Genomic DNA, 55,673 nt, shown 5'->3' with positions numbered 1-55,673 from the left:
CTCGCGCCGCGACCAGGAACGTACCTTTGGGCGGCGAGTCCTTACAACCGGTCAGCAGCGCGGCAACGTCGGGGCTGTCCGCGGGAAGGCGCTCGACGAGCGCCTCGATCAGATCGTTCACCAGTTCGCAATCATTGCGGTTGTCCGGGCGGCAGGACAGTGCGATCACCTCGCCGCCCCGCCGCGCACACCGGTCAACCATCGCCTCAAGTAGCGCGGTACGGCCGATTCCCGGTTCCCCAGACACCACACAGCGCACGAGGCCGTCCGTCGAACTGTCCTGCCAAGCCTGGGAAAGCGCGCGCATCTGCTCGGCCCGGCCGACGGAACGAAACCCTGTCGCATCCATCCGAAAAAACTCCGTTCGCCAACCGCGAGAACGCTGAACGAGGGCGCACCAGAGAACCGCCGACACGGGGGTGGCCGTGGCCAAGATCCGACCCGGAACGACAACGCCTCGTCACGACCGGGCACGGCTCTGGCAGTCGCGCCGGTCCGCACCTCGTGCGACAATCCGAGAACGAGGTTCATCGCGCCCCCTCCGTGTCCGCACCGAGCACTCAGTTAAAGTTACCAATTCATCGTCGAGAAATACTCCCTTCCAGTGCCGGGCCATTTGGGCAACATTGATTGCCCGATCGCGCAATCGAACAGTCCCGAACACACCCTCTGTTCGCTGGTAAACGCACAGCCTTCCCAGCTCAGACAAGGCTGATCTTGTCTCAGAATTGTTCAGACACTCCAGGATGGAAGCCGCGCGCGAGGGCCCCCCATGAGTGTCAGTCCAGAATCACGCTTCGGGTGATTGGCCTACAGGTGGCGCATGAGAACGTGCGCGGTCGCGTCCACGGGGACTGTACGGTTTCGGTGTAACCCCTGATCAAGGAGTTGCTCCTGCTGACAACTGAAGCGAAGGCGGACACCGTAGTGGCCAAGCCCGGCCAGCCGACCGAGGACCGGGCGAACCAGCATCTGATCGGCCATCTGGTGGCCCAGGCCCGTGAGCAGGGCCTGGAGTCGACCGGTGAGGGCGGGCTGTGGCAGTAGTTGACCAAGCGGATGGCCGGATTCGGCGCTAGAGGGCGCGATCACCAACCATCACGGCTACGACAAGCATGAGCGGCCTGGGGGGGTAGCAACACCCGTAACCGACGCCGGTGAGGTGCCCCGGATTTCGTGACGTCCGAACTACCTGGCGCCGGTTGGCGCTGATGTGTTCGTCGAACGGTAGTGGATCGCCTCGTATTCAGCAGGTGGCACATTGCCGATCACGCTGTGGCCGTTGCTGGCTCGGTGGCCGGTCGCGGTCCCGCTGCCACATGGCCATCTTTGAGGCATCCGGCGGCAGGTCAGCTACTAGCGGACGGGGAGGCCGGTGAGGGTGCGGCCGATGACGAGGCGTTGGATTTCTGAGGTGCCTTCAAAGATGGTGAAAATTTTGGCGTCGCGGTGCCAGCGTTCTACTGGGTAGTCGCGGGTGTAGCCGTTGCCGCCTAGGATTTGGACGGCCTCTTCGGTTACGTGGACGGCCATTTCGCTTGCCATTAGTTTGGCCATCGAGCCTTCGGCGTTCTCGAAGTCGCGGCCGGTTCGGGCCAGCCATGCGGCTCGCCAGACCATGAGGCGGGCGGCGTCCAGGCGGCATTTCATGTCGGCCAGTTTGAAGGCGATGGCCTGGAAGTCGCCTATCTTGCGGCCGAACTGTTCGCGGTCGCGGGCGTAGTCCAGGGCGTAGTCGTAGGCGGCGCGGCCTACGCCGAGGGCCATCGCGCCGACGGCGGGGCGGGTCGTCTCGAAGGTCTTCAGGGCGGCCTGGCCCTTGGCGCTGCGGCCCTCGCGGGTGCGGGCGACGCGCTCGTCGAAACGGTCCTTGCCGCCGATGATGTTGCGGCTGGGGATGCGGACGCCGTCCAGGATCACCTCGGCGGTGTGGGACGCGCGGATGCCGTGCTTGCGGAACTTCTGGCCCTGCCGCAGGCCCGGTGTCTTCGGCGGGACGATGAAGCTCGCCTGGCCGCGGCTGCCGAGTTCGGGGTGGACGGACGCGACGATGATGTGGACGTCGGCGATCCCGCCGTTGGTCGCCCATGTCTTGGTGCCGTTGAGCACCCATTCGTCCTTGGCCTCGTCGAAGACGGCGCGGGTGCGGATGGCGCCGACGTCGCTTCCGGCGTCGGGTTCGGAGGCGCAGAACGCTCCTAGCTTGACGTCACCAGGAGTGCCGAACATCTGCGGCGCCCACTCGCCGACCTGTTCCTGCGTGCCAACGGCGGCGACGGACGCGGCGGCGAGGCAGGAGCCCGTGATGGACAGCCCGATCCCGGCGTCGCCCCAGAACAGCTCCTCGAACGCTACGGGGATGCCGAGGCCGGTCGGTTCCAGCCACTGGGCGGCGAAGAAGTCGAGCGAGTACAGGCCGATCTTGGCGGCCTCCTCGATGATCGGCCAGGGGGTCTCCTCGCGTTCGTCCCACTCGGCGGCGGCGGGACGGACGACGTCCCTGGCGAACCCGTGGATCCAGTCCCTGACCTCGCGCACCTCCTCGGTCGGCTCCAGTGAGAACGGCGTCGGCTCGGCGCTCGTCATGGTGCGTCGACCCCTCCTCCAGGTTGGCTGTTACCAACGGTAGCACCCTGCGTGGTCGGAGGACCCGTGTCAGGGCTGACGTGGGGGCGGCGGGGGGCCGGGCGGAGGCGGCGGGGCGCCCCCGGCGATCGCGCGGCGGATCGCCCGGTCGCGTCGGCGTGCCCAGGGGCCGCCGCGGACGGGGAGCCGCTGCGAGAACGGGCTCAGCTTGCGCGTCACCCGGCGGATCAGGAAGACCGAGACGGCGAACGAGGTGATCATGAGCAGCACCATCGTCAGCGCGAAGAGCCAGCCGAAGTCCTGGAACACCTTGTCGGGCTCGCGGTTCAGGGTCTGGCTGAGCACCGCCTTCAGGGCCTCCTGAAGGCTCAGCACCATCGCCACGGTGCCGACCGAGGCGCCGACCAGCCCGCCCGTCCAGGCCGACAGCGTGTCCAGCCGTTCCTGGAACCACGCGAGGTTGGCGCGCACCTGCCGTTCGAGATCGCCCAGGTCACGGATCAGGATCTCGTTGCTGTTGTGCCGCCTGATGGGCTCGATGAGCTGCCCGATGCGGTCGTGCAGAACGTAGTCGTCGGTGGTGCTGGCCACCATGTGCTGCCAGCGTTCGAGCTGGTGGCGGGTGACGGTGAGCCGCTCGGTGAGCACGCGCTGGGTGTCGCGCTGGACGCAGCGCAGCACCGCGCGCCGCAGTCCGAGCGCTTCGAGGAGCTGGGTGCGGTCGGGGTCGATGACGTCCATCTCGTCGTCGGCCGTTCCGGCCGGAACGAGGGTGAGCGCCTGGTTCTCCGACAGGTACCAGCGGTCCAGCGTTTCGCGTCCCAGGGTGACCGGCGCGGCGCGCATGTCGCCATGGTCGGGGTACATCAGCTGGTCGATGACGTGCTGCCACTCCCCCTCGGTCTCCATGCCGCGGACGAGCGGGCCGATCCCCGGATTCACGATCTCGAACTGGGCGCCGAAGCTGACCGGGAACGGATAGTTGATGAGCCCCTCGTCGTACATCTCGTGCAGGCGGTCGGCGCCCTGGACGCCCTCGCTCGCCCACGCCGCGACCCGCGCGGGGTCGGCGTCGCCGTGCACCCGCTCGTACAGGTCGAGGAAGACCCAGTTCATGAGGCACCGGACGCTGCCCTCCACCGTGTGATCCGGCGAGACATGCCAGCGGAGCGGATAGCCGGCGATCCACATGGCCCGTTCCAGCTGGCTCAGGACCTCCGCGGTGACGTCGCCCCCGTGGACCAGCCATTCGGACCGTAGGCTGGGCCTGATGACCATGAAGCCGGAGGCGTGCACCAGAAGGTGGACGGCCACCTTGCCGCCGACCGGCCTGTCGCCGTCGCGCAGCCGCAGGACCCCGTCGAACTCGACGGGCGGGAGCCGGTACCTCGCCACATGTCCGAGCCGCAGGGTCTGGATGTCGAAGAACGCCTGGGCGTCCACATCGAGGAGTCGCCCGCTGCCGTCGGTCCCCGCGATGAGAAGATCTCTCGGAGCGATGTCGGCCAGATCACCGAGATCGTACGTGCGAATCCAGCTAATCGTCCAGTCAGAGGGTATTTGTCCCGCAATGCTCACTATCGTGATCGTAGCCCACAACGAGGAGCCCTATGTAGAAAATGCGATCGGGCAGGCCCGGGAAACGGCCGATTCCGCCACCCGGATCATGCTGGTCGACAGCGCCTCCACCGACGGCACAGCGGCACGCGCACGTTCGCTCGGGTGCGAGGTCCTCCCGGCTCCGCTGGGGAAGGGCGCGGCGATGAAGGCCGCCGCACGTGCGGCCAAGACGCCCTGGTTGTGTTTTCTCGACGCCGACATCGTGGAGAACGGCCGCAACATCCCGCTCACCCTCAGGCAGGGAATCGAATCGGCGCCGGATTCGGCGGTAATGGTCGTCGCCGATTTCGACGACCCGCCCCCCAAACCCATTCTCAGCACCACCATCTCCATCTACACGCCGCTCGTGCGGGCGTTGGTTCCCGAGGCGGACGGGCTTTTCGGGAGCCGCCCCCTCAGCGGATTCCGCGCGATCCGCCCGGAGCTCCTGGGCGAGGACGCCCCGGACGACTTCGGTGTCGAAGCACATCTCAATCTCTCGGCCGTGTTCACCGGACGCCCGATGACGCTCACCCACATCGGCCTGTTCACCCAGCGTTTCCGCTACAAGGCCGACATGGGCGGGGAGATCGCCCGGGCGATCCTGGACATCGCGGAGGCGCACGGACGGCTCGCCCCGGCGCTGCGCCCCGAGTGGGACGCCTGGGTGAGCCGTGTCCTGAAGGTCGTCCAGACCTATCGCGGCGACCTGAGCGAACGTACGGACTATCTGGCCCGTCTGCACGCGGCGATGAACGAACCCATGCCACCTCGGAAACCCTGAAACCGTCGCCGTCGATCACACCGGGACGTTCGCCGCCGTCATGCCGGGGGTCACTCCGTGGCGGCGTGTCGGTCCAGGAACTCGTAGACGTCGGCCTCGTCGACGCCGGGGAACGCGCCGGGCGGCAGGACGGACAGGACGTGCGAGTGCGCGCGGGCCGACGGCCAGGCCATGCCCTCCCAGCGGTCCGACAGCTCGCGCGGAGGGCGCTGGCAGCAGTCGCCGTCCGGGCAGGACGACCTGCGCCGCCGGTTCGACTCGCGACCGCGGAACCAGCGGGAGTCCTCGAAGCGGACGCCCAGCGTGATGGCGAAGTCGCGTTCGTGGCTGGGGTCGATGTGCGACAGGCACCAGTACGTCCCGTTCGGCGTGTCGGTGTACTGGTAGTAGACGGAGAAGCGGTCGGCGGCGCCGAACACGTGCCGTCCGGCCCACTCGCGGCACATCCGCTGGCCCTCGATGGCGCCGTCCTCGTCCTGCGGGAAGGCGAGGCCGTCGTTGGCGTACGCCTTGTAGATGGTGCCGTTCTCGTCGTTCTTGGCGAAGTGCAGTTGAAGGTCGAGATGGTGGGTCGCGACGTTGGTGAAGCGGTGCGCGGCCATCTCGTAGGAGACGGAGAAGACGTCCGCGAGGTCTTCCACCGACAGCTCCCGCGCGGCCTTCGCCTCCTCCAGGAACGGGACGACGGTCAGCGCGGGCATCAGGATCGCGGCGCCGAAGTAGTTGGCCTCGACGCGCTGGCGCAGGAAGTCGGCGAAGTCGCGCGGCTGGTCGTGGTCGAGCGCGATGTGCCCGAGGGTCTGGAGCAGGATCGTGCGCGGGGTGTGCATGCCGAGCTGCTCGCGTTCCAGGTAGATCCGCCGGTTGCGCAGGTCGGTGACGGACCGGACAGAGCGCGGCAAATCCTGCACGTACTGGAGGCTGAAGCCGAAGTGGCTCACGAGCGTCATCAGGAGGCCCTGCGACACGGCGCCGCGCCGGTACCCGACGGAGTCGAGGGTCTGGGCCGCGATGCGCTCGATCTCCGGGAAGTGGTTGCCGCGCTCGTGCATCTGGCGGCGCAGCTCGGCGTTGGCCTTGCGCGCCTCCTCGGGGCTCGCGGTCGGCTTGGTCCGGCTGCGGCGCAGTTCGCCGTAGAGGGCGAGGATGTGCTCGATCACCTCGTTCGGGAGGCGTTTGCCCGCCTTGAGATGCGACAGCCCGAGCGTCCGGTAGAGGGGGTCGCGCTGCGCCTCCTCCAGTTCGATCTCCAGTTGCGCGCGGTGGCTCGGCGGCTGGCGGCGCAGCAGCTCCTCGACCGGGCACTCCAGGGCGACGGCGAGGGCCTGGAGCAGTGACAGCTTCGGCTCGCGCCTGCCGTTCTCCAGCAGGGACAGCTGGGACGGCGCGCGCCCGACGCGCTCGCCCAGCTCCGACAGCGTCATCCCCCGGCCCCGCCGCAGATGCCGGAGCCGCTGGCCAAAGGTGACGAGATCCAGGTTGCTCGTCAAGTTAAGGGGTTCTTCTGGCCGCAAGGTCGTCACAGCTTTATGATAGCGGAAATTTCACGCTTCTTCTGCTACTGGCTGGTTCGTGGGCGGCGGCGATCCGGGCATAGTCGTCCACAAGCACCCAGGGGACGACACGGAAGGGCAAGGCCATGACTGACAGTCGCCTCAAGGGCGCAGCCGATGAGCTGCGGCGACAGTGGAACGACGACCCGCGGTGGGAGGGCGTCGAGCGGACCTACACGGCCGAGGACGTCGTGCGGATCCGCGGATCGGTCCAGGAGGAGCAGACCCTCGCGCGCCTCGGCGCCGAACGGCTGTGGAACCTGCTGCACGAGGAGGACTACGTCCACGCGCTCGGCGCGCTGACGGGCCTCCAGGCCGTCCAGCAGGTGAAGGCGGGCCTCAAGGCCATCTACCTGTCCGGCTGGCAGGTCGCGGCGGACGCCAACCTCGCGGGCCACACCTACCCCGACCAGAGCATCTACCCGGCGAACTCGGTCCCGGCCGTGGTCCGCCGCATCAACAACGCGCTTCTGCGCGCCGACCAGGTCCAGTGGGCCGAGGGCGAGGGCGACACCCACTTCCTCGCCCCGATCGTCGCCGACGCCGAGGCGGGCTTCGGCGGCGTGCTGAACGCCTTCGAGCTGATGAAGGGCATGATCGCCGCCGGTGCGGCGGGCGTGCACTGGGAGGACCAGCTGGCCTCCGAGAAGAAGTGCGGCCACCTCGGCGGCAAGGTCCTCATCCCGACCTCGCAGCACGTCAAGACCCTGAACACCGCCCGGCTCGCCGCCGACGTGTACGGCGTCCCGACCCTGATCATCGCGCGGACCGACGCCGAGGCCGCGACACTGATCACGACGGACGTCGACGAGCGCGACCGCGAGTTCATCACCGGCGACCGCACCGCCGAGGGCTTCTACCGGGTCCGCAACGGCGTCGAGCCCTGCATCGCCCGCGCCAAGGCGTACGCGCCGTACTCCGACCTGATCTGGATGGAGACCGGCACCCCGGACCTGGAGCTGGCCCGCCGGTTCGCCGAGGCCGTCAAGGCCGAGTACCCCGACCAGATGCTGGCGTACAACTGCTCGCCGTCGTTCAACTGGAAGGCGCACCTGGACGACGCCACCATCGCCAAGTTCCAGCGCGAGCTCGGCCACATGGGCTACAAGTTCCAGTTCATCACCCTGGCCGGGTTCCACGCCCTCAACCACGGCATGTTCGACCTGGCGTACGGCTACGCCCGCGAGGGCATGCCCGCGTACGTCGACCTACAGGAACGCGAGTTCGCCGCGGCCGAGCGGGGCTTCACCGCCGTCAGGCACCAGCGCGAGGCGGGCACCGGCTACTTCGACCTGGTCAGCACCGCGATCAGCCCGGACTCGTCCACCACGGCGCTGAAGGGCTCCACCGAGGAGGGGCAGTTCCACTGACACCCGCCTGACCTGCGGCTTTTCCCGGCCGTCCGCACCACCGAAGGCCCCCGCGTCCCTACACCCGCGGGGGCCTTCGGGCCACGTCGCGCCTTCCGACCCGCGCGGTCGGGTCCGCCAACCCGTGGGGTCGCGCCCGCCAGCCCGTGGGGTCGCGCCTTCCGACCTGCGGGGTCGCTCCGGATCCGGGGTTTCCGGCACGCCAAGATCACGATTCCGGCCACATCCGGCAACGGATCTCGACATGGCCCGAAATCAGGCGAATAGTTGGCCCGCTAATGATCACTCGAGGGAGAGGATCTCTGATGGCGCGCCACTTCAGGTTCATTCCGCCCCGGGCAACCCCCGGGCGAATGCTGCCGATCGCCGTCGCCGCCGTGAGCGTCGTCGCGCTCGCGCCCGCCGCGTCCGCCGCCGGCCACGGCCACGGCCACGGGCACTACACCCCTGGTGCCTCCGGTCTCGGCGACCCGTACTTCCCGCTGGAGGGGAACGGCGGGTACGACGCCCTGCACTACTCGCTCGACCTGAGCTACGACCCCGACTACGACCAGCTGGACGGGGAGGTGACCCTCATCGCCCGCGCCACGCAGAACCTGTCGAGCTTCGACCTGGACCTGTCCGGCATGGACGTGGAGAAGGTCACGGTCGACCGGCGCAAGGCGGACTACAAGCGCCGCGGCCAGGAACTGATCATCACGCCCCGCCGCGGCCTGCGGAAGGGGAAGGTGTTCACCGCGACCATCCGCTACGGCGGTGTGCCGCAGACGATCGTCGGATCGCCGATCGTGTTCGGCTCCCCGTACGGGTTCCTGCACACGCCCGACGGCGCGTTCGTCGGCGGCGAGCCCAACGGCGCCAGCACCTGGTTCCCGGTCAACGACCACCCGAGCGACAAGGCGTCCTACGACTACACCATCACGGTGCCGAAGGGTCTGACGGCCGTCGCCAACGGCCGTCTCGTCTCGCACCGGGGCGAGGTCGCCTCGTTCAGCCGCCGCAGCGCGAAGACCAGTGCCGAGACCTTCAAGTGGTACGAGTCCAGCCCGATGGCGAGCTACCTCACCACGATCGACATCGGCAAGTGGGACGTCAAGTCGGGCCGCACGCCCGGCGGTGTGCCGAACTACACCGCCGTGGACCCCGTCCTGCTGGCCAACCAGCCGGACGCGGTGGACTTCTTCTACGACACCACCAGCGACGTCACCGACACCTGGTCAAAGACGTTCGGCAAGTACGCCTTCGCCAGCACCGGCGCGATCGCCGACGACGCCCGCTTCAACGGGCAGCCGCTCGGCTTCTCGCTGGAGACGCAGAGCAAGCCCGTCTACTCGGCGGTGCGCAGCACCGGCACGATCGTCCACGAGCTGGCGCACCAGTGGTTCGGTGACGCCGTCTCGCCGCGGCAGTGGAAGGACGTCTGGCTCAACGAGAGCTTCGCCAGCTGGGCCGCGTGGTACTGGAACGAGACGCACGGCGGGACGTCGGCGCGCAACTCGGCCCGCGCGACCTACGCGGCCAGGCCGTTCCCCGACGCCGCGGGACGTCCGTACTGGTCGGTCGTGCTCGCCGACCCGCAGCGCGACACGATGTTCAACGACCGCGTCTACAGCGGTGGAGCGATCATGCTCCAGCTGCTCCGCGAGAAGATCGGTGACGACGACTTCTTCAAACTCCTGCGGACATGGTTCGCCCGGAACAAGTACGGCAACGGCTACACCGCGCTGTTCACGCGGACGGCCGAGGAGGTGTCCGGCCAGAACCTGGACGCGTTCTTCAAGGACTGGCTCTACTCCCCCATCAAGCCCGACCTGCCGTAACACACGGCACCACGTAGGCAGGGCATGACACGACGGGTCCCGGCGGCACGCCGGGGCCCGTTCCCGTGTTGCGCGAACTGTGCGAAATTACGTAGTGAGGACTAGCTCGCCTCTTTAGGGTCTCGGCAAGTGGGTGTTCTTCCGTGGGTGTGGTGGTACGGACTCCGCCGCCATACCGCGTATCCGCTCGGGTCCGCCACCGAGGCCGTGACCAACACCGTCTTCGGCTTCATGCGCGCTTACGTTTTGATGGCCCTGTGGGAGGTGCGCCCGTCCCTCGGCGGTTACGACGTGACCGACGCCGTCACGTTCTGCTTCATCACGCAGGCGCTGATCGGGCCGGTCCAGATCTTCGGCGGGATGGATCTCGCCGAACGCATCCGCACCGGGGACGTCGCGATCGACCTGCACCGTCCCGCCGGGTTGCAGAGCTGGTGGCTGGCCGACGACCTCGGCCGCGCGGCGGGCTCGCTGCTGCTGCGCGCCGCGCCGCCGCTGCTGGCCGGGGCGCTGGTGTTCCCGTTCCACCGGCCGGGCCCCGCGGGGCTCGCGGCGTTCGCGGCGGCGCTGCTGCTCGCCGCGACGGTGAGCTTCGCCCTGCGTTACCTGGTCGCGATGGGGATGTTCTGGCTGCACGACGACCGGGGGCTGAACGCCGTCACGCTCGTCATGTCGATGTTCTTCTCCGGGATGATCCTGCCACTGGTCGTGTTCCCCGGGCGGCTCGGCGCCGTCGCGCAGGCGCTGCCGTGGGCGGCCATGATCCAGGTGCCGGCGGACGTGTTCCTCGGCCGGTACGACGGCGCGGAGCTGGCCGGGGCGCTGGCGTTCCAGGCGGCCTGGGCGGCGGCGCTGCTCGGCGCGGGCGCGCTCGCCACCCGGGCGGCGCGGCGGAAACTGGTGGTGCACGGTGGCTGAACTGGTGGTGCGCGCGGCTGAACTGGTGGTGCGCGGTGGCTGACCGGGTGATGGGCGGCGGTGTGGACGGCGCGCGGATGTACGGCCTGCTCGTCTGGACGTGGATCAGGGCGGCGGCGCAGTACCCCGTGTCGATGGTGCTGCTGGCGCTCGCCGCGGCCGTGGTCACCGGGCTGGACGCCGCCGCGATCCTGCTGCTGTTCTCCCAGGCCCCGCGCATCGCGGGGTTCGGCGCGCCGGAGGTGCTGTTCCTGTACGGGACGTCCGCGCTGTCGTTCGGGATCTCCGACATCCTGCTCGGCACCACCGAACGGCTCGGGCACCACGTCCGACAGGGGACGCTCGACGCGATGTTGGTGCGTCCGGTGAGCCCGCTGGTCCAGATCGCGACGGAGGAGTTCTCGCCGCGCCGCTTCGGCAAGCTCGTCCCGGCGGTGGGCGTGCTCGCGTTCGCCCTGTCCCGGGTGGACGTCGCGTGGACGCCGGGCCGCGTCGCGATGATCCCGGTCATGGTGCTGTCCGGGGCGGCGATCTTCGGGGGGCTGTGGGTGCTGACGGCGGCGATGCAGTTCGTGATCGTCGACATCCACGGGGCGAGCAAGTCGCTCACCTACGGGGGCGGGTACCTCACCCAGTATCCGATGACCATGTTCGCCCGCGACTTCGTCCGGGGCGTCACGTTCGTCGTGCCGCTGGCGTTCGTCAACTGGCAGCCCGCCCTGTACGTCCTGGACCGCCGCGACCCGCTCGGGCTGCCGGGCGCGGCGCGGTTCGCCTCGCCGCTGGTCGCGGTCGCGCTGTGCGCGGCGGCGGCGGTGGTGTGGCGGGCGGGGCTGCGGCACTACCGATCGACAGGGAGCTGATCGCGGTGGCGATGATCGAGGCCGAGGACGTCGTGAAGTCGTTCACCGTCCGGACCAGGTCGGGCCCGCTCCGGCGGACGCGCACGTCGCTGCGCGCCGTGGACGGGGTGTCGTTCACCGTCGGGAAGGGCGAGTTCGTCGGGTACCTCGGCCCGAACGGCGCCGGGAAGTCCACGACGATCAAGATGCTGACCGGGATCCTCACCGCGTCGTCCGGACGCCTGCGGGTGTGCGGGCTCGACCCGTCGCGGCGGCGCACCTCCCTGGCCCGCCGGATCGGGGTGGTGTTCGGGCAGCGGACGACCCTGTGGTGGGACCTGCCGCTGCGCGACAGCCTGACGCTCGTCCGGCGGCTGTACCGGGTGGAGGCCGCCGCGCACCGGGAGCGGTTCGCGGAGCTGGCCGCGCTGCTGGAGCTGGAGCCGTTCCTGGACACGCCCGTCCGGCAGCTCAGCCTGGGGCAGCGGATGCGCGGCGACCTGGCGGCGGCGCTGCTGCACGATCCGGAACTGCTCGTCTTGGACGAGCCGACGATCGGCCTGGACGTGGTGAGCAAGGCGACGGTCCGGGACTTCCTGGAACGTATCAATGTCGAGCGCGGCACCACGATCCTGCTGACGACGCACGACCTCGGCGACATCGAGCGGCTGTGCCGCCGCGTCCTGATCATCGACCATGGCCGGCTCGCCTACGACGGCGGGCTGGACGCGCTGCGCCGCACCGTGGACGCCGACCGGATGCTGGTCGTCGAGCTGGCCCGTCCGGCCCCGCCGATCACCCTGGACGGCATCGAGGCGGAGCGGGTGGAGGGGCCCCGGCAGTGGCTGCGGCTGCCGCGTTCGGTGAACGCGGCGGCGGTGGTCGCCGAGCTGACCCGTGGCCACGAGGTCCGCGACATCTCGTTGCGGGAGGCCGGGATCGACGACGTGCTCGCCGCCCTCTACCGGGGCGACCACGCCTACCGGCGCCCCGGCCGCCCGGTGGCGCCATAACGGCACGTCGGCCTGGGGGTCAGCGTTGGACGCTGGTGTAGAAGTCCAGTTCGGCCTCGTCCTGGTCGCGGCCGGAGCTCCAGCGGCGCGGCGCCCACGCGGGCATCAGCAGCGCCAGGCCCATCATCGCGTAGACGCCGGAGCCGAGCAGCATCCGCAGCCCGAAGTCCATGTCGCCGCCGGGCGGCACCTTGCCGGGCAGGTCGAGGACGCCGCCCGGGTCGACCAGGAACCAGACGGACAGGCCGAGCAGCGACAGCGCGGGCACGAGCGACACCAGCGGCGACGCCCACCGCGCGACGACGACGACGCCGATCACCAGGCCGACGGCGGCGAGCAGGGCGAACGCGCCGTAGATGCGGGTCCGGTCGGTGATCTCCTGCCCGGTGCCGTCGAAGGACTGGCCCGCCTGCACGTAGCCCCAGGCCGCGCCGTACACCAGCCCGGGCGTCAGCAGGACACCGAGGACGAAGCCAAACGTATGGCGCATCGCCCATCACATCCAATCAAATCCATTGCGACACCCATAACAACATGCACATCCGGAGTAGCGCAGTAGATCTGTCCAATATCGGATATGGCGGGGCACCGCTTCTGGCAAGCCGGGACCGACCCCCGACACGCCCCGGACACGCGGGCGGCGCTCGCACATAAGGGGGTCCGGAGGGGGCACCGTCCATGGGGTGATCCAATTCTTGGACCGCGCCGCCGGGACGGGACGCCTGACGCGAGAAACGCAGGCGACACGGCTGGTGGACGGGCTCACCGACGTCTCGGTCCTGCTCTTCGCGGCGTGGACCGTCATCTACCATCTCGGGCTCCTGATCCGTCCGCCCACGTACGTCCTGCTCCTGGTGTGGCTGGCGGGCGCGGTCGCGGTCGCCGCGCTGTACACGGTGCGGCGGGGGTGGTGGGCCGGGCAGGCATGGCGCGAGGCCACGGTCCCCGAGTCCGAGACGGAGCCCGCGCCGCGCTGGCTGCTCGTCGTGTCGGTGGTCGCGGGGGTCGCGGCGGGGACGAGCGCCGGGCTGCACTCGTCCGGCGTCCCGTGGTGGTGCGCGTGGGTTCCGGGGATCGTGAGCGTCGCCGCGTCGGCCGGGTACGTCCTCCAGCGCCGCGCGCCCCGCGACATCTGGGCAGAGACCCCAAGGGGCGGGGAGACGCGGTGGGGGACGCCGCTCGCGCTGCTCACCGGGGCGGGGTTCGCCGTCGCGTCGCTGTTCATCGTGAACACCGACGGCGACGACGCCTACTTCGTCTCCCGGTCGGTGGCGACGGCCGCGACCGGCGAGATCCCGGTCAAGGACGTCATCTTCACCCCGGGCACGGCGGATGCGATCTCCGGCGAGCCGCCGGTCGCGTCGATCGAGGTGCTCGCCGGGGCCGCCGCGCGGGTGCTCGGCGTCCACGCGGCCTCCTTCGTCTGGTACCTGCTGCTACCGGCGGCGACCTTCCTCGCGGTCTGGGCGTTGTGGCGGCTGGTCCGGGCGTGGGCGCCGCGCCGCGCCGCCCTGTGCTTCGCGGTGGGGGCGGTCTACCTGCTGTGGAGCGGGACGAACCGGGCGTCGCTCGGCTCGTTCCACCTGCTGCGCATGTGGCAGGGCAAGGCCGTCCTGGTGTCGGTGCTGATCCCGCTGCTGCTGGTGTACCTGACCCGGTGGGCGGAGCGGCGCACCCGTGGGGACCTCGCGCTGCTCGCCGCCGCCGGGATCACGGCGGCGGGGCTCACCTCGTCCGCGTCGTTCGTCGTCCCGCTTCTCGTCGGCGCCGCCGCCGTCGCGCTCATCGCCGCCGGACGGATCAGGACCGGGCTCCTCGCCTGCGTCGCGCTCGTCTACCCGATCGGCTCCGGCCTCGCCGTCGCGGCGTTCTACGGCGACACGACCGTGCCCGGGGCGGTGCACGACGCGCCCGGCAGCTACGCCTGGGTTCTGCTGGAGGGGACGCTCGGCGTCATCGCCGGGTGCGCGCTGTGGTTGTCGCCGTGGACGGCCCGTCGCGGCGTCCCCGCGCTGCTCGCCACCGGCGTCGCGGCGGCGCTGACTCTGCTGATCGTCCCCGGGGTGCTGGAGGCGGCGGCGGACCTGTCGGGCGCCGGCCAGGTGCTCTGGCGGACGATGTGGATCGTCCCCGCCCCCGCGCTGATCGGCCTGCTCGCCTCGGTGCGGTTCCCGGCCGGACGGTGGGGAACCGCCGTACCGGCCGTGGCGCTGGTCGTCGCGCTGGTCGCGGGCGGGACGCCTGTGTGGTCCGAATCGAACGGTTCGCTCGTGGCGTCGCGTCCGTCGTGGAAGGTCCCGCCGGACACCGTCGGCACGGCGCGGAACGTGGTGGCGCTCGCCGGGCCGGGCGGCCTGGTGCTGATGCCGACCGGGGTCATGCGGGTCGTGCCGCTGATGACCGTCCGCACGCAGGCCGTCAACGCGAACGGCCACTACCTGAAGTTGTTGCCGGTGCCGTCCCGGTTCATCCGCGACCGGCAGGTGCTGTCGGACGCGGTCCGCCGCCCGTCCGGCCACAAGCCGGACGCGCCCGAGGTCGCGGCGGCCCTGACACGCACCAAAGTGGACGTGGCCTGCGCAAATCCCCGAGACACCCGAGGCCTCGCACTGCTGAAGGCCGCCGGATACAGGGGCGAACGGCGCGTCGGCAACCTGCGCTGTCTGTTCGCGCCGAGAGCCTGACCGCCGGCTGACCGATTCATGGGAATTGTTTTTCGTGTCCTTTTCCGGGCATCGGATTCCCGTCAATCGCAAGCATGGAGGAGGTAATCACCATGTCGACCGTCATATGGGTCGTCATCGCCGTCATCATCGCCGCCGCCATCGTCGCGGGTGTGTACCTGGTCACGGCCGGGGCGCGCACCCGGCGGCTCCGGCAACGGTTCGGCCCCGAATACGACCGGGCCGTGGAGCGGGAGGGCGGACGTAGCGCCGCCGAGCGCGAGCTGCGCTCCCGCGAGAACCAGCACGAGCATCTCGACCTGCGCGACCTGGAGCCGCGCCGCCGCGAGCAGTACCGCGAGCAGTGGGTCGGCGTGCAGGAGCGCTTCGTCGACGCCCCGGAGACCGCGGTCGGGCAGGCCGACGGCCTCGTCACAGTCCTGATGGGCGAGCGCGGCTACCCGACGCGCGGCTTCGAGGAGAACGTCGCCCACCTGTCGGTGGAGCACGGCCGCACGATGGACCACTACCGGCGCGCCCACACCATCAGCGGCCGGGCCAAGAGCGGGGCGGCCTCCACCGAGGACCTGCGGCAGGCCATGGTGCACTACCGCGCGCTCTTCGAGGAGCTGCTGGCGACCCCCGCCGAGCCGGTGGGCCACGGCGACGACCGGAGCCCGAGGCGGTGACCCCGATGGACCGCGAACGACCCGCCACCAGAGCGGCCGAGTCCGGTGTGGCCGGTGACGCGCGTGTCGCCGGGCCCGCACCGAAGCCGCCCGTCATCAACACCCCCGGGCCCCCGCCGAAACCGCCCGTCGTGGACACCCCCGGGCCGCCGCCGCCCCGCACCCCGGCGGAACCTCCGGCGGGCTTCCTCGCCCCGGACGAGGCCGAACGGCTCCGGAAACGCTGGCACGAGGTGCAGTCCGGGTTCGTCGACGATCCCGACGGGGCCGTCCGCCGGGCGGACGAGTTGGCGTCCGACGCCGTCGACGCCCTCGGGCACGCGATCGCCGCGCACCGGCGGACGCTCTCCGAGGACGGGGCGGCGGACCGGGAACGTCCCGACACCGAGCGCCTCCGCCAGGCGCTGCGGGGCTACCGTGACCTGCTGAACCGGGTCATCGACGCCTGAGGAAGCGAAGCGGCCGACCTGTCCGGGCCGGGTGGTAAGACTGGGAGCATGGGCGACAGAGCGGTCGAGGTCAACGACCGTGGGGGCTGGTGGCGGGCGCGCGGGTGGCCGCATCGCGCGCTGCGCCCGTTCCTGCGCTCCTACGACGGCTACTGGGAGACCGAGGCCGTCCCGACCCGGATGCGGACGCTGCCCACCCGCACCACCGTCGTCGTCATCAATCTGGGGCCGCCGCTCTACCTGGAGGTGCCGGGCGCCGTCCGCGACCGCGAGTACGTCTCGTTCGTCGCCGGGATGCACGACGGCCACGGCATGTACGTCAGCCCCGGCGGGCAGCGCGGCATCCAGCTCGACATGACCCCGCTCGGCGCGTACACGCTGCTCGGCGTCCCGATGGCCGGGCTCACCAACATCGCCGTCGACCTGCCCGACCTGCTCGGGCCCGGCGCGCACGCCCTGGTGGAGCGGCTCGGGAACGTCACGTCGTGGGGCGAGCGGTTCGACGTCCTCGATGGCTTCCTGCTGCGCCGCCTGGAGACCGGTCCCCGGCCCGACCCGGAGGTCGCGCACGCGTGGCGGCTGCTGTCCGGCGATCCCGCCGTGTCCGTCGCCGGGATCGCCGCCGACGTCGGGTGGAGCCGCAGGCACCTCACCCACCGGTTCCGGGAGCAGGCGGGGCTGCCGCCCAAGGTGATGGCCCGCGTGCTCCGCTTCCAGGACGCCGTCGACCTGCTGTCCGGCGGCGCCGGGTTCGCCGCCGCCGCGGCCACCTGCGGCTACTACGACCAGGCGCATCTCAACCGCGAGTTCCGCGCCCTGTCCGGCTGCACCCCGTCCGAGCTGATCGGCGGGCAGCTGGAGCAGCAGCGCGTCAGCACGCTGTCCGAACCCCTCTGACGCGGGCGCCGGTCAGCCCTGGTGCACTCCCCCGCCGATGTTCATCACGACCACGCCCACCACGATGATCACCGCGCCGACGATGGCGAACGGCCGGACGGGCTCGTCGAACAGCAGCACGCCGCCGACGAACGCGCCGATCGTGCCGAGCGCCGACCAGATCGCGTAGACGGGCCCGACGTTCAGCGACGTCAACGCCTTCGCCATGAACACGAACGAGATCAGGTACCCGGCCACGACCAGCAGCGACGGCCAGAGTTTGGTGAACCCCTCGGAGGCCCGCATCGACAGCGTCGCGGTGACCTCGAAGGCGATCGCGAACACGAGCAGCACGAACGGCATCAGCGACCCTCCCCAGCCTCACCGTACGCCGAGGCGTGGCGCTGGGTGCCGATTCTCGATTCGGGCACCGGCCGCTCCGTTCTCGTCCCCGGACGTCCCCTGACCGGAACGTCCCCCAGATCATGATGCCGTGCCCGCGGGCGTCCCGGGGCCTGGATCGTTCCTCTCTAGCCGGATCGCCCGGTCATGGTGTTCCCTGGAGCCAGTTGACCCGAGGAGTGACCGATGTCCGACGAGGACGAGTTCCTGGAGAAGCTGCCCACCGACCTGATCTTCAAGCTGCCGCCGACGTTCGACGACGTCGCGGACGAGCGCGCGCACCGCAAGGAGCGTCTCGCCGCCGCGCTGCGCCTGTTCGGTAAGTTCGGCTTCGAGGAGGGCGTGGCCGGGCACATCACGGCCCGCGACCCCGAGCGCGCCGACCACTTCTGGGTCAACCCGTTCGGGGTGTCGTTCAAGCACGTCAGGGTCAGCGACCTGATCCTGGTGAACCACGAGGGCAAGGTCGTCGAGGGCCGCTACCCCGTCAACGAGGCCGCGTTCGCGATCCACTCGCAGGTGCACCAGGCCCGGCCGGGCGTCGTGGCCGCCGCGCACAGCCACTCCACCCACGGGCGGGCGATGGCCGCGCTGGGACGGAAACTGGAGCCGATCACGCAGGACGTCTGCGCCTTCTACCAGGACCACGGCCTGTTCGACGACTACACCGGCGTCGTCACCGACCTGGAGGAGGGCAAGCGCATCGCCGCCGCCCTCGGCGGGACCAAGGCCGTCATCCTGCGCAACCACGGCCTGCTCACCGTCGGCGACACCGTCGACGCGGCCGCCTGGTGGTTCATCACGATGGAACGCTCGTGCCAGGTGCAACTCCTCGCGCAGGCCGCCGGGCAGGTCGTCCCCATCGGGCACGACAACGCCGTCCTGACCCACGAGCAGATCGGCAACGACCTGGTCGGCTGGATCAACTACCAGCCCCTGTACGACCAGATCACCCGGGAACAGCCGGACCTGTTCGAGTAGGCGCCGCACGCGCCCGCGGGTCGTGGTGGGTCAGCAGGACCCGGACGATCCGTTCGAAGGCGGCCCGGTCCGCCGGGGTGAGGGGTTCGAGCAGGCGGTCGTCGAGGTCGGTGGCGCGGCGGGACACCTCGTCGAGCAGCGCCCGGCCCTCCGGCGTCGGCTCCACCACGTAGCGGCGGCGGTCGGACGGGTCACGCTCGCGCCGGACCAGCCCGGCCGCCTCCAGCCGTCCGACGACCTCCACCAGGTCGCTCGGGTCGATGCGCAGCCGGGCGCCGAGTTCGCGCTGCGAGGCGGGCGCCGAGTCGTCCAGCGCGGCGAGGACGGCGAAGTGCCACAGGCCGAGACCGTGCTCGTCCATCATGCGGCCCATCGCCGCGCGTCCGACGCGTCCGACCTGGGCCGTCGCGAACGTGGTGATCGCCAAGAGCCGGGGCGGCAGCGGCCCCGCGGTCTCGTCCATCCCGATATTGTAGGGTTCCACCAATCATTGGTGTACACCCACGATTAGGGGGACGCATGGACGCGCTGTATCCGCGCCTGCTGGTGGACGACTTCGAGCCCACCGCCCGGTTCTACGAGGCGGCGCTGCGCGCCCTGCTCGGCGTCGAACCGGCCCGGTTCGTCCCCGAGGCCGAGTACGCCAGCTGGGACTTCCAAGGCGAGGGCGTGCTGGCCGTGATGGGCGGCGCCCGGCTGGACGCGACCGTGGCGGACGACGCGGCGGCGGGCGCGGGGGCCCCGCCGACCGCGTCCGGACGGCAGCGGGCCATGCTCGTGTTCCGCGTCGACGACGTCGACGCGGCCGCCAAGACCCTCGCCGGGCTCGGCGCGGTCGAGGTCGCCGCCCCGACAGACCGGCCCGACTGGGGGCCGACGATGCGCACGGCGCATCTGCGCGCCCCCGAGGGCACCCTGCTGGAACTCCAGACCTACTGATCCCCGGAGCCCGTGGCCTCAGTGATCGGCAGCAGCACCTGGAAGCGGGTGTCGCCTGGCAGCGACTCGACGCGGATGTCGCCGTGGTGCCGGTCGGCGACGATGCGCCACGAGATGTCCAGGCCGAGGCCGGTGCCCTGGCCGACCGGTTTCGTGGTGAAGAACGGCGTGAAGATCCGGTCGAGGTTCTCCTCGGGGATGCCCACGCCGGTGTCGCCGATCTCCACGACCGCGTGGTCGTTCTCGCGGCCGGTGCGGATCGTGAGGGTGCCCGACCCCTGCATCGCGTACAGGGCGTTCACGATCAGGTTCGTCCACACCTGGTTCAACTCCGCCGCGAAGACCGGAACGGGCGGCAGTCCCGCGTCGTAGTCGGTCTTCACCGTCACGTCCGCGCCGATCTTGCGCTTCAGCATGGTGAGCGTGCTGTCGAGCAGTTCGCGCAGGTCGGCGACCTGGTGGTCGGCGCGGTCGAGCTGGGAGTACTGGCGCGCCGAGTCCAGCAGGGCGGTGATGCGGCCCATCGCCTCGGAGATCTCCGACTGGAGCTGGGCGACCTCCATCACCTCCGCCAGCCAGCGCATGGCGCCCGGCAGATGCTCGCCCGCCGCCGCCGCGACCTCCTCGGCCTGCTCGACGCCGATCCCGGCGCCGACCAGGCCGGGCGCGAGCTCCCAGGCGTCGTCGACGCCGTGCTCCTCCAGCCAGTCGCCCAGCTCGTCCTCGGCGTCGCTGACCTCCAGGGGGCTGCGCCGCGCCGCCTTCGGCTGGAGCGCCGGGCGCAGCGCGACGAGCGCGCTCAGATGCGTGCAGTCGACGCCCTGCGCGGCGAGGTCGGCGAGGCTCTGCTGCGCGCCGACCAGCCGGTCGCCCAGCTCGGTGCTGGCCCGTGCCGCCGCCGCGGCCGGGTTGTTCAGCTCGTGGGTGAGCCCGGCGGTGATCGTGCCGAGCGCGGTGAGCCGCTCCCGCTGGTCGATGACCCGCCGGTTGTTGGTCATCCCGAAGAACACGCCCTCCAGCAGGTGCGCGGCCATCGGGAACCACTTGCGGACGGCCTTGCCGAACTTGCGGGCCGGAAGCACGAACATCCGGCAGTCGCGGACGGCACGGAGCGTGTGGTGGTAGATCTGCTCGATCTGCTCGCCCAGGTACGCCTGGACGGCGCCGCCATAGGTGCCGGGACGGGCCGTCCGCACCACCTCGACGACATGGCCCCGGACGTTCGTGGACATCGCCATCTCGCCGTCCAGCAGCACGTACAGGAACTCGGCCGCCTCGCCCTGCTCGCAGATCGCGTTGCCCGCGGGGACGATCTCGGCCGTCCCGTGCTCGGCCAGCCACGCCAGCTTGTCGTCGTCGAGGTCCTCGAAGAGGAACAGCTCCCGCAGCTCCTCCGGCGATACCGTGTTCATGCCTGCTCCTTGTGGGGGGCGACCCCCCACACCCCCCGGGTTCGCTTCGCTCATGCCTGCTCCAAATACCGATGAACCAGCGCGACGGCCATGGCGCCGTCGCCGACCGCGGACGCGACGCGCTTCATCGACTCCGACCGGACGTCGCCCGCCGCGAACACCCCCGGGACGCTCGTCTCCAGGTGGTAGGGCTGGCGGGCCAGCGGCCACCCGGCGGGTCGCCGTCCACCGGCGACCAGGTCGGGGCCCGTCAGCACGTAGCCGCGCGGGTCGCGCTCGACGTACCCGCCGAGCCAGTCCGTGCCCGGCTCGGCGCCGATGAACACGAACAGCCAGTGCGCGTCGATCGTCTTCTTTCCGCCCGGCCACGCGAACGTGAGCCGCTCCAGCCGGTCGGCGCCCTCCGCCGCGCAGATCGTCTTGCCGGTGTGCACCTCGATGTTCGGGGTCTCGGCGATCTGCTCGACCAGGTAGTGCGACATCGACCGCTCCAGGCCGTCCGCCCGGACGATGATGTGCACCTTCCTGGCGTACTTGGCGAGGTGGACGGCGGCCTGCCCGGCGGAGTTCGCGCCGCCGACGACGGCGACCTCCTCGTCCTTGCAGGACGGCGCCTCGGTGAGCGCGGCCCCGTAGTAGACGCCGCGTCCGACGAAGTCGTCGACGCCCTCGGCGTTGAGGCGGCGGTAGGACACGCCGGTCGCGAGGATGACGGCGTGCGCGGCGATCTCCGTGCCGTCCGACAGCCGGGCGACGCGGGCCGTGCCGCGCGACTCCAGCGCGGTGACCTCCCCGGCCTGGAGCAGCTCGGCGCCGAACCGGTCGGCCTGGCGGCGGGCCCGGTCGGCGAGCTGCGCGCCGGTCACCCCGTCGGGGAAGCCGAGGTAGTTCTCGATGCGGGAGCTCTGCCCGGCCTGGCCGCCGAGGGCGCGGCGCTCCACCACGACGGTGTTCAGGCCCTCCGACGCGCCGTACACGGCGGCACCCAGCCCGGACGGCCCGCCGCCCACGACGATCAGGTCGTAGAACCCGGTGGACGGGCTGGTCGACAGCCCGATCGCGGACGCCAGCTCGGCGTCGGACGGGGTGCACAGCGCCGTCCCGTCCGCGGTCACGATCAGCGGCAGCTCGGCGGCGTTCGCCGCGGTGACCAGCTCGGCGCCCTCCGGGTCGCCGTCCATCAGCCAGCGGTAGGGCACCTGGTGGCGGGCCAGGAAGTCGCGGACCTCGTAACATCGCGCCGACCAACGGTGCCCGACGACCCGCAGCTCCCCCGGCGGGCGCCGGTCGGTGCGCGCCCAGGCGTCGAGCTGCGCGTCGATCACCGGGTAGAACTTCTCGTCCGGCGGGTCCCAGGGCTTGAGCATGTAGTGGTCCAGGTCGACCACGTTGATCGCGCGGATCGCGGCGTCGGTGTCGGCGTAGGCCGTGAGCAGGACGCGGCGCGCGTACGGGTACAGGTCCATCGCGCGTTCGAGGAACTCGACGCCGTTCATCTCGGGCATCCGGTGGTCGGCGAGCATCACGGCGGTGTCCTCGCCGCGCAGCCGCAGCTCGCTCAGCGTGTCCAGCGCCTGCCGGCCGGACTCGGCGCGCACGATCCGGTACGACCCGGCGTACCTGCGCCGCAGGTCGCGCGCCACGGCCCGGGACACGCCCGGGTCGTCGTCGACCGTCAGAAGCACTGGTTTGGACAACGGGCCCCCTCATCGCTGTACTTCCCTGGACAAAAGCCTACGACGCCGTCGCCCCCCGGGTCCCGCGCGCCTCCGCCGCATCGGTCATCATCAGGGCATGGACCTGCGCGTCGCACTGATCGGATACGGCACCGGCGGCTCGGTGTTCCACGCGCCGCTGATCTCGTCCGTGCCCGGGATGCGGCTCGCCGCGGTCGTCACCGGCGACGAGGACCGGGGGCGCGCCGTCAAGGAGCGCTACCCGGAGACCGAGGTCGTCGACGGCCCGGACCGGCTGTGGGGCGCGTCCGGCGACTACGACCTGGTGGTGGTCGCCGCGCCGAACCGGCAGCACGTCCCGCTGGCCAGGACGGCGCTGACCTCGGGCCTTCCCGTCGTGGTGGACAAACCCGTCGCGGCCTCCGCGGCGGACGCCCGGTCGCTGGCGGCGCTGAGCGCCGTCCGCGGCCTGCCGGTGTTCCCGTTCCACAACCGCCGCTGGGACGGCGACTTCCTCACGGCGGCGCGGCTGGTCGCCACGGACGCGCTCGGCCAGGTCCAGCGGTTCGAGTCGCGGTTCGAGCGCTGGCGGCCCGAGGTCAGGCCGAGCTGGAAGCAGAGCACCGACCCGCGCGACGCGGGTGGCCTCCTGTTCGACCTCGGCACGCACCTCATCGACCAGGCGGTCACGCTGTTCGGGCGTCCCGACTCGGTGTACGCGGAGGTCGTGACTCGCCGTCCGGACGCGACCGCCCCCGACGACGTGTTCGTGGCGCTGTCCCATCCCGGCGGCGTCCGCTCCCATCTGTGGACGAGCGCGACCGCCGCGCACCTCGGCCCGAGGTTCCGGGTGCTGGGGAGCCGCGCGTCGTACACGGTGTCCGGGATGGACGTGCAGGAGGCGCAGCTCCACGCGGGCCTCACCCCGAAGGACCCCGGCTACGGCATCGCGCCGCCCGAGGCGTACGGGCTGGTCGGCAACCCCGGCGACGAGCGTCCCGAGCCGACCGCGCCGGGCGCCTACCACGACTTCTACGCGGCCGTGGCGCGCGCCCTCAGCGGCGACGGGCCCGCGCCGGTGCGGCTCGCCGACGCGATCCGCGGGCTGGAGGTGATCGAGGCGGCCGCCCGCTCCGCCGCCGAGCACACCGTCGTCCACCTCGACGAGGGCTGACCGGTCAGAGCACCGACACGTGCACGTGGTCGTAGTGGTTCTGGGTGACGCTGCCGCGGTCCTCCATCGCCCGCCAGCCGCCGCTGCCGCGCATGTCGTAGATCCGCTGGCGCCAGATGACGTACTTGATGCCGAGACGGGACGCGTTGTTGATGACGAACTGGGCGACGCTGTCGCCGTGCGCCTTGGCGGACGCGCTCGGCATCTTCCCGCCGGTGCTCTCCATGAAGTCGCAGGCGCGGCCCGAGCCGTGGTCCTGCGGGTCGCCGGGGCGTGAGCAGCCGATGGTCGGGAACGGGCCGAACTTGCCGTCGATCTCCAGCAGCGCCGTGCGCATCCGCGCGGTCATCGAGTTCCCGACGATCGGCGACTTGGTACCGCTCGCCCCGTCCGGACGGCCGCTTCCCACCTGCGTCTTGGTGACCTCGGGCTTGTACTTGGCCAGCAGCTTCTTGACGCGGGCGCGCTGACCTTCCAGGTCCTCGATCTCCTTCTTGACCGCGTCAAGTTTCTTCGTGGCCTCGTCCTGCGACTTCGTGGCCTTGGCGTTCAGCACCTGGAGGTTCTGGAGGCGGCGGCCGTTGTTGCGGCTGATGTGCTCGACGACGGCGGCGTCGTGGACGGCGGTCCCCGGCTCGGTCGCGGTGATCATCGGGACGACGCCGAGGCGTCCGGTCATGTACGCGCCGGACGCGAGCCGCGCGATGTCGGCGCGCGCGGCGCGGTACTCCCGTTCGGACTTGGCGGCGTCGGCGGCGGCCTTCTCGGCGGCCTTCTTCGTCTCTTCGAGAGTGACGAGTTCGCCGCGATAGTCCTTCGACAGCTTCTCGGCGCGCTTCTGGAGTTCCGCGTATTTCTTCTTCAGGTCCTTCGGTTCCTGCGGGAGGCTCGCGGCGCTTCCGGACGCCGGGAGGACCATCGCCGTGAGGCCCGCCGCGAGGGCGAGCGCCGCGAGACGCCGTGCCGCCCCACGCCCGCGCGAGCCGAAGGGCGAGCGGTGCGGTGGTGCGGCGTGGGGGTCGAGGGCCGCCACAGATCACTCCTAGATAACAAAGCTCAGGATTGGCCGCACGCTACCACAATCACCTATTTAGCCTCATAGCTTTACAAAACCACACAGAGTGACCCGCAGGCTACGTCGGGGTCATGCGGCGAACACGATTCGGGGGCCGGTACCGCCCGATGGCGGTCCGGCCCCCGAATCGGCCCCCGTCATAGTCCGACGAGTTCGTCCCAACGCGGGACGCGCGGCGCGGAACGCAGCCGAAGCCCCGCCTGGGCGACCGTCAGGTCACCCTTGCGGTTGTTGCACCGCCCACACGCCAGGACGGTGTTCTCCCAGGTGTCGCCGCCGCCGCGCGACTGCGGGTGGACGTGGTCGATGGTGTCGCCGCGCCCGCCGCAGTAGCAGCAGCGGCCCCGGTCGCGCAGGTAGACGCCCCGTTTCGTCCACGGCGGGCGCCTGCCGTGCCGCCAGCGCATCGCGACGTACCGGACGAGACGCAGCACGCGCGGAACGGGGTAGCTGCCGAAGGTACGGCCCTCCTCGGCCTCCTCCACGACCGCCACCTCGCGCACCAGCATGCGGATGGCGTGCCGCAGATCCACCTTCTGCAGTGGCTCGTACGACGCGTTCAGGACGAGCACGTTCACCGGGTCACCTCCCTGGCCCGTGCCGCTCCCCCGCCAGGATTCGAACCTGGATAACCGCATTAACGGTGCGGCGTTCTGCCGTTGAACTACGAGGAAATGCTCCGGCAATTGTCGGCTTCCGGGCATTTCCCGGAAGCCTCCATAAGACTGCCGACGCGCGGGCGCCCGAGCAACGCATTTTCGCGCCGCCGGGCCCGTCCAGGACGCGGGAAGGGCGCCGCTCAGCGGGCGGGCAGGGCGGCGACGGCCGCCTGGTATTCCATCGACTCGCGTTCGACCCGGAAGCCGAGTTCCTCGTTGACGGCGAGCATGTGCGCGTTGTCGCCGGAGTTGTCGGTCTCGATCTCGCGGACGTCGGGTCGGTCGGCCACCAACCACTGGAGCATCGCGGCCTTCACCCAGATGCCGATGCGCCTGCCGCGATGCTCGGGCACGACGGCGGTGTCGTACTGGGCGGCGCGCCCGGCGGCGCCGTGCGGCACGACGACCTCGGTGAACCCGGCGACGACGTCGCCCGACAGCGCCGCGACCGTGTACAGGTCGTCGCCGCGCTCGGCCACGACCTCCTCGGTCTCGCGGACGCGGCGGGCGTCCCACGGCTCGCCCTCGTACTCGGCGAAGTCGGCCATGGCGTGCTTGGCGCGGGCGAGGGCGGCGGCGTGCTCGTCCGGCACCACGCCCCGCCAGCGGACGAGCCGGTACCCGGCGGGCCCGTCGGCGAGGAGCCGCGCGGGCAGGTCGGGCGGGACGTCGGCCACGTGCAGCACCATCCCGCGCAGCGACAGGACGCATTCGAAGCCGTGCGACTCCAGGAACGGCACGGCGGGGGTGCCCGCGAGGACCTGCGCGATCACGCTGGTGCGGCCGTCGGCGCGCAACCCGTCGGCGGCGGCCGCCAGCAGCAGCCCGCCGATCCCGCGGCGGCGCAGCGGCGGCCGGACCTGGATGTCGACCTCGCCGGGACGTCCGGCGCCGGACTCGCCGGGCAGCCGGACCGCGGCCACCCCGGCCAGCCGGTCGCCGTCGGCGACCGCCCACAGCCGCCGCCGCGAGCCCGGCTCGGCGCCGCGCAGCCCGCGCGCGGTGTGCCCCGGATCGGGCGCCGGGTCCCCGGCGGGACCGGCGGCGTGGACGGCGGTGAGCACCTCGTGCCACCCCCGGATCTGCGCGTCCGTCGGATCATCGATCGCGATGACGTCCATTCGACTGTTGTACCTGATCGCCGCGCGGCGCGACCGGGACCCCGGCCAACGCGGGGTTTCGGTCGCAGGGAACACGGGTCAGCGGCCGCGCTGGAACGCGTCCAGGATGCGTTCGGCGGCGAGGGCGGGCGTGAGCGTGCCGTCCGCGACCTCCCGTTCCAGCCCGGGCGTCAACCGGCGGACCTCGGGATCGGCGTGCAGGTCGCCGAGCAGCCGCTCGCGGACCATCGCCCACGTCCAGCCGACCTGCTGGCGACGGCGCCTGGCCTCAAGCTCCCCGGACTCGACGAGCCGGTCGTGGTGGTCGGAGAGGCGCGTCCACACCGCGTCCAGCCCGGTGCCCTCCCTGGCGCTGCACGTCAGGACGGGCGTGTCCCGGCGCTCGTCGCCGCGCAGCAGCCGCAGCGCGCCCGACAGCTCCCGGGCGGCGCGCTTGGCCTCCAGCTGGTGCTCGCCGTCGGCCTTGTTGACCGCGATGACGTCGGCCAGCTCCAGGACGCCCTTCTTGATGCCCTGGAGCTGGTCGCCGGTGCGGGCGAGGGTGAGGAACAGGAACGTGTCGACCATCTCGGCGACGGTCGTCTCCGACTGGCCAACGCCGACGGTCTCGACCATGACGATGTCGTATCCGGCGGCCTCCATGACGACCATCGCCTCGCGGGTGGCCTTGGCGACCCCGCCGAGCGTCCCGGCGGTGGGCGACGGGCGGATGAAGGCGTCCGGGTCGGCGGCGAGACTCTGCATGCGGGTCTTGTCGCCGAGGATGCTGCCGCCCGTCCGGGTGGACGACGGGTCGACGGCGAGGACGGCGACCCTGTGCCCGGCGCGGGTCAGCCGGGTGCCGAGCGCGTCGATGAACGTGGACTTCCCGACGCCCGGCACGCCGGTGATCCCGACGCGGCGGGCGTTCCCGGCGTGCGGGGTCAGCTCGACCAGCAGCCGCTGCGCCAGCTCCCGGTGGTCGGGTCTGGTCGACTCGACGAGTGTGATCGCCCGCGCGATCCACGCTCGTGAACCGTCCCGCACCCCGGCCGCGTAGTCGTCCAGCCCCGTGTCCCCCGTGTTCACGGTTCCAGTGTTCACCGCGCGGGGTGGCCCAGTCTCGCGGTCAGCTCGTCCAGCAACCCGATCGCGGCGTCGGCGAGCACCGTGCCCGGCGGGAAGATCGCGGCGGCCCCGGCGGCGCGCAGCTCCTCGAAGTCCCCCGGCGGGATGACGCCGCCGACGACGATCATGATGTCGGCGCGGCCGAGGTCGGCGAGCTCGGCGCGCAGCGCGGGCACCAGCGTGAGGTGGCCCGCGGCGAGGGAGTTGACGCCGACGATGTGCACGTCGGCCTCGACCGCCTGCCGGGCGACCTCGGCGGGGGTCTGGAACAGCGGGCCCACGTCGACGTCGAAGCCGAGGTCGGCGAAGCCGGTCGCGATCACCTTCTGGCCGCGGTCGTGGCCGTCCTGGCCCATCTTGGCGACGAGGATGCGGGGGCGGCGGCCCTCGGCCTCCTCGAACCCGGCGGTCGCCGCGCGGGCCTTCTCGATGACGGTCACCCGTCCCGCCTCCTCCCGGTACACACCGGAGATCGTACGGATCTGCGCGGCGTGCCGCCCGTACGCCCGTTCCAGCGCCCCGGAGATCTCGCCGACGGTGGCTTTGGCGCGGGCGGCGTCAATGGCGAGGGCGAGCAGGTTGTGGTCCAGGTCGGACGGGCGGGTGCCGTCCTCGGCGGCCTCGGCGGCGCGGGTCAACGCGTCCAGCGCGGACAGCGCGGCGGGCTCGTCGCGCTCCTCCCGCAGGCGCCGCAGCTTCTCGATCTGCTGCGCGCGGACCGACGCGTTGTCGACCTTGAGGACGTCGATCTCCTGCTCGGTGTCGGGCCGGTACTTGTTGACGCCGATGACGGGCTGGCGGCCGGAGTCGATGCGGGCCTGGGTGCGCGCGGCTGCCTCCTCGATCCGCAGCTTCGGCAGGCCCTCGTCGATGGCCCTGGCCATGCCGCCCGCCTCCTCGACCTCGGTGATGTGACCCCAGGCGCGGCGCGCGAGGTCGTGGGTGAGGCGTTCGACGTAGGCGCTGCCGCCCCACGGGTCGATGGTCCGGGTCGTTCCGGACTCCTGCTGGAGGAGCAGCTGCGTGTTGCGGGCGATACGGGCCGAGAAGTCGGTGGGGAGGGCGAGGGCCTCGTCCAGCGCGTTGGTGTGCAGCGACTGGGTGTGGCCCTGCGTCGCCGCCATCGCCTCGATGCACGTGCGGGCGACGTTGTTGTAGGCGTCCTGCGCGGTCAGCGACCAGCCGGACGTCTGGCAGTGCGTCCGCAGCGACAGCGACTTCGGGTTCTTCGGGTCGAAGGTCTTCACGAGCTTCGCCCAGAGAAGGCGCGCGGCGCGGAGCTTGGCGACCTCCATGAAGAAGTTCATCCCGACGGCCCAGAAGAACGACAGGCGGGGCGCGAAGGCGTCGATGTCCAGGCCCGCCTCGCGCCCGGCGCGGATGTACTCGACGCCGTCGGCGAGGGTGTAGGCCAGCTCCAGGTCGGCGGTCGCCCCGGCCTCCTGGATGTGGTAGCCGGAGATCGAGATGGAGTTGTACTTCGGCATCCGCCGCGAGGTGAACGCGAAGATGTCGGAGATGATCCGCATGGACGGTCGCGGCGGGTAGATGTAGGTGTTGCGGACCATGAACTCCTTGAGGATGTCGTTCTGGATCGTCCCCGCGAGCGCCTCCGGCGGCACGCCCTGCTCCTCGGCGGCGGCGATGTAGAGCGCGAGGACGGGCAGCACGGCGCCGTTCATGGTCATCGACACGCTCATCCGGTCCAGCGGGATGCCGTCGAAGAGCTGCCGCATGTCGTAGATGGAGTCGATCGCGACCCCCGCCATCCCGACGTCGCCGGACACGCGCGGATGGTCGGAGTCGTAGCCGCGGTGGGTCGCCAGGTCGAACGCGACCGACAGGCCCTTTTGCCCTGCGGCGAGGTTGCGGCGGTAGAACGCGTTGGACTCCTCGGCGGTGGAGAACCCGGCGTACTGGCGGATCGTCCACGGCCGCGTCGCGTACATCGCCGGGTACGGGCCGCGCAGGAACGGCGCGATGCCCGGGTAGGTGTCGAGGAAGTCGAGCCCGGCCAGGTCGTCTCCGGTGTAGAGGGGTTTGACGCCGATGCCCTCCGGGGTGTCCCAGGTCTGGGCGGCCGGAGTTTGGGCGGGGTCCGTGCCCTCGGTGGCGCCTTCGAGGGCGGCGGCGCGCCACCGCTTGGCCGCCTCGTCGGCGGCGGGCGCCGACCCGAGGTCGATGTCGCTGAAGTCGGGAATCATCCGTTCACTCCCAGGTCGCGGAGGGTGGTCTCCAGCGCGTCGATCGCGTCGCATCCCGCGTACACCGTGGCGTCGACCCCCTCATAGGTTCCCTTCCCCGCGAGCCACACCTTCACCGCGCCCGCGTCACGCAGGGCTCGCGCCGCCTCCGTGGCACGCTCCCGGTACAGCTCGTCACTGGAGCACAGGCATACGACGGTCGTCCCGGACGCCGCGAACTCCTCGGGGGCGCCGGTGACCGTCTCGACGCCGCCCGCCTGGAACAGGTTCGCGGCGAACGATGCCCGCGCCGTGTGGACGGCGACGGGCCCGAGCGTCGCCAGGAAGACGCGGGGCCGGGTGCCGGTGGCCTCGGCGTGCGCGTCGGAGCGGTCCCGGTGGGCCTCGAAGTCCTGGGCGTAGTGGACGACGGGCAGCCCCCCACCGGGTGCCGGTGGCGCGGGTGTGCGCGCCGGGAGCGTCTCGCCCGGGTCGGCGAACTCGCTGACACCGGTGATCTTGGCCTTGCGGCACGCGATGTCCCGGCGGCGCCGCGCCCAGGTCGCCGCGACCCGGTCGGCGACCAGGCCGGAGTCGAGGGCGGCGGCGAGCCCCCCGGCCTTCTCGATGTCGGTGAACCACGCCCAGGTGGCTCGGGCGAGGCCCTCGGTGAGGCTCTCGACGTACCAGGAGCCGCCCGCCGGGTCGACGACGCGGGCCAGGCTCGATTCCTCCAACAGCAGCGTCTGGGTGTTGCGGGCGATGCGGCGGGCGAAGGCGTCCGGCAACCCGAGGCGGGCGTCGAACGGCTGGACGGTGACGGCGTCCGCGCCACCGACCCCGGCGGCGAACGCGGCGACGGTGGTGCGCAGCAGGTTCACCCACGGGTCGCGGCGCGTCATCATCGCCGACGACGTCACCGCGTGGATCCGCGCCGCCGTCCCGTCGGCGGCACCGCTGACCTCGGCGACCCGGCTCCACAGCCGCCGGGCGGCGCGGACCTTGGCGATCGTGGCGAACTGGTCGGCCCCGGCGGCGAGGCGGAACTCGATCCGCGCGAACGCCTCGTCCACGCCCAGCCCGGCGCCGGTGAGGGCACGCAGGTAGGCGACGCCCGCCGCGACCGCCGCGCCCAGCTCCTCGGCGTCCGAGCCGCCCGCGTCGTGGTAGGGGGTGCCGTCGGCGACGACCGCGCGGAGCCTCGGGAACTCACGGGCGCACCGCACGGCCAGCGCGGCGGCCTCGTCCAGCGAGCCGAGCGTGCCGGTGCGAGCGGCGAGGCCGAGCGGGTCGGCGCCCAGGTTGCCGGACACGTCCGCCGCGTTCCCGCGCTCGGCGGCCAGGGCGAGGAAGGCTTCCGCGACGGCCGTGGCCAGGGCACCGGCGTCCAGGACGACGGGCGCGAGGTCGAGCAGGACGCCGTTCAGCACCTCCGGCAGCGCTGCGGCGTCGTCGAGCCGCAACCAGATGGACGTCGCGCCGTTCTCCAGGTCGGCGAGGATCGCCTCGCGCGTGGCGGTGGCGGCGTCGGCATGCGTGTTGAGCTGCCGGACGTCCCACCCGGCGATGCCCTCACCGTCCGGCCGGACCTCGCGGACGTACGGAGCGAGCCCGGGGCGGCCCGGCGGCGCGTCCTCCCGGGTGTAGAGCGGGGCGATCGGCACCCCGTCGTACGATTCGCGGGTCAGCAGCCCTTCGATCTCGTCGAGGGGCGTGTCCTCGGTCGCCGCGCCGGACTTGCGCAGCACCCCTTTGACCATCTCCCGCCACCGGTCGCGCTCCGCCGGGGGGAAGGCGGCGGCCAGTTCGAGTTCCTCAGACGGCACCGTCATGTCCCGGATCGTAGGCGAGAACCCGAATGCCGCTCTAAAGCGGGTCCCAAAACAGCCGACAGCGCTGGGCGTTGCTAGAGTTCGGCGTCGTACTCCATCAGAGACAGCCCCCACCGGAACCTTGCAGAGGGAAGACGAAACGCATGTCGACTGGCAGCCACGCCGGGCGCCCCAAGTCATGGGTCGCGGTGTCCATCATCTTCGCCGGTTTCGTCGTCGGCGGCGTCGGCATCGTCTCCGGGCCGGAATGGGTCGTGTTCGGGGCGGGCGCTGCGCTGGCGGTGATCGGCGGGATCATCGCGCTGGCCGTCGACATCATGACCGACGTGGTCGCCGACGACCCCCGGCAGTGACCGACAAACCGTAAGTTCAGGGCCTTCGCCCGTTTTTCGGCGGTCATGTGCGGGTAATCGACGGGTTGACTATCGTTCATGTCACCCCTGCACATGACCACCGTCCTGATCGGAGCGACCGCGCGATGAGCCCCAGGCCCGGGGGGCCGGGCACCATGACGCGCGACGCGTTCGCCCACCCGGCCCTCTTCTACCGCGACGACGCCGAGTACCTCGCGGGCACCGTGCCGTTCATCCGGGCGGGCCGCGCGGCGGGCGAACCCGTCGCCGTCGCGGTGCCCGGCGACCGCCTGACCGTCCTGCGCGCCGCCGTGGGCCGCGCGGCGGCGGACGTGTCCTGGCTGGACATGTCCGAGGCGGGCCGCAACCCGGGCCGCATCATCCCCGGCGTCCTGCGCGCCTTCGCCGACCGGCACACCACCGGGCGCGTCCGGATCATCGGCGAGCCGATATGGCCCGGCCGGTCCGCCACCGAGTACCCGGCCTGCGCCCAGCACGAGGCGCTGATCAACCTGGCGTTCCAGGGCCGTGACGTGTCGATCCTGTGCCCCTACGACGTGTCCGCGCTGGACGACGTCGTGATCGCCGACGCCCGCGCCACCCACCCCGTCGTGATCGACCACGACGGCGAACGGGCCAGCGGCGACTACGCGCCCGACCGGATCATCCGCGCCTACAACCGTCCGTTGCCCGAGCCCTCCGACGCCGTCGAGATGACCTTCGATCTGGACGCGCTGCCCCGCGTCCGCGAGTTCGTCACCCGCTGGGCGACGCACCTCGGCCTCGCTCCGCACGCCGTTGGCGACCTCGAACTCGCCGCGAACGAACTGGCCGCCAACTCCTGCCTCCACGGCGGCGGCGCGGGCACCATCCGCATGTGGTCCGAAGACGGCCAGGTCGTGTGCGAAGTCCGCGACACCGGCATAATCACCGACCCCCTGGCCGGACGCCGTCCCGCCGACATGAGCCCCCACGGCGGCCGAGGCATCCTGATGGTGAACCACCTGGCCGACCTCGTACGCATGCACACCGGCCCCGAAGGCACAGCGGTGCGCGTGTTTTTCCGAGGGTGATCGGGCTTAGTCGGTGACGGCGCGGTGGAGGCTGGTCAGAGACTCCGCCAGAAGGCTGGGGCGGGCGGTTTCTGCGGCATATTCGGCAAGAGTCGCGGTGAGGTTGAGGGCCAGAGTTCGGGCGGCGGTCTCGCGGGCGGGTGGGACCGGGCCGTATTCCGTGAGGAACGCTTTTCTGGCCGCGCCGGTAAAGGCGGCGTAGGCGAGGGACAGGTCCACCGCTGGGTCGGCCAGGCATACGTCGCCCCAGTCGATCACTCCGGCGGCGCGTCCGTCCGGGGCGAGGAGGAGGTGGCGGGCGTGGAGGTCTCCGTGGACGACCACCGGGTCGCCTGCGGGTGGGGGCTGGTCGCGGGCCATGGCGAGGAAGGCGTCCACGGTCGGGTCGGGCTGCCACAGCCCCAGGCGGGCGAGGGTGGCCAGGCGGGTGGACGTCTTCGCGGCGCGGGACGGGGTGTCGGCGCGCCGCATGGGGTCGAAGGGCAGCGTGAAACCTACGGCACGGGCAAGGGCCGGGTCGTGCAGAGTCCGTAGGAAGGCGCCTGTTTCGGTGGCGATGGCGGTTCGGTGTTCGTCCGGCGGGCGGACGGCGGCGAACTCGTGGCCCGGGATCAGGCGCGCGCCCCAGAACGGCCAGGGGAAGTCGGCGGACGGCTCGCCGATGTAACGCGGTTCGGGGATCGGCAGCGGCAGTCGCGGGGCCAGGAGCGGCAGTGTCGCGATCTCGCGTTCGACCCCTGGAACGGCGATCTGGCGCCGAGGGAAACGGAACGCCCACTCTTCGCCGACTAGGAAGACCGTGTTGTCCCAGCCGGTCGCGAGGAGTCGCACCGGGGCGCCGCGCAGGTCGTGGAATCTGGCGCCGATCAGGTGGGTGGCCTGTTCGGCGGTGACCTCGCGTTCCGGGATCCATTCCGTGGTCACGCTGGTCAACGGTACTTGACTCGGGTGGGAGGTGTAGGGGGCTGACGACGGGAATGAACGTCTGCGCCCGATCACTCCGACGGTTATGAGGAACGATGCGTTTTCTGGCCCGTGGTCACCAGATGCCCGCCAGGCTGATCGTGGGGGCGTTCGTCCTGAACTCGGGGCTGTCGAAGCTCAAGGGCGGGGACGAGGTGGCCGAGCAGACCCACGGCACGGCCACGGCCGCGTACCCGTTCCTGGGGTCGCAGGATCCGCGGAGCTTCACCCGTAGCCTTGGGACGGTCGAGGTGGCGCTGGGGGCCGCGCTGATGATCCCGGTGGTGCCGTCGCTCGTCGCGGGCGCGGCGCTGACCGCGTTCTCCGGCGGGCTGGCCGGGCTGTACCTGCGACTGCCCGGGATGCGGGAACCGGGCGGGCTGCGGCCCACCCAGCAGGGCATCCCGCTCGCCAAGGACTCCTGGCTTCTCGGCATCGGCTCCGCCCTCGTCCTGGAGGAGCTCGCCCGCTCCCGCGAGGAACGCCACCGCTCTTGACGGGTGGCCGCGCGGCCGGTGAAGATCGGCGGGTTCTTCGGGAGGCCGCGCATGACACTCGAATCCCAGCCGTCCTTGGCGGTCCGTGCCGCCGGGGCGGACGACGCCGCCGCGATGGCCGCCGTGCTCGGGCGCGCCTTCGACGACGACCCGCTGTGGGCGTGGCTGGTGCCGGACGAGGCGTCCCGCGTCCGGCGCCTGACCGGGGTGTTCGAGATCATGCTGCGCCGGGTGCATCTGCGGCACGACGGCACGGAGGCGGCGGGACGCGGCACCCGGACGGAGGCGGCGGCGCTGTGGTCGCCGCCCGGTCACTGGCGCGTCCCGGCGCGGGTGCAGGCCGCCCAGGTCGTCCCGCTGCTGCGGGTTCTCGGGGCACGCATGCCCACCTCGTTGCGCACGCTCAGCGTGATCGAGAAGCACCATCCCAGGGAGCCGCACTGGTATCTCGCCGTCATCGGCGCCGATCCCCCGGCGCAGGGCAACGGGCTGGGCGGCGCCCTGCTGCGGTCGCGGCTCGACCGCTGCGACGCCGCAGGGATCCCCGCCTACCTGGAGAGTTCCAAGGAGCGGAACGTCCCGTACTACGAGCGGTTCGGCTTCAAGGTGACGCGGGAACTGGCGTTGCCCGGGAAGGGCGCGCCGCCGGTCTGGCTCATGTGGCGGGAGCCCGGGCAGGGCGGCGGCTGAGCGGATCCGACAAGGATTCGGCCATTCCGTTAAGTCGTTGTCATGGCCGCAAACGGCCATTTGTTGATAGGGGGTGGCGGGACGCGTCCGCCGCCGTTCTCCCGTCCTGTTCCTGATCACCAATGGTGGTGGCGTCGGCGGCCGTAAACGGGGCTGGCCCCATCCGGCCATGGGACGGGGCGCTTTCGGGTGGGTCCCGGGTGGGCTCAACCTTTCGGCGACATTGGCCGCCTAGCGTCGAGGACGAGCCACGCCCCGCACTTCTCTTCGTGAAGGCGACAGGTGACCACGACATGACGACGGTCGGCGAGCGGGCGCCGGGGACGCGGCTCGCCCTGCACAGACCCGGTCCCGCGCGGGTCCAGGACTATCTCCTCGGCGGCAAGGACAACTACGCCGCCGACCGTGACCTCGGACGGCGGCTCCTGGCGGTCCTGCCGCAGTCGGCGAACGCGGCGCGCGCCGCCCGCGAGTTCCTCGCCGGGGCGGTCAAACAGGTCGCGGGACGGGGCGTCCGGCAGTTCCTCGACCTCGGCTGCGGGCTGCCCACGTCCGGGAACCTGCACGACCTGGCCGCCCGGCACGCGACCGGCGCCCGCGTCGTCTACGTCGACGACGACCCGCTCGTGATCGCGCACGCGCGGGCGCTGCTGATGGACGGCGGCAACGTCGCGGCGCTGCGGGCCGACATCCGCGACCCGGGCGCCGTCCTGGACAGCCCCGAGGTGCGGCGCCTCATCGACCCGGCGGAGCCCGTCGCGCTGGTGTTCTCGTCCGTCCTGCACTTCCTGCCCGGCGCCGCCGACCGGGTCGCCGCCCTCACGGCCGCCGCCGCGCCCGGCAGCGCCGTGATCGTCTCGCACGCCACGGCCGACTTCGCGCCGGACGCCGTCACCGAGGCGGCGCGGCTCTACCTGGAGTCGGCGACGGTCCCGCTGATCCCGCGCGGGGCCGTCGAGGTCGCGCGGCTCCTCGGGCCGTTCCGGCCGCTCTCGCCGGGAGTGATCCCGCTCACGTCCTGGCCGCGCGGCGGGACGTTCCGTCCCGGCCATGAGCCGGTCATGTACGGGGCCGTCGGGGTGCGCTGACCCGTCCGTCTCCGTGTGGCTCTCGTCACACCGAGTTGAGCCGACCCGCCCCGCCGCCCCTAGGGTGGCCCGGATGCCGGTGAAGACCCTGACTGCCCCGGAAGCCCGGATCGCCTCCCGTCCGCGCGAGTCGTCCCGGATGGACTGGCTGGACGCCCTGCGCGGCGTCGCGGCCCTGGTCGTGGTGTTCGAGCACTCCCTGGACGTGCTGCTGCCCGAGGTGCGCCGGACGGCGAGTCCCTGGTTCGACTTCGGCCGGTACGGGGTCTTCGTGTTCTTCCTGGTCAGCGGCTATGTCGTGCCGTTCTCGCTGGAGCGGCACGCGAGCGTCCGGCGGTTCTGGGTGGGGCGGGTGTTCCGGCTGTATCCCGCCTGGTTCGTGTCGGCGGGTCTCGCGCTGCTGCTCGGCGCGGCCGGGATGTCGTACGGGTTGCCCGCCGCGTTGGGCGACCGGCCGTGGATGTCGGCCCTCGCGCACGTGACGATGTTGCAGGATCTGCTCGGCGTTCCCAACGCCGTCAACGTGTACTGGACGCTGTCCTACGAGATGGTGTTCTACCTGCTCGTGACCGCCATGTTCGTCGCGGGCGTGCACCGCTCCAGCGCCCGGGTGGCGCTCGGGTTCGGGGTGGGCGCGGCGATGCTGGGCGTCGCGCTGCCGTCCGCGCTGCTGGCGTCGCGGTGGCCGGGCGGGACGGTCCTCGCCGCCGCGCTGCTGCTTGCGGCCGGGCTCGCCGCGATGGCCGCGCGGCGGCGCGGGATCCGGCGCGCGGGGGTCGCGGTCGTGGCGGCGTTGGCGCTGGGGCTGCTCGTCCTGAACAGCCGGATCGGGGCCATCGAGAGCCTGTGCGTCATCGCCACGATGTTCGCCGGGACGGCCGTGCGCGGCGTCCAGGACGGGCGGCTGCGACCCCGTCCCGCCGTCGCGACGGTCGTGGTCGTCGCCGCGTTCACGCTGTTCGCGGGCCTGCGGTCGCCGACGTCCCTGGCCCTGCACGCCAACCCGAACCCGCTCGGCCTCGACTGGTCGATCGCCGTGGCGGCCGCGTGGCTGACCTTCCTCGCCGGGCTGGTGCTGCGCGACCGTCCCATGCCGCGCGCCCTCGTCTGGGCGGGGCTGGTCAGCTATTCGACGTATCTACTGCATCCACTGGTCGTCCAGGTGGTCTGGTACGCGGCCGGGCGTCATTCGGGCACGCTCCCCGTCCCCGTGCGGCTGATGTGGGGGGTCGTACTGGTCGCGGGCGTTCTCGGCGCCGCCGGGCTGGGGTACCGCTACGTCGAACGGCCCGCCCAGCGGCTCGGACGCCGCCTCACGGCGCGGCCTCGTGCGGCCGGGCGGCGGCCGCGGACCGCGACAGCAGCGACACCCCCGCGGTGAGCAGCAGGGCCGTGGCCGACACGGCGACGAACGCCGACGCCGTCCGGGGCGGCAGCGTGTGGAAGGCCAGCACCGCGATCAGGTAGGACGCGATGGGATTCGTCATGGTCATCGCGGTCATCGCGGCGGGCAGCGACCCGGCGGCGAACGCCCGCTGCTCCAGGATCAGCCCGAGCAACGTGCTCCCGGCGAGCGCGTACCCGGGCCAGTCGACGGCGGTGGCGGCGACGCCCCGGTCGACGAGGTCGGCGGTCGTCAGTTTGATCAGCACGGCGGTCGCGGCGAAGAACAGGCCGGAGCAGACGCCGAGGAGCGCGGCCCGGACCGGGCCCCGGCGCAGCCACGCCGCGCGCGACAGCACGACGATCACCGGCACGCCGATCAGCCCGGCGAGGAACAGCCGGGGCCGGGACGGTTCCCCCTCCGGCGGGATCGCGCCCGGCACGGTGAACAGGACGGCGAGCCCCGCCGACACGGCGACCGCGCCGAGCAGGTCCATCCGGGCGGGACGGCGGCCCGTGCCGACCGTGCCGAGCACGATCGTGAAGACGAGCTGGGTGACCAGCAGCGGCTGGACGAGCGCGGTCGAGCCGAAGTGCAGCGCGATGGCCTGCGCGCAGAACCCGGCGAGGTTCACCGCCCAGCCCGTCAGCCACACCGGGTCGCGGACCAGGCGCCGCAGCAGCCCGTGCGCGGCGGTCGCGTCAGAGCCGCCCCGGACGGCGCGCCTGGCCGCGCGGTACTGGAGCGTCGCGGCCCCGGCGAACAGGAAGGCGGCGAGCAGGCTGAACCCGGCCGACCACGCCATCAGGGCGCCCCGGTCCGCGCGCCGCCGCCGCTGCCGCTGGCGCCGCTGGTGCCGAGACCGGCCGACAGCTCCTCGAACGCCCGGACCATCCCGGCGGGGAACGCGGCCGCCTCCGGCAGCAGCCCCGGCTCGGCGGTCACCGCGATGTGCAGCGCGCCGTCCCAGCTCAGCGCGCCGACGGCGAACGGCACGCCGTCCGCGAGCGGCAGGATCGGGTGGACGAGCCCGAGCGGCGCGCCCGCCAGCGTCATCGGCACCGCCGGACCGGGCATGTTCGACACGATGCCCCCGAAGAACCGGCCCCGGTAGGTGCCGCGCGCGGCGCGGGCGTGCAGGCGCGGCGGCAGCAGGCCGATCAGGGTGAGCACGGCGGTGCTCGCCACCGCCCGCCCTGACCTGCGGCGCCGCTCCGCCGACCGGTGCAGGGCCGCGAGCCGCTCCCGGACGGGCATCGGGTCGGCGGGGACGTCCAGCCGTAGCGCGGCCGTCAGGTTCCCGGGGACGGCGGTGCGGCCCCGGCCGGGCGGGGCCGGGGCGCGCAGCGTCATCGGGACGGCGGCGCGCAGGGCCCGGCCGTCCGCCCGTTCGCCGCGCCGGGCCAGCACGTCGGCGAAGACCTCGCCGACCAGGACGAGCAGCACGTCGGTGACGCGGACGCCCGCCGCCCGCGCGGTGTCCCTGACCTGGTCGAGGGGCAGTGTGGCCGTCCCGAAGGCGCGTCCCGGGCCCAGCTCGCCGGTGATGGAGACGGTCGGCGCCGTCCCGTCCAGGCCGAGCAGGACAAGGCCGGGCAGGACGGCGGCGGCGCGCGTGAACCGTCCGGGGCTCCGTCCGGGCTCCGCGTCCGGGAGCCGGGGCTCCAGGACGCCGCGCAGGATGTCGACGACGCCGATGCCGTCCGCGATGGCGTGGTGGAGGAGGATCACGACGGCGTCGGGGCCGTCCGATCCGCCCCGGACGAGCCAGAACCGCCACAGGGGCCGGTCGTGGTCGAGCGGTTCGGCGACGAGCCGGGCCACGAGCGCGTCGAGCGCGCGGCGCCCACCGGGTTCGGGGAGGTCGATCTCGCGGACATGCCAGTCGAGGTCGATCCGGTCCGCGTCGGCCCAGCGGGCCCGCCGGAACCGCCCGGCCGGACGGATCCGCTGCGTGAGGCGCGGCAGACGCGGCAGCCGTTCGGCCATGAGCGCCCGCAGCCGCTCGGTCGACGGTCCGGGCCCGGCGAATTCGGCGACCCCGCCGACGACCTGCGGGACGCGGTCACTCTCGACGTGCAAGAAGAAGGCGTCGGCGGCGGCGACCCGCTGCTCCCGCCGCACCGGCCGCTCGGGCTGTCCGGGCTGTCCGGAACGCGGGGCGGGGACAAGGCCGGGCCCACGACGCCCTTGCACCAGCCCGGCACGAAGCCGTTCCACGCCCGCGGCGGCCGGGACGAGCAGCATCCCGGCGGGAATGTCGACGAGATAGTGGGCGGCGGTGGCGATGATGACCAGTCCCGTCACGACCAGGTGCAGGCCGCACAGCCACGTGAAGAACGTTCCGCACCGGGCGCGCACGGCGGCCACCCCGATCCAGGTGACCCATCCGATGTGCAGGCTGGGCATCGCCGCGTAGGGATTGGCGCCCGCCGACACCACGCCCGACCCCCACGTCGCGGGCGGATGGTGTTGCGCGATGACGTCGGTGTACCCCTCGTCCGGAAGCAGCCTCGGCGGCGTCGTCGGCCAGAGGGTGAAGAAGCAGATGGCGATGAGCGTCACCCAGATCAGGGTGTTACGCGCCCACGGATACACCGGGCTCTTGCGCCACCACAGGTACGCGAGGAAGCCGAACGTGCCGATCGCATACGTCGTCGCATACTCCCAGGCAGCGGCCGCGCCGAGCCAGCCGTGCTCGACGAGGACGTCGTTGAGGGGCCGCTCGACGTCGAGGTGCGCCCACCGCTGGACGTCGAGCAGCGCCCGCCCGTGCGCGTCGCTGACCTCCCGTTCCCCCCGGAAGGCGTGCGTGAACGTCAGGTACACGACCAGGACGGTCAGCGCCGCGGCGACCTCCCGCGCCGCCGCGGCGGTCCGTCCCCCGCCGGAGTCCTCCGCACCGGCGGCGACCGCTTCGGATCGGATCAATACGCCCCTCCCGCCTCATCCGTCGCGCCGCCCGTTACCGATCATCTTCCCCGTGATCGTCAGCAACGACCAGGATCGGTCTATTTCATCGGCGAGCACTGTGAGCGGTCTCCGGGACGGGAGGGTTCACACGCGAGAGACGGAGGTGAGGGGGGAAACGCCGGTGGGCCGGGCGGTCGTGCGGCTCCGCCCTGGCATCGCGGGACCGTCCGGCCCACCGTCGGTGCCGGCGGGCGCGGCGGCCGCGCGGGCTCCCCTCCGCGCGACCCACGGACACCGTCGCTCTCCGGCTTCCACTCCTACAGCGCCGCACCATTGTGCTTTGTCACACAATGTCCCAGTGAAGCGGCGGTGCGGCGCGGCGGCTCAGGTGATGCGGCGGGACGGCACAGGCGGTGAGGCGGGACGGGTCAGGTGGTGAGGCTGCGCGGGCGCAGGTCGGTCCAGTTCTCGTTGACATAGGTCAGGCAGTCGGTCTTCGCGGCGGGCCCGAAGGCGGTCGTCCAGCCCGCGGGCACGTCGGCGAACACGGGCCACAGCGAGTGCTGGCCCTCGTCGTTGACCAGGACGAGGAACGTGCCGTCGGGGTCGTCGAACGGGTTGGACATGTCAGGCCTCCTGGGCGACGGGAGCGGGACGGCGGGCGATGGAGCGCACGATCTCCCCGGTGCGCACCGCCGTCATGGACAGCAGGGACGACGCGATGCCGTGGCTGTGTTCGGTGGCGCCTTGCAGGTAGACGCTCCAGCGGGGGCCGGGCCCGGTCGCGATGCGGTAGTCGCGCTCCATGACGGGATGCCCGTCCGGGCCCGTGCGGCAGTGCGTACCGGCCTCGCCGAGCAGGTCGAACGGGTCGCGCTCGCGGTAGCCGGTGGCGTAGACGAGGGCGTCGGCGTCCAGGTCGGTCGCCTCGCCGGTCGGCATGAAGAGCACCCGCGCCCGCACTCCCCCGGGCTCCTCTCGGACGTCCAGGACCCGGGACACGTTGAGGATGCGGAGCCGTTCGGTGCCCGAGACCTTCTCGGCGTAGGCCCGCCGGTACAGCTCGTCGATGAGGTCGAGGTCGACGACGGAGTAGTTGGTGTTGCGCGAGTACTCGAACAGCATCCGCTTCACGTCGTCGGGGGCCGCGTAGTAGTGGTCGACGGCCGCCGGGTCGAAGATGCGGTTGGCGAACGAGCTGTCGTCGGCGGGCGAGTACCCGTACCGGGTGAACACCGCGCACACCTCGGCGTCGGCGAACGTCCGGTGCAGGTACTCGACGGCCTCGGCGGCGCTCTGCCCCGCCCCGACCACCACGAGCCGCTTGGGGTGCCAGCCGGGCCGTTCGTCCAGGCGGGTGAGCAGGTCCTCGGTGTGCCAGATCCGCCCGCCGGGCCGCACGCCGTCCGGCAGGACGGGTTCCAGCCCGGCGCCGATCACCGCGTTGCGGGTCAGGTGCGTCTCCAACTCGTCGTCGCGCCGCACGACGACTTCGAGCAGGTCGTCGTCGTGCGGGCGCAGCGCGACCACCTCGGAGCCGTAGCGGACCCTGTCGGCGAACGCGGCGGCCGTCCATTCGAGGTAGTCGTGGAACTCCATCCGCGTCGGGAACATCGTCTTGTGGTTGACGAAGTCGACGAGCCGTCCCTTGGCGTGCAGGTACGCCAGGAACGAGTACGGGCTCGCGGGGTTCCGCAGCGTCACCAGGTCCTTGAGAAAGTGGACCTGCATGGTGGCGCCGTCGATGAGCATGCCGCGGTGCCAGCCGAACGCGGGCTGCTTCTCGAAGAACACCGCGTCCGTGCCCGCGTCGCCCTCCTCGTCGAGCGCGACGGCGAGCGCCAGGTTGGACGGGCCGAACCCGATGCCCACCACGTCATGGACGGGGGTCTGCATGCGTTCCTCCGGGAACAGTCGTGCCTCAGGCGGGCTTCGCCGCGGTCGCCGCCTTGGCGATCTTCGGGACGATCTGGTCGATGACGTACTGGACCGACAGCGACGTCGGCGTGCGCAGCGGCCAGAACCACTTCAGGTCGAGCGGGATGTACGACCCGCGCCTGACGACGGCGAGGTCCTTGACGAGCTTGTTGCCCTCGAACTTCTTCTGCGCGGCCGGGTCGTCGTTGTAGTAGCTGAGCAGGACGTCCACGTCCAGGACGGAGACCTTCTCCATGCTCAACTGTGCGGCGAAGCCGTCGCCGGGCAGCTTCGCCACGGTCGGGGGCAGCACCATTCCGAACTGCTTGAACAGTTTGACGCTGATGTCGGTCTCGGACTTCATCACGCCGATGTTCCCGTTCGGGAAGATGCTGGTGAGCGCGAACGTCTTCCCGACCAGCTCGGGGTGCTGGGTCTTCACCGCGGCCAGCGCGGTGTCGACCTTGCCCACCAGGGCGCGCCCGTCGGCCTCGCGGCCGACGGCCTTGGCGACCTGGAGGGTGATCTGCTGCCAGGCGTCCTCGGCGGGCCCGGTCTGGTAGGCGACGGTCGGCGCCAGCTTGGAGAGCTTGTCGTACTCCTTGTCGATGGCGTAGTCCCCGGCCGCGAGGATCAGGTCGGGGCGCAGCGCCGCGACCTCCTCCAGGTTGAACCCGGCGTCGCCGGTCTTGAGCAGCTTCGGCTTCGCGCCGGTCAGCTTGGGCGCGCTCCAGGGCGCGAGCCCGTCGGGCTGCACGCCGGTCAGCTCGACCATCCCGACGGGCGTCACGCCGAGGGCGAGCAGCGCGTCCTGGTCGACCTCGCCGAGCGCGACGATCCGCTTCGGCGCCGACTTGATCTTGGCGGTGCCGAGCTTGTGGGTGACCGTGACGGGGAAGGCCCCGGACGCGGCTCCGCCGTCCGAGGCGCCGCCCGCCGGGTCGTCGTCGCCGCACGCGGCGGCCGCGCCCAGGCTCAGGACGAGCGCGGCGGTGACGGCCACTCGCCGCATAATGGTGCGCATAGGGGTCCGGGTTCCTTCCGGGGTCTCACGGGTTCCGGGGCAACGACCGTGATCTTAGGTTAGGCTCACCTAACTCCGCAATGGCCGGACGTGATGAGCCCGTCTCCGCGTGACCGGGATCAGGCCGCGGACCGGTGGACGTCCTCGGCGATCCGCACGAACGACCTGACCAGCGGCCCAGGCCGCGACCCCGACCAGGCGACCACGAGGTCGCTCGGGGGCTTGTCCACAAGCGGAACCGCCGTGAGCCCCTCGGGAAGCCGATGGGTGAGCGTCGTCAACCCGACGGTGCCGTTCCAGAGAACCGCCTGGACACATTCGTGGACGGTTCGCACGACCGGCCCGTCCTCGTCCCCCGTGGGGCTGCCCCAGTAGGCGCGCCAGATCGGGTCGGCGCCGTCCGGCAACCGGAACCACCGGCGTCCCGCCAGCTCATCCGACGTCAGCGCGTCACGACCGGCGAGCGGGTCATCGCCGCGCAGAAGCACCCCAACAGGATCGGAGCGCAGCACCCGTGTGCCGATGCCCGTGTCGTCGAACGGAGTCCGGGTGAGGGCGACGTCCACGAGACCGGCGCGCAGCCCCGTGGTCGGGTCGGTGAAGTCGGCCTCCCTTACGCGCACCTGAACACCGGGATGCCGTTCCCGGTAGGCGGCGGCCATCCTGGTCCCGCCCTCCCCCGCGCTGTCGCCGAGCGTCCCGACCGTCAACACGGCCGACCCCGCCGCGACCGCGACCCGCGCCCGCACCTCCCCCGCCTGCGCGAGGAGGCTCCGCGCCTCGTCGTAGAGCGCGCTGCCCGCCGCCGTGAGCGCGACCCCACCGGGCGACCGGTCCAGCAGGACGTACCCGAGGTCGTTCTCAAGCCGCCGGATCGCCCGGCTCAGCGGCGGCTGCGTCATGTGAAGCCGCGCCGCGGCCCGACCGAAGTGCAGTTCCTCGGCGACCGCCACGAAATAGCGCAACTCCCGCAGATCCATCGCAACCGACGATACCCGCACGGTATCGCCCCCACAGAACAGGACTTGGACACCGGCGGCCCTCCCCAAGTGAACTTGGAACACGACCCAGAGGAGAGCCCATGATGGTTGAGCACGACCCCGAAATCCAGGTCACGAACACGGAGGAGCTGGCACGCGACCTCCTGGTGATCCCGAACAACAACGTGCCACTGGTCCCGAACGTAGGCATCATCGGCGGGACCCACTCCGTCCTCGTCGTAGAAACCGGACTGGGCCCGAGCAACGCGAAAACCGTCCTGGATTTCGCAACCGAATACGCCAAAGGCCGCCAGCTCTACCTGACCACCACACACTTCCACCCCGAACACGCCTTCGGCGCACACACCTTCGCCGAGCAGGCGACCTTCCTCATCAACCAGGCCCAGGCCGACGACCTGAAAACAAAAGGCCCCGCCTACCTGGAAATGTTCAAGGCCCTAGGCGCCCCAGTAGCCCGCCGCCTAGAGAACACGGTCGTCCCAGAACCCGACCTGACCTACGACCACACCCACGACCTGGACCTGGGCGGACGGGTCGTCCACCTACGCGCGACCGGCCGCGCCCACAGCAAGGGCGACCAGGTCATCAGGGTCCCGGACGCCGACGTCCTCTTCACCGGCGACCTGGTAGAGACGGGCCAGTTCGCCATCTTCCCCTGGTTCCCACCCCACGACACCGACGTCTCCGGCACCCGCTGGCTGACGGTCATGCAAAACCTGGCCGAAACAGCCCCACGCACGGTAGTCCCAGGCCACGGCGACATCGGCGACACCAACCTCCTCACCGACGTCCGCGACTACCTCCACACCCTCCGCGACGAAACCTGGAAACGCCGCGACTCCGCAATGAGCGAGGAAACAATAATCGAAGAAGTCTCCGCCCTACTCATCACCCAATACCCCACCTGGACAGCCCAAGAGTGGATCGAAAAGGGCATCTCCTGCCTCTGCTCCGAACACCCAACCCCGTAAACCCGCGACCTCACGAAGAAGCGGGCACCCCAGCAACCAACCGAGTCACAGGCAAGCCGAACACCGCCGTCACGGTGCGAGACCGGTCGTTGCCGAACCAGCCCCACCCGGCGGCCATGAGAGACACCGTCCGCAGGCCACGCCCGCACTCGGCGTCACCGGCGGCCTCGGACGCGACGGGTTCGCAGGGCCCGCCCTCGTCGGTCACCGCGACGGTGACCATGCTGTCCCAGCGAACGACCTCAACCGCGAACACACCGCCAGGCTGCCCGGACTTCGTATGCCGCAGCGCGTTCGCGATCAACTCGTCGACGGCGAGAAGGACGTCATCGAGGAGCGGAAAGCCGTCCAGCAGCATCGCGGCGAAGCGCCGGACCGTACGAGCCTGAACGGGTTCGCCGGGAAAGGAGCGCCGCCAACGCTGCACGTCGCCGGGACGGACATGAGCGGCATCGGGTATGACATCAGTTTCCTCACCACCTGGTGGCCGGGTCGTCATCGTGCGTGTTCATCGTTACGGCATCCAGCCACCCACATCGGAGAAACCGCATGTCAGCCCACCGATAGGCACGCCCGACAGCCGAACGTCGAATCGACCGGACACCCAAATCCCGAACACACCGAAGTAGAACCGAATCAGAGGACTCCAGCGAAACACGGCAACTCGCCGACACCGAACAGGAACCCGACACCGAGTCTGGTAAGGCCGACCACGAGCCAGAAGAACCGCAGGCCAAGCCCGAACAAGCCAAGGACACCGAGGCCCCACAGGAGCGAGAGAACCCCACACTCCCAGGGCACGAGGAACAGCCGTCCAACACCGCCGACCGCGAACCCGACCAGGAGACCGCAACCGAGCAGACTCCCCAGCCCCGGGACGAGCAACGCGGCCACGGCGACGAGGTAGCGGACGAACAGCCCCCGCCCACCGAAGACCAGCCCGACACGTCCGAGCCAGCACCGCAAACCGACGCATCAACCCCCAACCCCAACTGGCCGCCCAAGCCCGACGACGGCACCACTCGCTGGTCCACCCCCGTCTACAGCGTCGAAGACAGAACGCCCGGCACCCAGGTCGAACCCCGTGATAGGAATGCCGAGACCCAACCAGAAACACCGGCCACCAACGATGAAACGAACAAATACCGCGAACTACCCGACGTCCCCAGAGACGGAACTCCCGGACGCACCGAGCTCCGCCCACCCGAAGAAGACCCAGCCGACCGAAATCCAGATCCCGAGGAATCCAAGACGACCCGCTGGGAAAAATACGAAAGAGCCAACACGTCTGTCGAGGGCGCCAAAAAGTTCACCAGCGGACTTAAAGAACTCAAGTCAAAGACGCCGCCAACTGGCCGCGCAGAAACTGGGACCAGCGACAAATCACCTCAACCTCACGTAAATAATGCAAATTCGACCGACGCCGTGAGCGGCGCGGTCATCATCGCGACTGTGGTGATCGGATTCATCTCGAACACATTGCGAAAACATAAGCAGTCTTGACGGGAGCGAACATGAAAGTAAACGACAGCGCCGTCGCCACACTGCGCGCCATGCTCGTGGGTGATATGGACGCGTATGAACGCCTACTAGATTCATTGAAGACGGAAGAGGAGCAGGGAGGCTTCTTCACCTTGGTCACAGCCGCCTTTTTCGAAGCCGTGGACCAAAAATTCGCACCTCCAAACAACGTAGCAGAACTGCCTGATATCATAGAATTCATCGCCTATCAACGATCGGCCTACCCAACCGTAGCCGACCAGCTTGATCCGAACGTCGCCGAGCAGGTCATCATGCACGCAATCGGCAAAGGAACCATAAGCGACGACGTTGGTGGCGATGCCCTTCTCGGCACAAAGCTTCTCTTGCTAGCCGCATTGAGCAACGACGCCGACCTTGACGAAGCCCGACTCGATAATTTTCTGACGAAGGCACGCGCCGAGGCGGATGAGCACCTGCATTGACCTACTAGCCCGAAGGCTGTTCCGAAAGGATTTGCGACATTAACTTCACACTTGATGACTCCTACGTCGCATCCTTGCGTACTTTTCTGAACGAAGATCACGAAGTCTGGGTAGAGCGACATCTGAGCGAGATGAGCGACTCCAACAATGGACACTTGCAGCTATACTCTGCTGCGTTCACGAAAGCCGCACAACGCAGGTTCTCGCCCACCTACAGCGTTTCCCAACTGATCCGATACGTCGCCGATCTTCGCCGTCACCTTGGCGACAACGCAAACAAACTAAATCCCAAGGTTGCCGAGAATCTTCTTCGATATGCAGTAGGTGACGAAACCTTCAGCGAGGATCCACCGTTCGGCGTGAGTCAACAACTCCTGATACGCGAAGAAATCAGCCTGCTGATAGCTCTTTACGTCGACATGGAGCTAGACGAGGCGGAGGCGGAGGAATTCATCAAGGACTCCGTCGAACTCGCCAACCACTGGACCTCTTGCAAGAACAGCCAGCCGGAGAAGTGACCGTTTTGAGAAGTCACGAGGGACGCGTAGATGGCTAAGCGTGAGGCGTATTTTTCAGTTGATGTTGAGGCTGATGGGCCGATTCCTGGGCCGTATTCCATGTTGAGTTTCGGGATGTCGGCTTGCGGGACGTTTGACGGGGACGTGTTCGCGCCCGTCGATCCGTCCAAGGAGACGTTCTATGCGGAGCTGAAGCCGATCAGTGACGACTTCATCCCTGAGGCGCTGGCGGTCAGTGGTCTAGAACGTGACCGCCTCGTTGTCGAGGGTCGCGATCCGGCAGAGGCGATGAACGCTGCCGCAGCCTGGGTGGCCGAGGTGGCCGCGACGGCGAATGCGTCGTCCGTGCTGGTGGCGTACCCGCTCGGCTTCGACTGGATGTTCCTGTACTGGTACTGGATGCGCTTCGCCGACGACGGATCTCCGTTCGGCCACTCCCGGCACCTTGACCTCAAGAGCTTGTACGCCACCAAGGCCAACGCCATGGTGACCCGCTCGACCAAGCGACAGATGCCCGCCGACCTCCTGTCAGACCGGCCGCACACCCACAACGCCCTGGACGACGCGATCGAGCAGGCCGAACTCTTCCACAACCTCGTCCGCTGGACCGGACCACCCAAATAGGGATGACCACCCGTTTCGATCCACCACTGACCGGCCCGGACCAGGTTGGTCACCGCAGAAGAACCCGCTGGCAGGACGTCCCCCTGGTGGATCGGACAGGCGAGCTGGTGCGCCTGATGGGGGCCGTTTGCGCGGGATCAATTGTGCAGACCTATACGGTTCTGTTCGACATAGAAGTGTTACCGTTTTCGACCTGCCAATCTGCTGGTTTTACCCCGCGACCCGTCACCGGGAGGGTACACAGGGTAGCGAGACGAACACGCTCCAGCTCCCCGGGGGTCGACATGAGCAGCCCGTACATACAACGCCTACGGCTCGCAGCCGAACTCCGTGCGCTCCGCGAAGATCGCGGGCTGATGGCGGACGAACTCGCCAAGCTCATCCACTACTCACGCACGAAGATCAGCCGACTCGAGAACGCCAACGGCCGCCCGGATGTCGGCGACGTCGTCAGGATTCTCGACGCGTTGGGAATGCCCGAGGATCAGTGGTCGCGCATCGTCCGTCTCGCCACAGCGGCCTCCAAGAAGGGATGGTGGGACGCCTATGGCGAGTCCATGGGGCCGCGACAGCGGCTCTACGCAGACATCGAGTCAGGCGCCGACACGATCCGTGAGTACAACGACACCACGATCCCGGGCCTACTCCAGACACCGGATTTCAGCTCCGCCATGGCCGAGGTTAAGCGCGTGGAGGGACCGCTGAGCTTCGAACCCAGCAAGATGACGAAGGCACGGCAACGCCGACAAGAAGCTGTCCTCCGCCAAGGAGGGCCGACCTATACCGTCATCCTCGATGAGGTCGTCCTTCGGCGAGTCAACGTTCCGGTAGACGTCATGGCAGCTCAGGTCCGATACATCACCGACCTCACGACATCCTTCCCGAACCTCAACCTCCACATTCTGCCGGTCGATGCATACATCGAACGCATCCCCATCCCTCAAGCGGCGTTCTCCCTCCACACCTTCCCGGATCCCGCCGACCCTGCGATGGTCATGATCGAGACATCCAGCGATGATCTGCCGCGCACCGGCACTCGGGAAGTCACGCAGCATGTAATGAGATACCAACTTCTGAGCAAGGCTGTTCTATCCTCAGAAGACAGCTTCAAGTGCCTCACCGAGGCTGCGGAACGGCTAGCGCGTACGGCGACTGGAGCAGGTGGATGATCAAGATGTTCGCAGGTTGGCGTGTATCCAGCTACAGCGAAGCAGGGGGGAACTGTGTGGAGGTAGGTCGGTCCACATCCGCGACCGTCGGTGTCCGCGACTCCACGCTCCACGGAAAGAGCCCGATCCTAGAGTTCACCCGCACCGAATGGGCTGCGCTCCTCGCAGCCGTCCGAGCAAGCTCGTAGCATGCCACAGGTGTCCAGCCCACTCCGTGGGTCAGGTAGGTGACCTGATGAACAAACAGTGTGCTCATTGGCGCAAGTCTCGCCACAGCGAAACCGGCGGCAATTGCGTGGAGGTAGGACGGGTCGCGGCCACCACCATCGGTGTTCGCGATTCAACGCTCCACACCAATAGCACGGTTCTTGAATTCACTCGAACGGAATGGGCCGCGTTTCTCAGAACCATCCGGTCGCGTTCATAATGCGACATTGAGCGGCATCTCTCAGACCATCCGTAAAACCCTCGCGGGAGATAGCCGCTGTAGACATGTAGGCGGCCTGCGGCGGCTCCACATTCAAGTATCGGCGGATCAGGACGCCGTCTTCTTGCGGACGTCGCGCTTGGGCGTTTCGGGACGCCAGTTCTTGAGGTCGTCGTCCGAAATCCCGTGCTCACGCTGCTTGGACTCCAGGTACGTGGTGTACGCATCGGCGGGCTCTGCCCGAAGGCCGGGCACCCTCTCCATGCCACTGCCGCACCTACGGCACCTCGGGCCGCTGCGTTAACCAGTCCGCGGGCGGAGAGTGCCGGCTATCTCACTGGTTGGCGGGTTCGGCTGGTGTTAGCTGGGTCGGGCCGCTGGGATTAGCTGCGGGACAGGTTCGTGGTCAGGGCGGTGCGGGTCGGGGCTAGGTGGAGCGCTTTCGGGCCGGTCCCTTGTCGGGCGTGCGGGTGCGGCGGGTGGAAGTCTTTGCTGGGCTGAGGAAGATGCTTTTGCCGTGAGGGCGTTAGCGCAGGGTGGACGCTAGTTGTTCGGCGGCGTGGCGGAGGTGGTGTTCGGGGTGGTCCATCGCGTTTTGTTCTGAGCCTGCTAGGTCGGAGAGGCTGATCATTGTTGTGTCGCGGCGCTCTACCGTCACGGTTCCGGCGATTACTGCGGTGGGGACGTTGTGTTCTCTCGCTAGGCGGACGATGTGGCCTGTGACCTTGCCGGTGTAGGACTGGGCGTCGTGGCGGCCTTCGCCTGTGACGACTAGGGATGCGCCGGGGATGCGGTTTGGTAGGCCGCTCAGGTCGGAGAGGTATTGGGCGCCGGAGGTCATTTCCGCGTTCCAGGCGTTTGAGAGGGCGTAGCCGATTCCGCCTGCTGCGCCTGCGCCGGGAGCGTCCGGGGTGCCGCCCAGTACGTTCGCCCAGTGGCGTAGGGCTTTGTCGAGGGTCCGTACCAGGTTGGGGTCGGCGCCCTTTTGCGGGGCGAAGACGGTGGCGGCGCCGCGTGGGCCGTAGAGGGGGGCTTCGACGTCGCACAGGACCAGGACGCCGTCTGGTGGGGGTGCCAGGAGGGTCGTGGTGTCGGCGGTGGTCACGGTTGTTAGGCCTGCGCCGCCGGGTGGAGCGTCGCGGCCTTGGCGGTCTGTTATGCGGAGGCCTAGGGCGCGTAGGCAGCCGGCGCCGCCGTCGGTGGAGGCCGAGCCTCCTATGCCGACGACGATCCGGCGTGCGGACGCCAGGCAGGCGGCGCGGAGGACGGTGCCGAGCGGGGCGCTGTCGGCTCCGGCCGGGTCGTTGGTACCGACGAGGGGTAGCCCGCAGCATTCCGCGAGTTCCACCACCGCTGTGTTGTCGTCGAGCATGAGCCATCTTGCTGTGTGCGGGCCGGATGGCAGCGTCACCGTGGTGGTGTGGATTGACGCTTCTGGGAGCACGGCCAGGACCGTGTCTAGTGTCCCCTCGCCGCCGTCGGCCTGGGGTAGGCGTTCGAGGATCACGTCGGGCAGAACGCGGCCGAAGCCGTCGGCCATTGCCTCGGCGGCGCGCGCGGCCGAGAGCGTCGACTTGAACGAGTCGGGCGCCAGTACCACCCGCGGCGTCACGGTCGGGTGTCTCCCTCCGCGAGCAGCGGGGCGACGGCCCGCCGTATGGTGTCGCTCGGATCGGGCAGGCCCGTCCACCGGCACCACGCGGCGGCGGCCTGCGCGACCAGCATCCCATCGACGTTGGACGCCCGCATCCCGCGCGCGCGAGCGCGCCGCACGAGTCCGGTCTCCGCCGAGATGTAGACGACGTCGAACACGGCGGCGGACGGGGCGAGGAGGTCCACGTCGACAACCGGGCCCGGGGACAGGATGCCGACCGAGGTGGCGTTGACGAACAGATCTAAAAGCCCGTCCACCGGTCGCGGCGCGCCTCGGTGACCTGCTCGGCGAGCCCGGCCTCGTCGACCTCGCGCAACTCGTACCGGATGTCGACGCCCGCGGCCTCGAAGGCGGCGTTGTGCATGACCGGCGAGTGTCGGCGGCGCAGGGGGTTGCCGAAGAGGGCGACTGTGCGCATGGTCTTCTCCTGTCGCGTGGTCATCGGCCGGTGAAGCGGTCCGGGCGCTTGGCGAGGAAGGCCGCCGCGCCCTCCAGGACGTCGTCGGTCGCGAACACGGTCTCCCGGCTCGCCGAGCAGGATCAGTTCCTTGGCGCGGGCGAGGCCGATCAAGCGCGTCCGACAGCAGGAACACGACGCAGTCGGCGACCTCCTCGGGCTCGCCGAACCGGCCGAGCGGCAGTTCGGCCATGCGCTTGCGGCCGACCTCGCCCTCCATGACCGTCCGGCCCATGTCGGTGTTGGTGACGCCGGGCGCGACGCTGTTGGCGTGGATGCCGCGCTGCCCGAACTCGCGGGAGATCGACTTGGCGAGCGCGACCAGCCCGGCCTTGCGGAGGGCGGTCAGGTCGTGCCCTTGCGGGAGCTGGTCGCGAGGAGCCAGGCCAGGTAGGCGCCGCCCAGGACGCCGGTGACGACGCCGACCGGCATCACCACCGGGAGGTGGAGGGAGATGAGGTCGGCGGTGGCCAGGAGGGCGGCGCCGGTCAGGGCGGCGGGCAGCAGCTGCGCGCCGGGACGCCGGGTCAGACGCCGGGCGAGCTGGGGGGCGGCGAGCGCGACGAACGGGACGGGCCCGCACGCCGCCGTCACCGCCGCGACCAGACCGACCCCGGCGACGACGACCAGCGCGCGGGTCCGCTGGACGGGCACGCCGAGCGCCTGCGCGGCCTCGTCACCGAGTTCGCCCATGCCGAGCGGGCGGGCGAGGAGCAGCGCCAGCGGGACGAGCACGGCGAGGGCGATCCCGAGCGGGACGGCCTGGTCCCAGTCCCGGCCGTTCAGGCTGCCGGTCAGCCAGAACGCGGCCTCGTACGCCTCGCGCAGTTCGGCGCGGGTGATGAGGTAGGAGTTCAGCGCCTCCAGCATCGCGGCGGCGGCGACGCCGATCAGCACGAGGCGGACGCCGTGCACGCCGCCGCCGCGCCGGTACGCGACCAGGTAGACCGCGAGGGCGGTCAGCACCGCGCCCGCGACGGAGCTGACGGTGATCGCGACCGCACCGCCGCCGAACACCAGGATCTGGAGCAGCGCGCCCGTCGCCGACCCGGTGGTGAAGCCGATCAGGTCGGGGCTGCCGAGCGGGTTGCGGGAGACGCTCTGGAAGATCGCGCCGCTGAGGCCGAGCGCCAGCCCGGCGAGCAGGCCGGTGACGGCGCGCGGGAGCCGCAGCGTCGTGACGATGAACTCGGTGGCCGCGTCGCCCTGCCCGACGAGGGCGCGCAGCACGTCCGTCGGGGAGATCGGGTACTCGCCGGAGCCGACGACGAGGACGGCGGCCCCGGCGGCGAGGAGCGCCAGCACCCCGCACACCGCCGCCGACCGCGGTTCCCAGCGCAGCGACAGCGCGCCCGCGCGGACCACTCTCACAGGTCGCGCATCCTTCCCCGGCGGACCATCACCGCGAACAGTGGCGCGCCAAGGAACGCCGTGACGATGCCCGTCTCCAGCTCACCGGGCGCGATGACGCGGCCGATGATGTCGGCTCCCAGCAGCAGGACGGGCGCGAGCAGAAGCGAGTACGGCAGGACGAGCCGCTGGTCGGGCCCGACGAGCATCCGGACGATGAACGGCACCGCCAGCCCGAGGAACGCGATCGGCCCCACCGCCGCCGTCGCGGACCCGCACAGCAGCACGACCGCGAGCGCCCCGAGGGCCCGCGTCCGGCCGGGACGTGAACCGAGCGCGCGGCCCGCGTCCTCGCCCATGCCGAGGGCGTTCAGCGGACGGGCGAGCAGCAGCGCCAGGATCGTTCCCGCCAACACAAAGGGCAAAATGCGGACGAAGACCGACATCTCCCGCCCGCCGAGGCCGCCGACCTGCCAGAACCGGAAGCCGTTGAAGCTGCTCGGGCTGAGCAGCATCAGCCCGGCCGTGAGCGCGGAGAAGACGGCGTTGACCGCGGCCCCGGCGAGCACCAGCCGCGCGGGCGACGCGCCGCCCCGGCCCCGTCCGCCGATCATGTAGACGAGCATCGCCGCGCCCGCCGCGCCCACGAACGCGGCCCACACGTAGACGAGCGGCTCGTCGGTCCTGAACGCGCCGATCACGATGACGACGGCGAGGGCCGCGCCGCCGTTCACGCCGAGCAGGCCCGGTTCGGCGAGCGGGTTGCGGGTGAGCGCCTGCATCACGGCCCCGGCGACGCCGAGCGCCATCCCGACGGCGATGCCGAGGAGGGTGCGCGGCAGCCGCAGCTCGTGGACGATCAGTTCAGGCCGCGACCCGTCGTCCGGGGAGAACACCCCGGGCAGGACCCGTCCGAGCGGGACGTCCCCGGCCCCGATCGCGAGGCTCGCCACCACGGTGAGCGCGAGGACGGCGGTCAGCAGCACCAGCCACCCGAGGTGCGCCCCGCGCCGACCGCCCACCTTCACCGGGGTTCGCGGCGGACGCCTGCGCACGGGGGACAGCACGAGATAAGGCTAGCCTAAGCTAACTCTTCGGGTAAGTGCGGCCCTCGGCTACCGAGCGCCCCCGCACCGTCCAACCCTCTCACCCGCACCCTGTCGGATTTATTCGTAAATGTGGGCCTTAAATAAAGCGCCCGATGGCCGTAGTCGGCCATTCGATCTTCGAGAGAAGAGCGAACGGCCCCGCGAAATACCGGGCGATGCGAGGATTGCCGGATCTCTTTTTCGCCCTCCTCCCTGTGATCATCTAGGAGACCCCGGTGGAACGTCCCCTGGGCAGCAAATACATCCTTGAAGAAGTTCTCGGCCGCGGCGCCACGGGTGAGGTCTGGCGCGGACGCACCCACGAAGGGGAGAAGCTCGCCTTTAAGGTCCTGCACGACACGCTCGCCCGCGACCGCGAGACGGTGAACCGGTTCCTCCAGGAAGGGTCGATCCTCACCGACGTCGTCCACCCGCACCTGGTCCGGGTCCACGACCTCGTCGTCGAGGGCGACACGCTGGCGATCGTGATGGACCTGGTGACCGGCTCCGACCTGCGCAAACCGCTGGCCGAGCACGGCGCGATGCGGCCCGGCGACGCGTGTTCCATCGCGGCCGAGACCGCCGCCGCCCTCGCCGCGATCCACGAGGCGGGCGTCGTGCACCGCGACGTGAAACCCGAGAACGTCCTGCTGGACGGCCATCGGAGCCCGCCCGCCGTCCGGCTGACCGACTTCGGCATCGCCCGCATCGCCGAGCAGACCGGCAGCAAGTCCACCATGCTGGTCGGCACCGCGCCCTATATCGCGCCCGAGGTCGCCGATGGGCGGCCGCCGACGCCCGCCGGTGACCTTTACGCGCTCGGCA

At 70.7% G+C, this 55,673-nt stretch carries 57 protein-coding genes, 1 tRNA gene and 1 pseudogene (2 of these 59 only partly in view); 27 read left to right on the top strand and 32 right to left on the bottom strand.

The window, feature by feature from the left end:
• The 3 genes from ABD808_RS04175 to ABD808_RS04165 form a co-directional block, all read right to left on the bottom strand.
• A protein-coding gene (locus ABD808_RS04175) for an AAA family ATPase (protein WP_344889977.1) crosses the window boundary here: on the bottom strand, positions 1-349 show its start. Its footprint begins 2,507 nt before the window's first position; the window shows 349 of its 2,856 coding nt (coding positions 1-349); the start codon lies at positions 347-349; its stop codon lies beyond the left edge, outside the window.
• A 1,007-nt stretch (positions 350-1,356) separates the two neighbouring features.
• Positions 1,357-2,586: an acyl-CoA dehydrogenase family protein gene (locus ABD808_RS04170; RefSeq protein ID WP_344889974.1), complete on the bottom strand. Its 1,230-nt coding sequence runs from the start codon at positions 2,584-2,586 to the stop codon at positions 1,357-1,359.
• 69 nt (positions 2,587-2,655) lie between these two features.
• The gene (locus tag ABD808_RS04165; RefSeq protein ID WP_344889971.1) at positions 2,656-4,164 is read right to left on the bottom strand and encodes a hypothetical protein; all 1,509 of its coding nucleotides are present in this window, start codon (positions 4,162-4,164) and stop codon (positions 2,656-2,658) included.
• 4 nt (positions 4,165-4,168) lie between these two features.
• Here ABD808_RS04165 and ABD808_RS04160 point away from each other — a divergent pair, with 4 nt between their 5' ends.
• Complete coding sequence (locus ABD808_RS04160) at positions 4,169-4,969, top strand: glycosyltransferase (protein ID WP_344889967.1); 801 nt, start codon at positions 4,169-4,171, stop codon at positions 4,967-4,969.
• Between the two features lie 50 nt (positions 4,970-5,019).
• On the opposite strand, the gene ABD808_RS04155 is transcribed toward ABD808_RS04160, so the two are convergent.
• Positions 5,020-6,459 carry a helix-turn-helix domain-containing protein gene (locus tag ABD808_RS04155; RefSeq protein ID WP_344889963.1) on the bottom strand — a complete coding sequence of 480 codons (1,440 nt, stop codon included), beginning with the start codon at positions 6,457-6,459 and terminating at the stop codon, positions 5,020-5,022.
• 149 nt (positions 6,460-6,608) lie between these two features.
• Here ABD808_RS04155 and aceA point away from each other — a divergent pair, with 149 nt between their 5' ends.
• The 5 genes from aceA (at position 6,609) to ABD808_RS04130 (ending at position 12,485) form a co-directional block, all read left to right on the top strand.
• The gene (gene aceA, locus ABD808_RS04150; protein ID WP_344889960.1) at positions 6,609-7,892 is read left to right on the top strand and encodes an isocitrate lyase; all 1,284 of its coding nucleotides are present in this window, start codon (positions 6,609-6,611) and stop codon (positions 7,890-7,892) included.
• Positions 7,893-8,245: 353 nt separating this feature from the next.
• On the top strand, positions 8,246-9,712 hold the full coding sequence (locus ABD808_RS04145; protein ID WP_344889957.1) for a M1 family metallopeptidase: 1,467 nt from the start codon (positions 8,246-8,248) through the stop codon (positions 9,710-9,712).
• 129 nt (positions 9,713-9,841) lie between these two features.
• On the top strand, positions 9,842-10,630 hold the full coding sequence (locus tag ABD808_RS04140; RefSeq protein WP_344889954.1) for an ABC transporter permease: 789 nt from the start codon (positions 9,842-9,844) through the stop codon (positions 10,628-10,630).
• 35 nt (positions 10,631-10,665) lie between these two features.
• Positions 10,666-11,493, top strand: a complete 828-nt coding sequence (locus ABD808_RS04135) for an ABC transporter permease (protein WP_344889950.1) — start codon at positions 10,666-10,668, stop codon at positions 11,491-11,493.
• 11 nt (positions 11,494-11,504) lie between these two features.
• Entirely contained in the window at positions 11,505-12,485 is a 981-nt protein-coding gene (locus ABD808_RS04130) for an ABC transporter ATP-binding protein (RefSeq protein ID WP_344892826.1), read from the top strand.
• A gap of 19 nt (positions 12,486-12,504) precedes the next feature.
• Here ABD808_RS04130 and ABD808_RS04125 read toward each other — a convergent pair whose 3' ends face one another.
• On the bottom strand, positions 12,505-12,975 hold the full coding sequence (locus ABD808_RS04125) for a hypothetical protein (protein ID WP_344889945.1): 471 nt from the start codon (positions 12,973-12,975) through the stop codon (positions 12,505-12,507).
• Between the two features lie 193 nt (positions 12,976-13,168).
• Between ABD808_RS04125 and ABD808_RS04120 the strand changes: the two genes are divergently transcribed.
• The 4 genes from ABD808_RS04120 (at position 13,169) to ABD808_RS04105 (ending at position 17,183) form a co-directional block, all read left to right on the top strand.
• On the top strand, positions 13,169-15,169 hold the full coding sequence (locus tag ABD808_RS04120; protein WP_344889940.1) for a DUF6077 domain-containing protein: 2,001 nt from the start codon (positions 13,169-13,171) through the stop codon (positions 15,167-15,169).
• A gap of 92 nt (positions 15,170-15,261) precedes the next feature.
• A complete protein-coding gene (locus tag ABD808_RS04115) occupies positions 15,262-15,837 on the top strand; it encodes a hypothetical protein (RefSeq protein WP_344889936.1) in 576 nt (191 codons plus the stop codon).
• A gap of 5 nt (positions 15,838-15,842) precedes the next feature.
• Positions 15,843-16,286, top strand: coding sequence for a hypothetical protein (locus tag ABD808_RS04110; RefSeq protein WP_344889933.1), 444 nt, complete (start codon positions 15,843-15,845; stop codon positions 16,284-16,286).
• A 48-nt stretch (positions 16,287-16,334) separates the two neighbouring features.
• Positions 16,335-17,183, top strand: a complete 849-nt coding sequence (locus ABD808_RS04105) for a helix-turn-helix domain-containing protein (RefSeq protein ID WP_344889930.1) — start codon at positions 16,335-16,337, stop codon at positions 17,181-17,183.
• Positions 17,184-17,195: 12 nt separating this feature from the next.
• Here ABD808_RS04105 and ABD808_RS04100 read toward each other — a convergent pair whose 3' ends face one another.
• Positions 17,196-17,525, bottom strand: a complete 330-nt coding sequence (locus ABD808_RS04100; protein WP_344889926.1) for a DMT family transporter — start codon at positions 17,523-17,525, stop codon at positions 17,196-17,198.
• Positions 17,526-17,750: 225 nt separating this feature from the next.
• Here ABD808_RS04100 and ABD808_RS04095 point away from each other — a divergent pair, with 225 nt between their 5' ends.
• The gene (locus ABD808_RS04095; protein ID WP_344889922.1) at positions 17,751-18,545 is read left to right on the top strand and encodes a class II aldolase/adducin family protein; all 795 of its coding nucleotides are present in this window, start codon (positions 17,751-17,753) and stop codon (positions 18,543-18,545) included.
• On the opposite strand, the gene ABD808_RS04090 is transcribed toward ABD808_RS04095, so the two are convergent.
• Positions 18,514-19,008, bottom strand: a complete 495-nt coding sequence (locus ABD808_RS04090; RefSeq protein WP_344889920.1) for a MarR family winged helix-turn-helix transcriptional regulator — start codon at positions 19,006-19,008, stop codon at positions 18,514-18,516. The two genes, ABD808_RS04095 and ABD808_RS04090, sit on opposite strands and share 32 nt — an antisense overlap.
• 56 nt (positions 19,009-19,064) lie before the next feature.
• Between ABD808_RS04090 and ABD808_RS04085 the strand changes: the two genes are divergently transcribed.
• On the top strand, positions 19,065-19,484 hold the full coding sequence (locus ABD808_RS04085) for a VOC family protein (protein WP_344889917.1): 420 nt from the start codon (positions 19,065-19,067) through the stop codon (positions 19,482-19,484).
• Here ABD808_RS04085 and ABD808_RS04080 read toward each other — a convergent pair.
• Together ABD808_RS04080 and ABD808_RS04075 are read right to left on the bottom strand one after the other, a co-directional pair.
• A complete protein-coding gene (locus ABD808_RS04080; RefSeq protein ID WP_344889913.1) occupies positions 19,478-20,896 on the bottom strand; it encodes an ATP-binding protein in 1,419 nt (472 codons plus the stop codon). The genes ABD808_RS04085 and ABD808_RS04080 overlap by 7 nt on opposite strands.
• A gap of 50 nt (positions 20,897-20,946) precedes the next feature.
• On the bottom strand, positions 20,947-22,593 hold the full coding sequence (locus tag ABD808_RS04075) for an NAD(P)/FAD-dependent oxidoreductase (protein WP_344889909.1): 1,647 nt from the start codon (positions 22,591-22,593) through the stop codon (positions 20,947-20,949).
• A 97-nt stretch (positions 22,594-22,690) separates the two neighbouring features.
• Between ABD808_RS04075 and ABD808_RS04070 the strand changes: the two genes are divergently transcribed.
• Positions 22,691-23,746: a Gfo/Idh/MocA family oxidoreductase gene (locus tag ABD808_RS04070; RefSeq protein ID WP_344889906.1), complete on the top strand. Its 1,056-nt coding sequence runs from the start codon at positions 22,691-22,693 to the stop codon at positions 23,744-23,746.
• 4 nt (positions 23,747-23,750) lie between these two features.
• On the opposite strand, the gene ABD808_RS04065 is transcribed toward ABD808_RS04070, so the two are convergent.
• From ABD808_RS04065 to ABD808_RS04035, 7 genes are all read right to left on the bottom strand, one after another.
• Entirely contained in the window at positions 23,751-24,779 is a 1,029-nt protein-coding gene (locus ABD808_RS04065) for a coiled-coil domain-containing protein (protein ID WP_344889901.1), read from the bottom strand.
• Positions 24,780-24,958: 179 nt separating this feature from the next.
• On the bottom strand, positions 24,959-25,399 hold the full coding sequence (locus ABD808_RS04060) for an HNH endonuclease (RefSeq protein ID WP_344889897.1): 441 nt from the start codon (positions 25,397-25,399) through the stop codon (positions 24,959-24,961).
• Between the two features lie 25 nt (positions 25,400-25,424).
• Positions 25,425-25,495, bottom strand: a tRNA-Asn gene (locus ABD808_RS04055).
• Between the two features lie 125 nt (positions 25,496-25,620).
• Positions 25,621-26,601, bottom strand: coding sequence for a GNAT family N-acetyltransferase (locus tag ABD808_RS04050; protein WP_344889892.1), 981 nt, complete (start codon positions 26,599-26,601; stop codon positions 25,621-25,623).
• A gap of 78 nt (positions 26,602-26,679) precedes the next feature.
• On the bottom strand, positions 26,680-27,669 hold the full coding sequence (gene meaB / locus ABD808_RS04045; RefSeq protein WP_344889888.1) for a methylmalonyl Co-A mutase-associated GTPase MeaB: 990 nt from the start codon (positions 27,667-27,669) through the stop codon (positions 26,680-26,682).
• A gap of 11 nt (positions 27,670-27,680) precedes the next feature.
• On the bottom strand, positions 27,681-29,912 hold the full coding sequence (gene scpA, locus ABD808_RS04040; protein ID WP_344889883.1) for a methylmalonyl-CoA mutase: 2,232 nt from the start codon (positions 29,910-29,912) through the stop codon (positions 27,681-27,683).
• The gene (locus ABD808_RS04035; protein ID WP_344889879.1) at positions 29,909-31,723 is read right to left on the bottom strand and encodes a methylmalonyl-CoA mutase family protein; all 1,815 of its coding nucleotides are present in this window, start codon (positions 31,721-31,723) and stop codon (positions 29,909-29,911) included. The genes scpA and ABD808_RS04035 overlap by 4 nt, the downstream gene beginning before the upstream one ends.
• A gap of 143 nt (positions 31,724-31,866) precedes the next feature.
• Between ABD808_RS04035 and ABD808_RS04030 the strand changes: the two genes are divergently transcribed.
• On the top strand, positions 31,867-32,076 hold the full coding sequence (locus ABD808_RS04030; protein ID WP_344889875.1) for an HGxxPAAW family protein: 210 nt from the start codon (positions 31,867-31,869) through the stop codon (positions 32,074-32,076).
• A gap of 155 nt (positions 32,077-32,231) precedes the next feature.
• On the top strand, positions 32,232-33,149 hold the full coding sequence (locus ABD808_RS04025; protein ID WP_344889871.1) for an anti-sigma factor RsbA family regulatory protein: 918 nt from the start codon (positions 32,232-32,234) through the stop codon (positions 33,147-33,149).
• 6 nt (positions 33,150-33,155) lie between these two features.
• Here the strand turns inward: ABD808_RS04025 and ABD808_RS04020 are convergent, their stop codons facing one another.
• The gene (locus ABD808_RS04020; RefSeq protein WP_344889868.1) at positions 33,156-34,073 is read right to left on the bottom strand and encodes a phosphotransferase; all 918 of its coding nucleotides are present in this window, start codon (positions 34,071-34,073) and stop codon (positions 33,156-33,158) included.
• Positions 34,074-34,168: 95 nt separating this feature from the next.
• Between ABD808_RS04020 and ABD808_RS04015 the strand changes: the two genes are divergently transcribed.
• From ABD808_RS04015 to ABD808_RS04000, 4 genes are all read left to right on the top strand, one after another.
• Positions 34,169-34,609, top strand: a complete 441-nt coding sequence (locus tag ABD808_RS04015) for a hypothetical protein (RefSeq protein ID WP_344889865.1) — start codon at positions 34,169-34,171, stop codon at positions 34,607-34,609.
• 51 nt (positions 34,610-34,660) lie between these two features.
• The gene (locus ABD808_RS04010) at positions 34,661-35,299 is read left to right on the top strand and encodes a GNAT family N-acetyltransferase (RefSeq protein ID WP_344889861.1); all 639 of its coding nucleotides are present in this window, start codon (positions 34,661-34,663) and stop codon (positions 35,297-35,299) included.
• A 293-nt stretch (positions 35,300-35,592) separates the two neighbouring features.
• The gene (locus ABD808_RS04005) at positions 35,593-36,387 is read left to right on the top strand and encodes an SAM-dependent methyltransferase (protein WP_344889856.1); all 795 of its coding nucleotides are present in this window, start codon (positions 35,593-35,595) and stop codon (positions 36,385-36,387) included.
• Between the two features lie 73 nt (positions 36,388-36,460).
• Positions 36,461-37,768 (top strand): acyltransferase family protein, encoded by a 1,308-nt coding sequence (locus ABD808_RS04000; protein ID WP_344889853.1) that lies wholly within the window; start codon positions 36,461-36,463, stop codon positions 37,766-37,768.
• Here ABD808_RS04000 and ABD808_RS03995 read toward each other — a convergent pair.
• The 6 genes from ABD808_RS03995 to ABD808_RS03970 all read right to left on the bottom strand — a co-directional run bounded on the left by ABD808_RS03995 (position 37,701) and on the right by ABD808_RS03970 (position 44,605).
• Positions 37,701-38,576: a DMT family transporter gene (locus tag ABD808_RS03995; protein WP_344889849.1), complete on the bottom strand. Its 876-nt coding sequence runs from the start codon at positions 38,574-38,576 to the stop codon at positions 37,701-37,703. The two genes, ABD808_RS04000 and ABD808_RS03995, sit on opposite strands and share 68 nt — an antisense overlap.
• Positions 38,576-40,702, bottom strand: coding sequence for a bifunctional phosphatase PAP2/O-acyltransferase family protein (locus ABD808_RS03990; protein WP_344889845.1), 2,127 nt, complete (start codon positions 40,700-40,702; stop codon positions 38,576-38,578). Before ABD808_RS03990 ends, ABD808_RS03995 begins: the two co-directional genes overlap by 1 nt.
• A 410-nt stretch (positions 40,703-41,112) precedes the next feature.
• Positions 41,113-41,310, bottom strand: coding sequence for an MbtH family protein (locus ABD808_RS03985; protein ID WP_344889841.1), 198 nt, complete (start codon positions 41,308-41,310; stop codon positions 41,113-41,115).
• Between the two features lies 1 nt (position 41,311).
• Positions 41,312-42,580, bottom strand: coding sequence for a lysine N(6)-hydroxylase/L-ornithine N(5)-oxygenase family protein (locus ABD808_RS03980; RefSeq protein WP_344889837.1), 1,269 nt, complete (start codon positions 42,578-42,580; stop codon positions 41,312-41,314).
• 25 nt (positions 42,581-42,605) lie between these two features.
• The gene (locus tag ABD808_RS03975; protein ID WP_344889832.1) at positions 42,606-43,604 is read right to left on the bottom strand and encodes an iron-siderophore ABC transporter substrate-binding protein; all 999 of its coding nucleotides are present in this window, start codon (positions 43,602-43,604) and stop codon (positions 42,606-42,608) included.
• 140 nt (positions 43,605-43,744) lie between these two features.
• Positions 43,745-44,605, bottom strand: a complete 861-nt coding sequence (locus ABD808_RS03970; protein WP_344889828.1) for a LysR family transcriptional regulator — start codon at positions 44,603-44,605, stop codon at positions 43,745-43,747.
• A gap of 101 nt (positions 44,606-44,706) precedes the next feature.
• Between ABD808_RS03970 and ABD808_RS03965 the strand changes: the two genes are divergently transcribed.
• Positions 44,707-45,597 (top strand): MBL fold metallo-hydrolase, encoded by an 891-nt coding sequence (locus ABD808_RS03965; RefSeq protein ID WP_344889825.1) that lies wholly within the window; start codon positions 44,707-44,709, stop codon positions 45,595-45,597.
• Positions 45,598-45,607: 10 nt separating this feature from the next.
• Here the strand turns inward: ABD808_RS03965 and ABD808_RS03960 are convergent, their stop codons facing one another.
• Positions 45,608-46,096 carry an ATP-binding protein gene (locus ABD808_RS03960; RefSeq protein ID WP_344889820.1) on the bottom strand — a complete coding sequence of 163 codons (489 nt, stop codon included), beginning with the start codon at positions 46,094-46,096 and terminating at the stop codon, positions 45,608-45,610.
• Positions 46,097-46,233: 137 nt separating this feature from the next.
• On the bottom strand, positions 46,234-46,563 hold the full coding sequence (locus ABD808_RS03955; RefSeq protein WP_344889816.1) for a hypothetical protein: 330 nt from the start codon (positions 46,561-46,563) through the stop codon (positions 46,234-46,236).
• A gap of 548 nt (positions 46,564-47,111) precedes the next feature.
• Here ABD808_RS03955 and ABD808_RS03950 point away from each other — a divergent pair.
• The 6 genes from ABD808_RS03950 (at position 47,112) to ABD808_RS03925 (ending at position 50,299) form a co-directional block, all read left to right on the top strand.
• Positions 47,112-47,561: a hypothetical protein gene (locus ABD808_RS03950; protein WP_344889813.1), complete on the top strand. Its 450-nt coding sequence runs from the start codon at positions 47,112-47,114 to the stop codon at positions 47,559-47,561.
• Between the two features lie 131 nt (positions 47,562-47,692).
• Positions 47,693-48,079, top strand: a complete 387-nt coding sequence (locus ABD808_RS03945; protein WP_344889809.1) for a hypothetical protein — start codon at positions 47,693-47,695, stop codon at positions 48,077-48,079.
• Positions 48,080-48,109: 30 nt separating this feature from the next.
• Entirely contained in the window at positions 48,110-48,703 is a 594-nt protein-coding gene (locus ABD808_RS03940; protein ID WP_344889805.1) for a 3'-5' exonuclease family protein, read from the top strand.
• A gap of 284 nt (positions 48,704-48,987) precedes the next feature.
• Positions 48,988-49,872: a helix-turn-helix domain-containing protein gene (locus ABD808_RS03935; RefSeq protein ID WP_344889801.1), complete on the top strand. Its 885-nt coding sequence runs from the start codon at positions 48,988-48,990 to the stop codon at positions 49,870-49,872.
• On the top strand, positions 49,869-50,060 hold the full coding sequence (locus ABD808_RS03930; RefSeq protein ID WP_344889797.1) for a DUF397 domain-containing protein: 192 nt from the start codon (positions 49,869-49,871) through the stop codon (positions 50,058-50,060). Before ABD808_RS03935 ends, ABD808_RS03930 begins: the two co-directional genes overlap by 4 nt.
• Positions 50,021-50,299 carry a DUF397 domain-containing protein gene (locus ABD808_RS03925; protein ID WP_344889794.1) on the top strand — a complete coding sequence of 93 codons (279 nt, stop codon included), beginning with the start codon at positions 50,021-50,023 and terminating at the stop codon, positions 50,297-50,299. Before ABD808_RS03930 ends, ABD808_RS03925 begins: the two co-directional genes overlap by 40 nt.
• A 108-nt stretch (positions 50,300-50,407) precedes the next feature.
• Here ABD808_RS03925 and ABD808_RS03920 read toward each other — a convergent pair whose 3' ends face one another.
• From ABD808_RS03920 to ABD808_RS03890, 7 genes and pseudogenes are all read right to left on the bottom strand, one after another.
• On the bottom strand, positions 50,408-50,563 hold the full coding sequence (locus ABD808_RS03920; protein WP_344889790.1) for a hypothetical protein: 156 nt from the start codon (positions 50,561-50,563) through the stop codon (positions 50,408-50,410).
• Between the two features lie 262 nt (positions 50,564-50,825).
• Positions 50,826-51,911 (bottom strand): glycerate kinase family protein, encoded by a 1,086-nt coding sequence (locus ABD808_RS03915; protein ID WP_344889786.1) that lies wholly within the window; start codon positions 51,909-51,911, stop codon positions 50,826-50,828.
• Positions 51,908-52,210: a hypothetical protein gene (locus ABD808_RS03910; protein ID WP_344889781.1), complete on the bottom strand. Its 303-nt coding sequence runs from the start codon at positions 52,208-52,210 to the stop codon at positions 51,908-51,910. Before ABD808_RS03910 ends, ABD808_RS03915 begins: the two co-directional genes overlap by 4 nt.
• Positions 52,195-52,371 (bottom strand): hypothetical protein, encoded by a 177-nt coding sequence (locus tag ABD808_RS03905; RefSeq protein WP_344889778.1) that lies wholly within the window; start codon positions 52,369-52,371, stop codon positions 52,195-52,197. The genes ABD808_RS03910 and ABD808_RS03905 overlap by 16 nt, the downstream gene beginning before the upstream one ends.
• Before the next feature lie 214 nt (positions 52,372-52,585).
• Positions 52,586-52,714: pseudogene (locus tag ABD808_RS38435) on the bottom strand (oxidoreductase); the annotation flags it as partial.
• Between the two features lie 41 nt (positions 52,715-52,755).
• Positions 52,756-53,781 (bottom strand): FecCD family ABC transporter permease, encoded by a 1,026-nt coding sequence (locus tag ABD808_RS03895; protein WP_344889769.1) that lies wholly within the window; start codon positions 53,779-53,781, stop codon positions 52,756-52,758.
• The gene (locus tag ABD808_RS03890; protein ID WP_344889765.1) at positions 53,778-54,827 is read right to left on the bottom strand and encodes a FecCD family ABC transporter permease; all 1,050 of its coding nucleotides are present in this window, start codon (positions 54,825-54,827) and stop codon (positions 53,778-53,780) included. The genes ABD808_RS03895 and ABD808_RS03890 overlap by 4 nt, the downstream gene beginning before the upstream one ends.
• Positions 54,828-55,084: 257 nt before the next feature.
• On the opposite strand from ABD808_RS03890, the gene ABD808_RS03885 reads away from it, so the two are divergent.
• A protein-coding gene (locus ABD808_RS03885) for a protein kinase domain-containing protein (RefSeq protein WP_344889760.1) crosses the window boundary here: on the top strand, positions 55,085-55,673 show its 5' portion. It continues 1,229 nt past the right edge of the window; only the first 589 of its 1,818 coding nucleotides appear in the window; the start codon lies at positions 55,085-55,087; its stop codon lies beyond the right edge, outside the window.

Source organism: Actinomadura meridiana (assembly GCF_039537545.1).
Taxonomy (GTDB): Bacteria; Actinomycetota; Actinomycetes; order Streptosporangiales; family Streptosporangiaceae; genus Spirillospora; species Spirillospora meridiana.
This window is presented reverse-complemented; position numbering and strand designations above follow the sequence as displayed.

What these genes read in the sequence shown, in the direction of transcription:
- ABD808_RS03945 (WP_344889809.1), top strand. Translation starts at nt 47,693, where the DNA reads ATGAGCGACTCCAACAATGGACACTTGCAGCTATACTCTGCTGCGTTC.
- ABD808_RS04130 (WP_344892826.1), top strand. Translation starts at nt 11,505, where the DNA reads ATGATCGAGGCCGAGGACGTCGTGAAGTCGTTCACCGTCCGGACCAGG.
- ABD808_RS03980 (WP_344889837.1), bottom strand. Translation starts at nt 42,580, where the DNA reads ATGCAGACCCCCGTCCATGACGTGGTGGGCATCGGGTTCGGCCCGTCC.
- ABD808_RS04080 (WP_344889913.1), bottom strand. Translation starts at nt 20,896, where the DNA reads ATGAACACGGTATCGCCGGAGGAGCTGCGGGAGCTGTTCCTCTTCGAG.
- aceA (WP_344889960.1), top strand. Translation starts at nt 6,609, where the DNA reads ATGACTGACAGTCGCCTCAAGGGCGCAGCCGATGAGCTGCGGCGACAG.
- ABD808_RS04090 (WP_344889920.1), bottom strand. Translation starts at nt 19,008, where the DNA reads ATGGACGAGACCGCGGGGCCGCTGCCGCCCCGGCTCTTGGCGATCACC.
- ABD808_RS03995 (WP_344889849.1), bottom strand. Translation starts at nt 38,576, where the DNA reads ATGGCGTGGTCGGCCGGGTTCAGCCTGCTCGCCGCCTTCCTGTTCGCC.
- ABD808_RS04010 (WP_344889861.1), top strand. Translation starts at nt 34,661, where the DNA reads ATGACACTCGAATCCCAGCCGTCCTTGGCGGTCCGTGCCGCCGGGGCG.
- ABD808_RS03935 (WP_344889801.1), top strand. Translation starts at nt 48,988, where the DNA reads ATGAGCAGCCCGTACATACAACGCCTACGGCTCGCAGCCGAACTCCGT.
- ABD808_RS04170 (WP_344889974.1), bottom strand. Translation starts at nt 2,586, where the DNA reads ATGACGAGCGCCGAGCCGACGCCGTTCTCACTGGAGCCGACCGAGGAG.
- ABD808_RS04005 (WP_344889856.1), top strand. Translation starts at nt 35,593, where the DNA reads ATGACGACGGTCGGCGAGCGGGCGCCGGGGACGCGGCTCGCCCTGCAC.
- ABD808_RS03925 (WP_344889794.1), top strand. Translation starts at nt 50,021, where the DNA reads ATGGGCTGCGCTCCTCGCAGCCGTCCGAGCAAGCTCGTAGCATGCCAC.
- ABD808_RS03985 (WP_344889841.1), bottom strand. Translation starts at nt 41,310, where the DNA reads ATGTCCAACCCGTTCGACGACCCCGACGGCACGTTCCTCGTCCTGGTC.
- ABD808_RS03905 (WP_344889778.1), bottom strand. Translation starts at nt 52,371, where the DNA reads ATGCGCACAGTCGCCCTCTTCGGCAACCCCCTGCGCCGCCGACACTCG.
- ABD808_RS04125 (WP_344889945.1), bottom strand. Translation starts at nt 12,975, where the DNA reads ATGCGCCATACGTTTGGCTTCGTCCTCGGTGTCCTGCTGACGCCCGGG.
- ABD808_RS04115 (WP_344889936.1), top strand. Translation starts at nt 15,262, where the DNA reads ATGTCGACCGTCATATGGGTCGTCATCGCCGTCATCATCGCCGCCGCC.
- ABD808_RS04145 (WP_344889957.1), top strand. Translation starts at nt 8,246, where the DNA reads ATGCTGCCGATCGCCGTCGCCGCCGTGAGCGTCGTCGCGCTCGCGCCC.
- ABD808_RS04100 (WP_344889926.1), bottom strand. Translation starts at nt 17,525, where the DNA reads ATGCCGTTCGTGCTGCTCGTGTTCGCGATCGCCTTCGAGGTCACCGCG.
- ABD808_RS03920 (WP_344889790.1), bottom strand. Translation starts at nt 50,563, where the DNA reads ATGGAGAGGGTGCCCGGCCTTCGGGCAGAGCCCGCCGATGCGTACACC.
- ABD808_RS04050 (WP_344889892.1), bottom strand. Translation starts at nt 26,601, where the DNA reads ATGGACGTCATCGCGATCGATGATCCGACGGACGCGCAGATCCGGGGG.
- scpA (WP_344889883.1), bottom strand. Translation starts at nt 29,912, where the DNA reads ATGATTCCCGACTTCAGCGACATCGACCTCGGGTCGGCGCCCGCCGCC.
- ABD808_RS04025 (WP_344889871.1), top strand. Translation starts at nt 32,232, where the DNA reads ATGACGCGCGACGCGTTCGCCCACCCGGCCCTCTTCTACCGCGACGAC.
- ABD808_RS03950 (WP_344889813.1), top strand. Translation starts at nt 47,112, where the DNA reads ATGAAAGTAAACGACAGCGCCGTCGCCACACTGCGCGCCATGCTCGTG.
- ABD808_RS04035 (WP_344889879.1), bottom strand. Translation starts at nt 31,723, where the DNA reads ATGACGGTGCCGTCTGAGGAACTCGAACTGGCCGCCGCCTTCCCCCCG.
- ABD808_RS04085 (WP_344889917.1), top strand. Translation starts at nt 19,065, where the DNA reads ATGGACGCGCTGTATCCGCGCCTGCTGGTGGACGACTTCGAGCCCACC.
- ABD808_RS03960 (WP_344889820.1), bottom strand. Translation starts at nt 46,096, where the DNA reads ATGACGACCCGGCCACCAGGTGGTGAGGAAACTGATGTCATACCCGAT.
- ABD808_RS04000 (WP_344889853.1), top strand. Translation starts at nt 36,461, where the DNA reads ATGCCGGTGAAGACCCTGACTGCCCCGGAAGCCCGGATCGCCTCCCGT.
- ABD808_RS04030 (WP_344889875.1), top strand. Translation starts at nt 31,867, where the DNA reads ATGTCGACTGGCAGCCACGCCGGGCGCCCCAAGTCATGGGTCGCGGTG.
- ABD808_RS04095 (WP_344889922.1), top strand. Translation starts at nt 17,751, where the DNA reads ATGTCCGACGAGGACGAGTTCCTGGAGAAGCTGCCCACCGACCTGATC.
- ABD808_RS03930 (WP_344889797.1), top strand. Translation starts at nt 49,869, where the DNA reads ATGATCAAGATGTTCGCAGGTTGGCGTGTATCCAGCTACAGCGAAGCA.
- ABD808_RS04105 (WP_344889930.1), top strand. Translation starts at nt 16,335, where the DNA reads ATGGGCGACAGAGCGGTCGAGGTCAACGACCGTGGGGGCTGGTGGCGG.
- ABD808_RS03970 (WP_344889828.1), bottom strand. Translation starts at nt 44,605, where the DNA reads ATGGATCTGCGGGAGTTGCGCTATTTCGTGGCGGTCGCCGAGGAACTG.
- ABD808_RS04110 (WP_344889933.1), top strand. Translation starts at nt 15,843, where the DNA reads ATGGACCGCGAACGACCCGCCACCAGAGCGGCCGAGTCCGGTGTGGCC.
- ABD808_RS04015 (WP_344889865.1), top strand. Translation starts at nt 34,169, where the DNA reads ATGCGTTTTCTGGCCCGTGGTCACCAGATGCCCGCCAGGCTGATCGTG.
- ABD808_RS04070 (WP_344889906.1), top strand. Translation starts at nt 22,691, where the DNA reads ATGGACCTGCGCGTCGCACTGATCGGATACGGCACCGGCGGCTCGGTG.
- ABD808_RS03965 (WP_344889825.1), top strand. Translation starts at nt 44,707, where the DNA reads ATGATGGTTGAGCACGACCCCGAAATCCAGGTCACGAACACGGAGGAG.
- ABD808_RS03940 (WP_344889805.1), top strand. Translation starts at nt 48,110, where the DNA reads ATGGCTAAGCGTGAGGCGTATTTTTCAGTTGATGTTGAGGCTGATGGG.